Below are 57,671 nucleotides of genomic sequence, written 5' to 3' on the forward strand. Positions count from 1 at the left end.
CATTGAAAATCAAAAATTGTTTTTGATGTTCGATGCTGTGAGTGCCCACACAGATTGCTTGATTCAAATTGTTAAAGAGCGTCACGCTTGTCGCGCTGAGGAGCGCGCATATTACGCCTCTCACTTCGAAAGTCAAGCGATTGTTTTCGCTTTTCTTTCGGCGCCCACTTCGCTAGGAAGCTGGCTCATCAGCTCGGCGTGTTCCGCCGTGTTGGTAGGGGCGCATTATAGGGAGCTGCGCCGGGATGACAAGAGGAAAACTGCAAAAAATGGCACTTTTTACAGTTTTTCGGTTCAACCGTTGCTTTATTAAACAAAAGCCCCGCATCGGCGGGGCTGTTTCGGGCAAAAAACCCTTAATTCACATCACACTGCTACCTTTTTGACCAGAATTCGCGGGCAAAGCTGCGCACCTTTTCCCAATCGGTAAATTCAATGTCCTTACTGGTGTCTGTACTGCCACCGGTAATCTTCATGATCAGCTGGATGATGCGCGTCTGCCACCAGTTATAGCGGGAATATTGCAGCGCACCGGCAAAGACGCCCAGGGTTTTCGGCTTCCAGGGGGAGAGGCGCAGGAACTTCTTCATATAGGCATTGGTTTGCGGCGTCTGCTTCTCTGGCTTGCGGGCCGTCAGGTTGACACAGAAGAAGGCCGCATTGGCCACCTCCAGCTGCTCCTGATGAGCATGAATAAAGCTGAACAGGCTGGGGTGGAAGTTGCCATAACGAATGGAGGCGCCGATCAAGACCTTGGCATACTTGCTGAGGTTGCACATCGGCAAGGTGTGCAGGTCGTGCATCACCACTTCGCATCCCGGCATCTGCTCCAGCATGACATCGACTATTTTGCGGGTTTGGCCATCCCGAGAGGAATAAAGCACCAGAATCTTGTCCATAACAACCTCAACTACGCCAGAATGCAGGAGTAAACAGTACCAGAAGCGTGAAAATTTCCAATCGGCCAAACAACATAGCCAACACCAGTACCCACTGGGCCGCTGGCGAGATATTGCCGAAGTTGGCTGATACCTCTCCCAGCCCCGGGCCTACGTTGGTGAAAGCCGCAGCCACAGCGGTGAATGCGGTCACTTCGTTCAGCCCCGTCATCAGCAACAGCAGCATGAACATAAAGAAGAGAATAATATAGGTGGCGAAGTAGCCCCACACCGCCTCGACGATGCGCTCGGGCACCGCCCTATTCCCCAGCTTCAAGGTATAGATGGCTCTGGGGTGAACCAACCGCTTCAACTCGCGCATCCCCTGCATGAACAGGATCATGAAACGCATCACCTTGATGCCGCCGCCAGTACTGCCCGCGCAACAGCCAATAAAGGCGGAGAACATCAGCAGCATGGGCAGGAACGAGGGCCAATCGGCATAGGTCGTGGTGCTATAGCCGGTGGTGGTACCCAGAGAGACCGCCTGGAAAAGGCCATGGTTGAGCGCCTCTTGCCAGGTGGCGTAGTGCCCGTGGGTCAACAAGGCGACAAAGCAGATCATCACCAGGGTCGCCTGAATGGCCAGGAACACCTTGAGTTCAGAATCATAGAGGTAGCGCCCGAGCCGAACCGGGCGGTGAGAGAAGACGGTAAAGTGGAGCGCAAAGTTCACGCTGGCCAGCAGCAGGAACACCACGGTAATCAGGTTGATGACCGGACTGTTGAAGAAACCGATGCTGGCATCGTGAGTGGAGAAGCCACCGACCGACAGAGTCGAGAACGAATGGCACACTGCATCGAACAGCGTCATTCCGGCGAGCCAGTAGGCCAGCGCACAGAGTGCGGTGAGCAGCAGATAGATGAACCAGAGCGCCTTGGCCGTTTCGGCGATGCGCGGCGTCACCTTGGTATCCTTCACTGGCCCCGGGATCTCGGCGCGATAGAGCTGCATGCCCCCGATACCCAGCAGTGGCAGAATGGCCACCGCCAGTACGATGATCCCCATCCCCCCCAGCCACTGCAGCAACTGGCGATAGAACAGAAACGCCTTGGGCAAATTATCGAGCCCGGTCAGTACCGTTGCCCCTGTGGTGGTCAGGCCGGAAAAAGATTCGAAGAAGGCCTCCGAGACCGACATGTCCGGCACGTCGCTCATGATAAAGGGCACAGCCCCCACACTGCCCAGCACGGTCCAGAACAGCACCACGATGAGGAAACCCTCTTTCGAGCGCATCTCCTTCTTGTGATAGCGATTGGGAAACCAGAGCACCACGCCGAGCAGCAGGGCGATCAGAAAAGAGCTGACGAACTCGGCACCACCACCATCCCGATAGCCAAAGGCCACCAGTGCAGGCAACAGCATGGTCGAGCTGAACAGCGCAACCAGCAGGCCAACAATGCGAATAATGCTCAGAATGTGCATTACAGCTCCCTTTCCCCAATTAAAGAGCGATGGATTCTAGCCATCTAAGGGGCTGAGGGATACCCGCCCATGAGTCCGGTCGGTCAATTCACGGTCCACCTGAGCCCAAACCGAGGACTCCCACGCCACCTGCAAGGTGACCTGCTCACCGTAATCCGCCGCCAGCAATTCGCCATTATGGCTGCTGATCAGCGATTCGACCGTCCCCATGTCACCGTAATCGCAGTGAATGAGAGAGGGAGTGCGCGGCACCTTGAGCAGGGTGGGCAACTGCTTGAGGGCGGCACCGACACCGCCCCCATAGGCTTTGACCAGTCCACCGGTGCCAAGCTGGATGCCGCCGTAGTAACGCACTACCACGGCGCAGATTTCACCGAGCCCCGAGCCCATCAACTGGGCCAGGATCGGCTTGCCCGCAGTACCGGAAGGTTCGCCGTCATCGCTGAAGCCATAAACCTGACTATCTTGCGGCGCACCAGCCACAAACGCCCAGCAGTGATGGCGCGCGGCCGGATGTTGGCGCTTGATCTCGTTAACCCACCCCTTGGCCGCCTCGACGGTCGGGGTGTGGGCGATCAGGGTAATGAAGCGGCTCTTCTTTATCTCTTCGGTCAACTCCAGCGGGGCGGCCGGAATGGAGTACGCAGCCGCCATCAGAGTCCTGCTTGTCTGGTCATGTTTTCCACCCCATTGGCGTGCAGCACTATGTTGTCTTCGATGCGGATGCCGCCGAACGGACGCAGCGCCTCCACCTTGTTCCAGTTGACCCGTTTGCCCTGTTCGCCCTGACGCAGCGGCTCCAGCAAACTGTCGATGAAGTAGAGTCCCGGCTCGATGGTGAACACCTGATCCACCTCCATCACCCGGGTGCAGCGCAGATAGGGAAACAGCTCGGGCGCCGCCAGATGGGTGCCGCGCTCATCCTGCATGAAACCACCCGCATCGTGCACCTGCAAACCGAGGAAATGGCCGAGGCCGTGGGGGAAGAAGACATTGGTCACCCCGGTGTTGATCATCTCGTCCACCGACATGTCCACCAGCTCGGTGGTTTGCAGCAGGCGCGCCAGCTTATGATGCATCTGCAGGTGCAGCTCGCTGTAACGACGACCCGGTTTGATCTCCTTGATGATCTCCTGCTGCTGCTCGTCGAGGGCGGCAATCAGATCGGCAAACTCGCCACGACGCCACGCCCAGGTGCGGGTGATGTCGGAGGCATAACCGTGAAAATCGACGCCGGCATCGATCAGGAAGGAGTGGCGCTCCGCATCCGGCACCCGCAAGGCAGACAAATGGGTGTAGTGAAGGATGGCCGCGTTGCGGTTGATGGCGACGATATTGCCGTAGGGCGCCTCATTGGCCCCCTGCCCGACCGCTTTCATGTAGGCCAGATTGATCTCGAACTCGCTCGCCCCCGCCATAAAGGAGTCCTTGGCGGCGATATGACCACGAACCCCGATCCGGTTCGCCTCACGCAAACACTCCAGCTCGTAGGGAGTCTTGTAGGCGCGGTGATAGTGCAGGTAGTTGAGCACCGCCTCCGGATTGGGCTGGGTCAGACCAAGCAGCTCGGCCACTTCCAGATGACCACCAAGATAGGCCCACTCCTGCTTGTTGGCTGGCAGATGGTCGGCCACCTGTTCCGGCCGGGTCAGGAAACGGATATCGAAGAACTCGACCCAAAAGGCATTGGGCAGATCCGCCACCTTGTGCCAGAAATCCACCGGGCGGTAGAACAGCAGGATTGGTTTGTTCACCCCGTCCACCAGCAGCCAGCAGTGGGGATTGTCCAGCACCGGCAACCAGGCTTTGAAATGCGGGTTTACCTTGAACGGGTAATCCTGATCATCGAGGAAGATGCGGTGAGTCTGGCCGGAGTGGATGGCCAGTCCGCTGAGCCCCTGTTGTTGCAGAATGTCGCGGGTGCGCTGCTGCAAGGTATCGAGGTGCTGGGCAAAAAGTTGGCTGTAGCTGCTCATGGCGTCCTGCTCCGAGGTGAATGTGATTGCAGCATAACATCAAGCGCTTGGCGGCTCGACCCGTCAAGCTGCCGCTTCGTGAGGTAACGCATACGTTACAAACGTGTTTGTTATCAACAGAAAACCAATCATTAACAAATCAAAAACAATTCAATACACTGCCGGTAGATACATGAAGTCAGGGATTACTCATGGACAACCTCTGCCTGTGGCAACCGGATCCGCTCGGGATGCAGCAATCCAACCTCTACCGTTTTATAGCGGAGGTGAACCGTTTCCACGGCTTGCAGTTGCAGAATTACCCGCAGCTTTATCAATGGTCGGTGGAGAAGACCACCCGTTTCTGGCCGCTGGTATGGCAGCACTGCGGCGTCAAGGGCGAGCTCGGCAACATAGTGGCGGAGAACCGTCAGGATATGCAGCGCACCCGCTGGTTCCCCGACAGCAGCCTCAACTTCGCCGAAAACCTGCTGCGCCGTCAGGACGAGAGCCCGGCCATCATCTCCCGTATCGAAGGGAGTCCAAGCCGTACTCTTAGCTGGGGTGAACTGAGTGATCAGGTTGCCCGGCTGGCGCAGTGGCTGCGTCATCAGGGGATTGGTCGCGGCGATGTGGTCGCCGCCTATCTGCCCAATATTCCGGAAACCGTGGTTGCCATGCTGGCAACCACCAGTCTGGGGGCAATCTGGACCTCCACCAGCCCCGACTTTGGCGAGGCTAGCGTGGTAGAGCGCTTCGGCCAGACCCGACCACGAGTGCTGTTTGCGGTGGATGGCTATCGCTACAACGGCAAGGCTATCGACATTCAGGACAAAGTAGCAGGGGTCGTCAGCCAGATCGACAGCATAGAGCAGACGGTGATGATCCCCCTGCTCGGCAACCCGCTGCAACTTGGCCACAACTGGCAGCAAGTGCTGGCAAGCCAACACGATGCCCAGCTCACCTTCGAGCCGATGGCTTTCAATGACCCGCTCTATATCCTCTACTCCTCCGGCACCACCGGCAAACCCAAGTGCATCGTGCACGGGATTGGCGGCACCCTGCTGCAACATCTGAAAGAGCACCAACTGCACTGCGACATCAAACCGGGGGAGCGAATTTTCTACTTCACCACCTGCGGCTGGATGATGTGGAACTGGCTGGTGAGCGCCCTCGCCTCCGGCGCCACCCTGGTGCTCTACGACGGCTCGCCGTTTTACCCGGATGGCAATGTGCTGTGGGATCTGGCCCGCGACGAGCAGGTCAGCTTGTTTGGCACTTCGGCCAAGTATCTTGATGCGCTGCACAAACAGGGTTATGCCCCCATCAAGAGCCACTACTTGCCGCACTTGCGGCTGATCTGCAGCACCGGCTCTGTGCTGTCGCCGGAGGGATTTGACTACGTCTACCAGCAGATAAAGCAGGATGTGCAGCTCAGCTCCATTTCCGGTGGCACCGACATCTGCTCCTGCTTCGTCATCGGCAACCCGCTCAGCCCTGTCTATCGCGGCGAGAGCCAGGGGCGTGGCCTCGGTCTCGCGGTGCAGGTGTTCAACGAAGCGGGCCAGCCGGTGCAGGGGGAGAAGGGCGAACTGGTCTGTACCAAGCCGTTCCCGGCTCAGCCCATCTACTTCTGGGGTGACGAAAATGGCGACAAGTACCACTCAGCCTACTTCGAGCGGTTCGACAACATCTGGTGCCACGGCGACTGGATCGAGCTGACCCCGACCGGCGGCATTCTGTTCTACGGCCGCTCCGACGCCACCCTCAACCCGGGCGGCGTGCGCATCGGCACCAGCGAGATCTACCGCTATGTCGAACAGCTCGACGAAGTGGAAGAGAGCATCGTCATCGGCCAGCAATGGCAGCAGGACGAGCGGGTGGTGCTGTTCGTCAAGCTCAAGGCGGGTTGCAAGCTGGATGAGCCGCTGCGCGAGCGGATCCGCCAGCAAATAAAGCAGCACTGCACCGCCCGCCACGTGCCCGCCCGCATCCTGCAGGTGGATGCCATCCCACGCACCAAGTCCGGCAAGATCGTCGAACTGGCGGTGCGCGAAGTGGTACACAACCGGCCGGTCAACAACACCCATGCCCTCGCCGATCCCGAGGTGCTGAACCAGTATCGCAACCGGCCGGAACTGGCCAGTTGATAACAAACTCACATCCATCGGAGGCGCCGCAAGGCGCCTCTCTTTTGCCCGTTTTGTGATGAAGAGCTTTTAATCGAGATCTGTTAAACAAATGTTTTAAATAGGTGTTGAAAATGTCTCCTTTTGGATCAATAGTGAGCCTCGCCCCCTGCTGGGGATTAAGGAGCACCACTCCCCACTGAGTGGGAACAAGGAGACACTCTCATGATCTACCAAGGCGAAACCCTGTCGGTCAGCTACCTCGAAAACGGCATCGCCGAGCTGAGGTTTGATGCCCCGGGTTCAGTCAACAAGCTGGATCGCGCTACCCTGCTCTCCCTGAGCGAAGCGATCGCCGCATTACAACAAGAACGTGAACTAAAAGGTCTGATCCTCACCTCCGGCAAAGACGCCTTTATCGTCGGTGCCGACATTACCGAATTCCTGGAACTGTTCGATCTGCCGCAAGAAGATCTGCTCGGCTGGCTGAAAAAGGCCAACGACATCTTCAATGCCATCGAAGATCTGCCTGTTCCGACCCTCTCTGCCATCAAGGGCCACGCCCTGGGCGGCGGCTGCGAGACCATTCTCTCCACCGACTTCCGTCTGGCTGACACCAGCGCCAAGATTGGCCTGCCAGAGACCAAACTCGGCATCATGCCGGGCTTTGGCGGCACCGTCCGTCTGCCGCGGGTGATCGGCGCTGACAACGCGCTGGAGTGGATCACCACCGGCAAGGATTACCGTGCCGATGACGCCCTCAAGGTGGGCGCCATTGACGCCGTGGTCGCCCCGGATGCACTGCAGAGCGCTGCGCTGCAGATGATCAAGGACGCCATCGCGGGCAAGCTGGACTGGCAGAGCCGTCGCGCAGCCAAAAAAGCCCCGCTGCGCCTCTCCAAACTGGAAGCCATGATGAGCTTCACCACCGCCGCCGGCATGGTTGCCGCCGTAGCGGGCAAACACTATCCGGCGCCGATGACTGCGGTGAAAACTGTCGAGGCCGCCGCAGGTATGGGCCGTGACGAGGCGCTGGTCGTTGAAGCACAGGGCTTTATCAAGCTGGCCAAGACCGATGTCGCCAAGTCGCTGGTCGGCATCTTCCTGAATGATCAGCACATCAAGGCACTGGCCAAGAAGGCGGCCAAGCAGGCAAGCAAGGCCACTGGCCACGCCGCCGTACTGGGCGCCGGCATCATGGGCGGCGGCATTGCCTACCAGTCTGCCAGCAAGGGCATTCCGGCGGTGATGAAGGACATCAACGAGAAGGCGCTGGCACTTGGCATGGGTGAAGCCACCAAGCTGCTCAACGGCCAGCTCGAAAAGGGTCGCATCGACGGCATCAAGATGGGTCAGGTGCTCTCTGCCATCACCCCGACCCTCAGCTATGACAACGTCAAGCATGTGGACGTCGTGGTCGAAGCCGTGGTCGAGAACCCGAAAGTGAAGGCCGCCGTGCTGGGTGAAGTGGAAGGGCTCATTGGCGAAGACGCCGTGCTCGCCAGCAACACCTCCACCATCCCCATCTCCCTGCTGGCCAAGGGGCTGAAGCGCCCGCAGAACTTCTGCGGCATGCACTTCTTCAACCCGGTGCACCGCATGCCACTGGTGGAGATCATCCGCGGCGAGCAAACCTCCGATGAAACCATCAACCGCGTGGTGGCCTATGCCGCCGCCATGGGCAAGTCCCCGGTGGTAGTCAACGACTGCCCTGGCTTCTTCGTCAACCGGGTGTTGTTCCCCTACTTCTTCGGCTTCAACAAGCTGGTCGCCGATGGCGCCGACTTCGCCGCCGTCGACAAGGTGATGGAGAAGGAGTTCGGCTGGCCCATGGGCCCCGCTTACCTGCTGGACGTGGTTGGTATCGACACCGGTCACCATGCCGGTGACGTGATGGCGCAGGGCTTCCCGGCACGCATGAGCAAGGAAGGTCGCACCGCCATCGACGTGATGTACGAAGTGAACCGCTTCGGTCAGAAGAACGGCAAGGGCTTCTACGCCTACGAGCAGGACAAGAAGGGCAAACCGAAGAAGGTGGCCGACGCCGCCAGCTACGAGCTGCTGGCCCCCATTGCCAAGCCGAAACAGGATTTCGACAAGGACGCCATCATCGCTCGTATGATGATCCCGATGATCAACGAGGTGGTGCTCTGTCTGGAAGAGGGCATAGTCGCCACGCCAGCCGAAGCCGACATCGCACTGGTCTACGGTCTGGGCTTCCCTCCCTTCCGCGGCGGCGTGTTCCGCTATCTGGACACTATCGGTCTGGATCGCTACGTGGCCATGGCCGACCAGTATGCCGATTTGGGCCCGCTCTACCGCGTCAGCGACAAGCTGCGCGAGATGGCCGCCCAGGGCAAAACCTTCTACTGATTGCGGAAAGGAGATCCATTCATGAAAGACGTAGTCATTGTCGACTGTATCCGGACCCCGATGGGCCGGTCCAAGGGCGGCGCCTTCCGCAACGTGCGTGCAGAAGATCTGTCCGCGCACCTGATGAAATCCATCCTGCTGCGCAACCCCAACCTCGACCCGAACGAGATCGAGGATATCTACTGGGGCTGCGTGCAGCAGACCCTGGAGCAGGGCTTCAACATCGCCCGCAACGCCGCGCTGCTGGCCGGTATTCCGAAGCAGGTAGGGGCGGTTACCGTCAACCGTCTGTGCGGCTCCAGTATGCAGGCGCTGCATGACGCCTCCCGCGCCATTCAGGTGGGTGATGGGGATATCTTCATCATCGGCGGCGTCGAGCACATGGGTCACGTACCGATGAGCCACGGCGTCGACTTCCACCCCGGCATGGCCAAGTCGGTGGCGAAGGCCTCCGGCATGATGGGACTGACTGCCGAGATGCTCGGCAAGCTGCACGGCATCAGCCGCCAGCAGCAGGACGAGTTTGCCGCCCGCTCCCATCGCCGCGCTCACGCCGCCACCGTGGAAGGGCGCTTTGCCAAGGAGATCGTCGGGCTGGAAGGCCATGACGCTAGCGGCGCCCGCTTCTTCTACGACTACGACGAGGTGATCCGCCCGGAGACCACGGTCGAAACTCTGAGCCAGCTGCGCCCGGTGTTTGACCCGGTCAACGGCACCGTCACCGCTGGCAGCTCCTCGGCCCTGTCCGATGGCGCCGCCGCCATGCTGGTGATGAGCGCGGATCGCGCCAAGGCCCTCGGCCTCACGCCGCGCGCCAAGGTACGTGCCATGGCCATCGCCGGCTGTGATGCCGCCATCATGGGTTACGGCCCGGTACCGGCCACCCAGAAGGCGCTCAAGCGTGCCGGCCTGACTGTCGGTGATATCGACCTGTTCGAGCTGAACGAGGCGTTTGCCGCCCAGTCCCTGCCCTGCGTGAAGGATCTGGGTCTGCAGGATCTGGTGGACGAGAAGGTAAACCTGAACGGTGGCGCCATTGCGCTGGGCCACCCGCTCGGCTGCTCTGGCGCCCGCATCTCCACCACCCTCATCAATCTGATGGAGGAGAAGGATGCCACCCTGGGGGTTGCCACCATGTGTATCGGTCTGGGCCAGGGCATCGCCACCGTGTTTGAACGGGTGTGATAACCAGCCGGATCGACGGGATGCACTACTGAGAGTTGTCCCTTTTCGGGGCCAGTCTGACTGGCCCCTTTTCAAGTCTGTGACGATCGCCACACGGGGTGCTCGTCAGTGGTCAGAAGCTGTCTGTTGGCCGTCCCGTTTGGGTCGGCCTTTTTTCGTTTTAATCTTATCAATAGGCTGTTATTGCCTTAAACCTCACATTAGATAGGGGGCTTGCTTGCTTTTTACTCCCCCGACAGGTTCAATCTGCACAAAAAAATGGGTGGATGCACATACATATGTCAATGAGCAAACAACTGCTGATCGTCGATGACGACCAAGAGATCCGCGAGCTGCTCAATGAGTACCTGACCCGGGCGGGCTTTCAGGTATTGACGGCGGCGGAGGGCAACGAGATGCGTCAGCAACTCGCCCAGCACAGCCCGGACCTGATTATTCTGGACATCATGATGCCCGGCGAGGACGGTTTTACCCTCTGCCAGCAGATCCGTCGTGACTCCCAGGTGCCCATCATCATGCTTACCGCCGCCTCCGACGAAGCGGATCGGGTGATCGGTCTGGAACTGGGCGCCGACGACTATATCGCCAAACCGTTCAGCCCCCGTGAACTGCAGGCCCGCATCAAGGCGCTGCTGCGCCGCGCCGAATTCCGCCAGCCGGAAAAAGAGAAAGAGCCGAGCCGCCGCCTGCGTTTTGCCGAGTGGACCCTCGACACCCTGAGCCACCAGCTGACCCATGATGATGGCAGCCTGCTGGACCTCTCCGGCAGCGACGCCATGCTGCTCGGCATGTTCCTGCAACAGCCCGGCGTGGTGCTGGATCGCGACACCATCTCGGATGCCACCCGCGGCCGCGAAAGCCTGCCGATGGAGCGCGGTATCGACGTGCAGATCAGCCGTCTGCGCCAGAAGCTGGGCGACAACGGCAAGAGCCCGCGCATCATCAAGACCATCCGCGGTAGCGGCTACATGCTGATTGCCGAGGTGCACGAGCTGCCATGAGCAACAAGTGGTCCTGGGGGGCGCTGGTGCCCCGCTCCCTGTTGTCACGGATGATCCTGCTGCTGTTGCTGGCCATCCTGCTCTCCCAGACCATTCTGACCGGCATCTGGATGCAGCAGATCCAGAAGCGGGAGCTGGAGGGGATGCTCAGCACCACCCGCAACCTCGCCATGTCTGCCGCTTCCACCGTCAATTTCTTCAAATCCCTGCCGCTGCAGTATCGCCATATCGCGCTGGACCAACTGCGCAACATGGGGGGCAGCCGCTTCTTCGTCTCGCTCAACGAGGAAGAGATACACATCAACGCCATCCCCGACAGCGAACGAAAGACGCAGGTGCTGGAGGAGGTTCAGGGAGTGCTGACCCGCAAGCTCTCCGACGCCATGGCGATCAAGGTGGACTTCTCCCGACCCGATGACCTCCACGTCTTCAATAACGACACCCTGCTGGCGGATCTCCCCTCCTCCTGGGCCCGCTACACCCTGTCGCTGGAGCCGCTCAATCCGCCGGTGCTGGTGACCCAGATCGAGATTGAAAAGGGGGAGTGGCTCTATCTGGCGGCCCTGCTGCCCGCCCCCTACATGACCCTCGACGATACCGTGATGCCGAGCAACCAGGTGCGTTTCATCGCCCTGATGACCGTGTTCCTCTGCTTCTTCACCTTTATGCTGGTGCGCTGGCAGACCCGCCCGCTGCGCCGTCTCGCCAAGGCGGCGGTGAATCTCGGCAAGGATATCGATCAGCCTTCGCTCAAAGAGGAAGGTGCATCGGAAATCGTGGCGGCGACCCGCGCCTTCAACATCATGCAGCACCGCATCCGCCGTTATATCGATGATCGGGAACGGCTGTTCAGCTCCATCTCCCACGACCTCAAGACCCCCATCACCCGACTGCGACTGCGGGTCGAACTGCTCGACGACGAGGTGCAAATCGCCAAGTTCAATAAGGATCTCGACGAGCTGGAGCTGATGGTGAAAGGGGCGCTGCAGACGGTCAAAGAGACCGACATTCACGAGAATATCGAGGAGATCGACATCAATGCCCTGCTGGAGCAGATGGCGGAGTCGATGAACCTGCACGACGAGCGGCTGACCATCGAAGGCCACTGCAAGTGGCCCTATCGCGGCAAGCTGCTGGCGCTCAAGCGCTGCATCGGCAATCTGGTGGACAACGGCATCAAGTACGGCCAGAAGGTGCGCATCATCATCATGGATGACGAGGAGATGCTGATCCTCTTCATCATGGATGAGGGCCCCGGCCTGCCGGACGATCAGTTCGAGCGCATCTTCGAACCCTATTATCGGCTCAGCACGGATCAGGCTGGCACCGGCCTCGGCCTTGGCATCGCCCGCAACATTGCCCACGCCCACGGCGGCGATCTGGTGCTGGAAAATCGTCCGCAAGGTGGCCTGCAGGCCACGCTCTCCCTACCAAGGCAGTAACCTTATGAAGTGGTTGTCTTTTTCTGTCATCGCCCTGCTCTCTGCTCCCGTTGCCGCCTCCCAGGTGGAGGTACTGCACTGGTGGACGTCCGGCGGCGAAGCGAAAGCGGTCGAAGTGCTCAAATCCGAGTGGACCAAACAGGGCAACCAGTGGAACGACTTTGCAGTGCAGGGCGGCGGCGGCAAGAGTGCCATGACGGTATTGAAGAGCCGGGCACTGGCGGCCAACCCGCCCGAAGCGGCCCACCTCAAGGGCTACGAGCTCAAGGAGTGGGCCGGGCTCGGCTTCCTGCGCGATCTCACCCCCATGGCCGAACACCTCGGCTGGTACAGTCAGATGCCGCCCATGGTGCGCGCCACCCTCAGCCAGAATGGCGCCCTGATGGCGGTGCCCACCGGCATCCACCGGGTCAACTGGCTGTGGCTCAACCGCAAGGTGTTCGAGCAGCAAAAGCTGACTCCGCCCACTGACTGGGCCCAGTTTGTCACCGTCGCCGACCAGCTTAAAAAACGGGGCATCACCCCGCTCGCCATCGGCAACGAGCCCTGGCAGCTGGCAGTACTGTTTGAAACAGTGGCACTCGGTGAGGGGGGCAAGGAGTTCTATCGCAAAGCGTTCCTCGAGCAGGACAGCGCCACCCTGACCAGCCCCGACATGGTACGGGTGTTGACCCGTTTCCAGCAGCTGCGCGCCTACGTGCCGCAAAAATACGCCGGTCTGAAGTGGCATCAGGCCACCAACCTGCTGGAGAGCGGTGGCGCCGCCATGCAGGTGATGGGCGACTGGGTGAAGGGTGAACTGAGCGCCGGTAACTACCGGCCGGGTGAGGATATCGCCTGCCTGCCGAGCCCGGGCAGCGCCGGACTGTTCAGCTACAACCTCGACTCCATCGCCATGTTCAAACAGCGGGATCCGGCCCAGCTGCAAGCGCAGGGGGACCTGGCCCAACTGCTGATGACGCCGAAATTCCAGGAAGAGTTCAATCGGGTGAAGGGGTCGATCCCGGCTCTGACCAATCCCGACATGAGCAAGTTCGACCGCTGCGCCGTCCGCTCCTATCAGGATTTCCTGCTGGCGGAAAAGCAGGACAACCTGCTGCCCAGCATGGCGGAAGGGATGGCGACGCCGACCAATATGCGGCAGGCAATCCTCGATGTGCTGAGCAACTTTTTCAACGATCCCAAGGCCAACCCGGAGCAGACGGCGCTGCATCTGGAGCGGGCGATGCGCTCGACCCGCTGATCCGGGTACATTGCCAAACGACAGAAATGACAAAGGCGGAATTGCTCCGCCTTTGTTGTTGAATCGTCATCCGATTCAGGATTGATCGTTCTCGTCCTCATCCTCGTCATAGTAATCGCTGAGCTCGATCCAGAGCCCCAACCCGACCATCACCATGGAGCCGAACCAGGTACCGGTGTTCCCGATCGGGCTGCCCATCACTATCATGGCGAAGGACAAGAACCCCATGCCTGCATAGGCCTGTAATCTGCCGTAGGAGACCTGCATATTCACCTCCTTGTTGAATATGGTTCAATTTTTATATTACTCGTCCGGCGCAAGCTGGATAGGGCCGAATAACATTTCGGTTACATATGCTGGTTGATGGGGCGTTTGTTTGATTATTTTTTAGCCCTGAGTATCATTGGCAGCCGAATAGGTTGAAGGTTGATAATAGATGAGTGATTTATTCTGCGGCGCAACTCATGAGTTGGACGCAATCGGGCTTCGTTGCCCGGAACCCGTTATGATGGTTCGCAAGAAAGTGCGGCTGATGGCGGATGGCGAGACCCTGCTGGTCAGCGCCGACGATCCCTCAACCACTCGCGACATCCCCAGTTTCTGCCGCTTTATGGATCACACCCTGGTCGCCAGCGAGACAGAGCAGGCCCCCTACCGCTATCTGATCCGCAAGGGTCAATAAGCCCCCGTACCGGAGTACTCCATGACAACCATTACCCGAATCGGCACCACCCAGCGTTGGTCTGACGTGGTCATCCACAATGGCACCCTCTACGTGGTGGAAGTGCCCGTCAGCGACGAGGCCGACATCCACCAGCAGACCCGCGAAGTGCTGGCGAGCCTGCAACGCCTGCTGGAAGCCAACGGCTCCGGCGTCGACAAGATCCTGATGGCCAATATCTATCTCAAAGACATTCAGGACATCGCTGCCTTCAACGAGCAGTGGGATGCCTGGATTCCGGCTGGCACCGCACCCGTGCGCGCCTGCGTACAAGCCCGCCTCGCCCACGAAGGCTATAAGGTCGAAGTACAGCTGACTGCAGCTGTCTAAGAGGCGCTTATCCCCGCCCCCTCTCCCACGAGGGGAGAAGGGAGCAAGCAACAAGGCGCCATTGCTCGCCACGGCGCCAATAGAAAGGCCCCGCCATCACTGGCGGGGCCTTTTCGTTACCGAAACCTGAGCGACTTAGGCGGTCGGGGTCAGGGTAATGGTCACGCGGCGGTTCTGGGCTTTGCCAGCGGCGGTGCTGTTGGTAGCAACCGGCTGATCCGGGCCCACGCCGGTGGTGGAGATGCGGCTACCTGCTACGCCCTGACCAATCAGCTGGGCGGCAACGGCATCGGCACGGTCGCGGGAGAGCTTCATATTCAGATCGCGGGAACCTGTGCTGTCGGTGTGACCGACCACGTTAAGGCGGGTCTTGTCGAACTCGGCAACCACCATGGCCACGCCGGAGAGGGTGTTGGCACCGGCCGCTTTCAGCTGGGAGCTGGAGCTGTCGAAGGTCACGTTGTTCGGCATGTTGAGGATCAGCTCATTGCCATTGCGGGTCACGCTGACGCCAGTGCCCTGCAGCTTCTCGCGCAGCTTGGCTTCCTGCACGTCCATGTAGTAGCCGATACCGCCACCCAGCGCCGCGCCGGTAGCAACGCCGGTCAGGATGCCCTTCTTGCGGTCACCCTTGCTGGAGGAGAGCGCACCTACGGCCGCACCGGCAGCGGCGCCAGCCAGCGCGCCCCAGGCACCTTTGGAGGTCTGGGATTCACCTGTGTAGGGGTTGGTGGTACAGCCGCTCAGGGCAACGGTCAGTGCCAGAGCAGGCACCAGGATCTTGGCTCGCATGAAAAAACCTCTGTGAAAACAATCCGGCACCATGCCGGGGGCCGGATTGTAACGCGCTGGCACGCCATTGTCTGACGCAAGCCTGAACAGATGGCGAGAGTGGTGTTTTTTTGGTCAATCGGCGGGTGGTCAGCGCGGTAACTGACACTCGGCGTGGCAAGGACAGCTGACCAGATGATCGTTCACCATCCCCACCGCCTGCATAAAGGCGTAACAGATGGTGCTGCCGACGAAGTTGAAGCCGAGCTTCTTGAGCGCTTTCGACATGGCATCCGACTCCGGCGAGGTCGCCGGAATATCGCCGTTGCCCTGCCGCTGGTTGACGATGGGGGCACCGCCAACAAAGCCCCACAGGTAGTCGGCGAAGTCGATCCCCTGCTCCTGCAACGCCAGATAAGCGCGGGCATTTCTGATGATCGACTGCACCTTGAGCCGGTTGCGGATAATGCCGCTGTCCTGCATCAACCGCTCCACATCCTGCTCGTCGAAGCGGGCAATCTGCACCGGATCAAAGTCCGCATAGGCGCGGTAATAGCTCTCGGTGCGCTTGAGGATGGTGATCCACGACAGCCCCGCCTGCTGGCCGTCGAGGCAGAGCTTGGCAAACAGCTCGCGGGCGTCATAGACCGGCCTGCCCCACTGTTTGTCATGGTATTCAATGTATTCCGGGTCTTTGGTCACCCAGGCGCAGCGCAGTTCCATTTCCTCTCCCTCGTTATTTCAGCGGTTTGCCCGACCCAGCCCACTCTGCAGGCGGCACTGCTCACATCATATACCGGACATCCCGCCCGACCAGCCAGAGCGCAGCACCATCCCGCGAATCCGCTGCAATTTCGCCTATTATCCGACCATGCCAGACGGTATACTCCCTCGGTTCACATTCAGCAAATCTTGCTCTGATTTTCACTTCGCGCGAAAAAAATTATGCAAAAATTCGATGTCAAAACCTTTCAGGGCCTGATCCTGCAGCTGCAGGACTATTGGTCCCGCCAGGGCTGTACCATCATTCAGCCGCTGGATATGGAAGTGGGTGCCGGTACTTCCCACCCCATGACCTGTCTGCGTGCCCTGGGCCCGGAGCCCATCGCCTGCGCTTACGTGCAACCGTCCCGCCGTCCGACTGACGGCCGCTACGGTGAAAACCCGAACCGCCTGCAGCACTACTACCAGTTCCAGGTGATCATCAAGCCTTCCCCCGACAACATTCAGGAACTCTATCTGGGCTCCCTGAAAGAGCTGGGCATGGATCCTGAAATCCACGACATCCGCTTCGTGGAAGACAACTGGGAAAACCCGACGCTGGGTGCCTGGGGTCTGGGTTGGGAAGTGTGGCTGAACGGCATGGAAGTGACCCAGTTCACCTACTTCCAGCAGGTTGGCGGCCTCGAGTGCAAGCCGGTCACCGGCGAGATCACCTACGGTCTCGAGCGTCTGGCCATGTACATTCAGGGCGTGGACAGCGTCTACGATCTGGTCTGGTCTGACGGCCCGCTGGGCAAGACCACCTACGGCGACGTGTTCCACCAGAACGAAGTGGAGCAATCCACCTACAACTTCGAACACGCCGATGTGGAGTTCCTGTTCCACTGCTTCGAGCAGTACGAGAAGGAAGCCCAGAATCTGCTGGCACTGGAAAAACCGCTGCCGCTGCCTGCCTACGAGCGCATCCTCAAAGCCGCTCACTCCTTCAACCTGCTGGATGCCCGCAAGGCCATCTCGGTCACCGAGCGTCAGCGCTACATCCTGCGCATTCGCACCCTGACCAAGGCCGTGGCAGAGGCATACTACGCCTCCCGCGAAGCGCTGGGCTTCCCGATGTGCCAACGTGGCAGCAACGAGAACAAGCAAGGTTAAGGAACGGACATGGCACAACATACATTTCTGGTAGAGATCGGTACTGCTGAGCTGCCGCCCAAAGCCCTGCGCTCCCTGGCCGAAGCCTTTGCCGACAACTTCAAAGCCGAACTGACCAAGGCCGACCTGGCCTTCGGCGACGTCGAGTGGTTTGCCTCACCGCGCCGTCTGGCACTGAAGGTGAGCGAGCTGGCTGGCGAACAGCCGAGCAAGAGCGTCGAGAAGCGCGGCCCAGCCGTGGCGCAAGCGTTCGATGCCGAAGGCAAGCCGACCAAGGCTGCCGAAGGCTGGGCTCGTGGCAACGGCATCACCGTTGAGCAGGCCGAGCGTCTGGTCACCGACAAGGGTGAGTGGCTGGTTCACACCGCCAAGGTCGAAGGCCGTCCGGCCGTCGATCTGCTGGGCGAGCTGGTTAGCCTGGCACTGGCCAAGCTGCCGATCCCGAAAATGATGCGCTGGGGCGACAAGACCATCCAGTTCGTGCGTCCGGTCTTCACCGTGACCCTGCTGCTGGATGGCGAGCTGGTCCCCGCCCACATTCTGGGTATCGACTCTGCCCGCACCATCCGCGGTCACCGCTTTATGGGCGAGAGCGAATTCACCATCGACAACGCCAGCCAGTACCCGCAGATCCTGCAGGAGCGCGGCATGGTGATTGCCGACTTCATGGCGCGCAAGGCCAAGATCAAGGCTGACGTCGAAGCGGCCGCTGCCGCCTTCGGTGGCGTGGCCGATCTGGACGACGCCCTGCTGGAAGAAGTGACCGCACTGGTCGAGTGGCCTGTGGTGCTGACCGCCAACTTCGAAGAGAAGTTCCTGGCCGTGCCGGCTGAAGCGCTGGTTCACACCATGAAGGGTGACCAGAAGTACTTCCCGGTCTACGACAAGAGCGGCAAGCTGCTGCCGAAGTTCATCTTCGTCACCAACATCGAGTCCAAAGACCCGAGCCAGATCATCAGCGGCAACGAGAAGGTGGTTCGTCCCCGTCTCTCTGACGCCGAATTCTTCTTCAAGACCGACCTCAAACAAACCCTGGCCTCCCGCCTGCCGCGCCTTGAAACCGTGCTGTTCCAGCAACAGCTGGGCACCGTCAAGGCCAAGGTCGAGCGCATCGAGACCGTCGCCGGCTTTATCGCCGAGCGCATCGGTGCCGACGTGGCTCAGGCCAAGCGTGCCGGTCTGCTCTCCAAGTGTGACCTGATGACCAACATGGTCGGCGAGTTCACCGACACCCAGGGTGTCATGGGGATGCACTACGCCCGTCACGATGGCGAAGACGAAGCAGTGGCCGTGGCCCTCAACGAGCAGTACATGCCGCGCTTTGCCGGCGATGCCCTGCCGTCCGGTCTGGTTGCCTGCGCCGTCGCGCTGGCCGACAAGTTCGACACCCTGGCCGGTATCTTCGGCATCGGCATGCTGCCGAAGGGTGACAAGGACCCGTTCGCCCTGCGTCGCGCCGCTATCGGTGCCCTGCGCATCATGACCGAGAAGCAGCTGGATCTGGATCTGGTTGAACTGGTTGAAGAAGCGGTACGCGTCTACGGTGACAAGCTGACCAACAAAACCGTCGTTACCGACGTGGTCGACTTTATGCTGGGCCGCTTCCGCGCCGCCTATCAGGACGAAGGCATCGGTGCCGACGTGGTGCTGGCCGTACTGGCCCGCCGCCCGACCCGTCCGCTCGACTTCGATCGTCGCGTCAAGGCCGTCAGCCACTTCCGCACGCTGGATGCCGCACTGGCACTGGCTGCCGCCAACAAGCGCGTGAGCAACATTCTGGCCAAGGTCGAAGGCGAATTGCCGACTGCCGTCAAACCGGAACTGCTGGTCGATGCCGCCGAGAAGGCGCTGGCCACCCAGGTTGCCGAACTGCAAGCCGAACTGGCCCCGCTGTTCGCTGCCGGTGACTATCAAGCTGCCCTCACCCGTCTGGCCGCCCTGCGCGAGCCGGTCGACACCTTCTTCAATGAGGTGATGGTGATGGCCGACGACGAAGCCCTCAAGGCCAACCGTCTGGCGCTGCTGAACAACCTGCGCAACCTGTTCCTGCAAGTGGCGGATATCTCCCTGCTGCAGTGATCTTGGTTGGGTTGAGTGATAGTAAAAACGGCGCCGTAAGGCGCCGTTTTTATATAAACTAATCATCTTCAACAAGGAGTTAACATGAGTAAACAGGACTTATGGGAGCAGCCTATAAAATCTACTGGTGAAAATGGAATTTTCAAAAAACAGGATTGGATAAAAGAAGCAGATGGGAAAATAATTAGTGCCAAGCTTCTACGGAATTGCGCCAAAAACGCACAACTTAAATTCGAAAATCTCACAAGAGATAGTAATGGCAACATCATTAGAGCCAGCTCAAAAGAGACTTTTGAACTTCTTGATGAAAAAGCTGCGGCTAATAAGGCAAGTTTTTTATTACTTGGTTATGCAATTGAACTTCTGCTGAAGTCTAGTATTGTATCTTTGCTCATTTCAGCACCCAAAAAAATCCTTGATAAGAAGATGAAAAGTTATAGTCATGGGTTAATCAACATTACCAATGACTTAAGGCTAAGCTTATCTAGAGATGAGCGGTCGCTTTTAGTAGAGTTAGAAAAATTCATTGTTGAAGAAGCGAGGTATCCACTAAAGTCTTATTCGCCAGCGGAATATTGCGAAGACCTAAATAAAGTCAATCAGCGTTTCTCTGATCATAGTAAGTTTAATCTTGGGGTAGAACTATTTACTCGACTCAGAGCAGTCATGATGGATATAGATGGAACTCCGGGCGACCCCAAATTTTACAACCATATGGGAATGGAAGATAATGGATTTATTATTTTCCGAGCAGGAGGTTCATTACCAGCTGTAATTATAATAAAATTTTGTGATTCACAAATAAGAAATGGTTTGGATAATTTAAACCATGTAAGACGTCTTCTACTGAAAAAGAACGAACACGACATGACCATATATTCACGTTTAATGGAAAAAACATGGATGAATGCAATTTTCTTTGTCGTAGATGAAAAAAAGGGCTTAAAAAAAGTTGAATATGACTACGCTGGGACACCCACCTAGCGGGTAGGTTCGATTAGCCGTCAGGCGTAATCGGACGTTCGCGTAAATAGGTTCTATCGCCATAACGGCCAGCCGATTTCCCCCTACGGCTGGCCGCCCCTGAATCACGGCAACAACCGTAATCAAAGCCTCTCGATCGTCCGATTACGCTTCGCTAATCGAACCTACAGGGGGTAATGAGCTGTTATCATTTGAGACAGTGCCCAGCGCCGCCACGCCCCGAGAGGAATGTCATGGATATACCTGCCGCCCCCGCCCCGTCCATCTGCCAGCTGTGTCAGGAGAAAGCAGATCTCGACTTCGACTTCACCATGGCCTTTCAGCCCATCGTCGATTGCAGCCAGCGCACCATCTTCGGCTACGAGGCGCTGGTGCGAGGGCTCAACAACGAGCCGGCGCAGAGCGTGATTGCCCGGGTCAACGATGACAATCGCTACCGCTTCGACCAGCTGTGCCGGATCAAGGCCATCGCGCTGGCGGCACGGCTCGGTATGAAGGGGATGCTGAGCATCAACTTTCTGCCCAACGCGGTCTATCGCCCGGAGCGCTGCATTCGCACCACCCTGCAGGCGGCCCGCGACCACCACTTCCCCATCGCGCAGATCATGTTCGAGCTGACCGAGGTAGAGCAGGTGCAGGATAGCCAGCATCTTCGCGGTATCGTCGATCACTATCAGGCGCTCGGCTTCAAAACGGCGATCGATGACTTTGGCGCCGGTTACTCGGGCCTCAACCTGCTGGCCGATTTTCATCCCAACATCGTCAAGCTCGATATGCACCTGCTGCGCGGCATCGACCAGGACCCGACCCGGCAAGCCATAGTGCGTCACTGTCTGGCGCTGTTTGCAGAGTTGCAGATCACCCCGCTGGCGGAGGGGGTCGAGACCCGCGAAGAGAGGGCCTGCCTGCGGGAGATGGGCGTCAGCCTGATGCAGGGCTATCTGTTCGCCCGCCCCGGCTTTGAAAACCTGCCGGAAGTAGATTTCGCCAGCCTCTAAGCCAATCGGCCTGCCCTGCTCTCCTCATCCCATACCCGCCCTAATAAGAAAACGGACACCCGAGGGTGTCCGTTTTTATGTCATATCACCTCGCCCCGAGGGGTTGTGTGCTGACGGTTTACAGATAGCTCTCATCGACGCCGATATGAGCCAGCGCAGCCAGTTCGAGCGGCGTCAGCTGGCTGGCGGAGTCGATCATGGTCGGCTCGCCACGGGCGGACCCGGGCAGTTGCAGCCGCTCCTTGAGCGCATCGGTCAAGCTGCCCACCAGATTGCCCATGCGGGTCAGGCGGGAGACCAGCACAGCCTCAGGGCTGCTTTCGCTATCGGCAAAGCCGGAGACCTGAGCCACCGCGAAGTCACAGATAGCCCTGGCACGATCACCAAAATCCCCTTCCAGCTGTTGCAGCACCTGCCGTGCCTCGCTGTCGCCGAGACGCCCCAGCTCCGCCTGCATATGGCCGGTGTCAAAGCGCAGTCGCGCCCCGGCATCGAGCCGTTCCTCTCGCGGCTTGAGCGCGGTATGGTCCACCCACGCCTGCTCGGTCTGACCGGCAAACTGCATCAGGCCGCCCAGCACCAACCGCTGGTTGGGGCGCGCCGAGGCGAGACTGTCGAGGGCATGACCAAGGGAAGAGCCCTTGGCGTCGCTGCCGCTGGCCAGCGAGAGCGCCAGAGTACGCAGGGTTTGCAGATCGCCGCGGGTCTGCAACTTGGCCATGTGGGAACTGTTGATGGAGCCATCGGCAATGTGTTGATGCAGGGCGTTGAGATCGCTGCTGCTCAGGGTCACCTCGGTCGAGGTTTGATCCCGCAGCAGGTAGCTGGCCTGATAGCTGATAAGATCCAGCGCCAGCTTGTAGCCGGTGGCCGGGGTCTGCCGCGCCATGGCGACCTGTTCGCGAGCAGCCCCTTTGCTCTCACCGCTTTGGACGGGTGCCGCATCCGCAGTGGTGGTCGCACTTTGCGCCGGTTCGCCAGCGATTTCAGCCTTGACGGCCCGCTGCAGGTCGGCCACTTCACCCATAGCGGTGTGCAGCTGGCTCATCGCCTCCTGCAACAGTTCGGGAGTGGAGCTGGCGAGCAGCTCGGTCACCTTGCCCCCGACAGTGCCCCACTGCTGGAGCGGGATACCGGCGATGGGGCGGGCCAGCAGCCCGGCAGCCAACTCCCGGAGTTGCGGCTGCTCGGAGCCGACGACAACAGCCTGCAACGCGGTGCAGAGAGAGCGCAGTGGGCCGTTGCCGGTCGCCAGAGTGGCGTGCTCCTTGCCCAGTTGTTCGGCTGCGATGTTGTTCAATACGTCCGCCTTGGCAAAGCCACCCAGCGAGCTACCAAATGCAGCCTGCTTCATCAGGCGCTGAAGATCCTCGGGGGACGTGGCGGTTTGCGCCTTCGGCGCAGCGGCACTCTTGCCGCTCCCCAGCAGGTTGCCGATCCACTCTTTGATGGCCACAAACGGGCGGGCCAGTTGGGCCCCCAATCGCGAGAGCAGCCCCTGCCCTTTCTGCGGCTCGCTGCGGTTGCCCAGCAAGATCGCATCTTGTCCGGTAGCGACCTGACGCGCCTCCAGCTGGCCCATCCGGCCACCCCCTGTGGTTGCATCACTGTGGTGAGCGACGGCCTGTGTGCCGACGGTGTTTGCTTGAATCTGCATGATGATTGTCTTCTTGTGATGTTTCGCCGCCAGTCTAGGAGAGGCCATCAACAGGGACTATCGGGATTGGTCGCGATTTTTGTACTGAGCGCGGCGTGCTATCTCGCTGACCGAAAAGCTAAAAAAAGAGCCACCAACTTGCACTGAGCCCCAGCCCACTCCCGCCAGAATAAAAAACGGACACCCGAGGGAGTCCATTGGTATCAGTTCTCGTGCTATCTGGTCACGCCAGATCGAGGCCACGCATCTTCAGACGGATATTTACCTCTTGCGGCTTGTCGGCACCGCCCGACCCTCTTGCCAGATCCAACGCATCCAACAGCCCCTTGCTATGGCCGCTTTGTTCCCCCAACTTGGCCTCTTCCAGTACCCGCCTGGTGACTCCCCGCTCATCTTTGGCACTCAGCAACACCCGCATATCCGTCGCCTTGTTATAGAGGATCTCCTGCTCATCCCCTTCAACGGATATGTCGCTGACATCGATCCCCGAGCGGCCAAATACCGTGGAAATAGTGCCTGAACCACCAAAGCTGGTGGCCACCTTGGGATCCCGGGAGGTGGAAAAATAAGCGGTATCATGACCGACTTGCCCCTCTGCCACCCCGCTGAACGCATCGCCACCGTGGGTGCCGCGGAAGGTCTTGACCAACTGCTCGGCGGGAGTGCTTTTTTCAAAAGCAGCAGACATGCCCTGATCGATCAATGCTTGCCCTGCATCCAGCTGCTTTTCCTGACGCAGCGAGCGATTCAGGTGCTGGTACTCGCCATTGGTGTAGAGACCAAGCGCCATGACTTCAGCATCGCTGTAAAGACCGTGGGGCTGTTCACCCAGATATTGTTCAGCCTCCAGGCCAAATTGATTCTGCAAGCCCTCAGCCAGCACCTTGTCGGCAGGCTCACCTTTAACTTCGCTCTCGACGGCATAGCGTAATTGGGCAACCTCATGCATCAGGTCGTTCAATCCGGCTGCAACCTCACCGAGTTGCTCCTGCGTGGCGGAGCTCACCCATTCGCTGGCCTGCCTGCCCGTGGTTCCCCATTGCTGCAGAGCAATTCCGCCCAAATTCAGTTCAAGCAGGCGGGCTGCCTGATGAGTGGTTGCCTCGATTTTTGATCCATCGCGAATACCGCTCAGGGCAGTGACCAAGGAACGCAGAGCACCGTTGCCAGTCGCCAGCGTGGTGTGGTCCTTGCGCAGTTGTTCAGCATTGATACTTTTCAGCTCGCTTGTCTTGTCGAGCGCGCTCAAGGTATAGGGCAGTGCCTTTTGCAAAAAAAGACGTTTCTGATCCGCCATGGAGAGGTTTTCTGCTACCTGAGTCTTCGGCGCAGCGGCACTCTTTCCGCTCCCCAGCAGGTTGCCGATCCACTCTTTGATGGCCACAAACGGGCGGGCCAGTTGGGCCCCCAATCGCGAGAGCAGCCCCTGCCCTTTCTGCGGTTCGCTGCGGCTGCCCAGCAAGATCGCATCTTGTCCGGTGCGACCTGACGCGCCTCCAGCTGGCCCATCCGGCCAACCCCTGTGGTTGCATCACTGTAGTGAGCGACGGCCTGTGTGCCGACGGTGTTTGCTTGAATCTGCATGATGATTGTCTTCTTGTGATGTTTCGCCGTCAGTCTAGGAGAGGCCATCAACAGGGACTATCGGGATTGGTCGCGATTTTTGTACTGAGCGCGGTGCGCTATCTCGCTGACCGAAAAGCTAAAAAAAGAGAGCCACCATTAACAGTGCTGCTGGCGGTGACCTGCTCTAATGGCGCCATCATCAATCTGGAGCCATCAATGAACTCTCTTTATCACGCCGCCATCCACCAGCTGTTTCTCTCCCTCTCCCTGCCTGCGCCGCAACAGGAGGAGAGCGTCACCAGCCTGCAGATCGGCGAACTGACCTGTCACCTGACCGAACACCCGACCGACTATCTGCTGATGTTTACCCGCCTCGACGCGGCCACCAGTGCTCAGGCGGCCGCCCAGAACCTCTTCAGTCAGGACCCGTGCAAACCGGTACTGGGTTTCGATACCGAGAGCCTGACACCGGTACTGTGGAGTCGCCAGCCCTTGCAGCAACTGGATCGCACCCAGATCCACCACCAGCTGGAACAGCTGGTACACGCCGCCAGCGAGATCAACAAAGGCCAAGACGGCACCATCCGGCCTTGAGCCATTGGCCTGACCACACCCCAAGTCACCATAGATGGATAACGACACCTCTGCCCTGAGCAAACTGGGCAGCGGGCCCCCGGACTGGTATGGTTTTGCCATCAATTCATCAACGACCGAGATATCATGAAACGCAAAACCATGGCCCTGCTGCTGGGCACCCATCTGCTGGTCGCGGCGGCAGGCTTTGCCGCCGGTGTCTACACCCTGCCGATCCTGATCGCGCCACCCGCCCCTGATACCGAGCAGGTAGCGGCCAGCCAGCAGCAAGCGAGATTCCACGGCACCTTTCGCCGGGATCTGAAAGACAGCGATCGGCTGCACTGGGGGGAGGGCAAGGTGAGCATAGGGCCGGATGCCATCAGTCTGATGGGCAAGCTGGCACCCGGGCCGGACTACCAGCTCTACCTCTCCCCCGAGTTTGTCGAGACCGAAGCCGATTTTGCCCGCCTCAAGGATCAGATGGTGCGAGTCGGGCCGGTGAAGACCTTCGACAACTTTATCGTGCCGCTGCCCGCCACCATCGATCCGGCCCGCTACAGCAGCGTGATCGTCTGGTGTGAAACCTTCGGCCAGTTCATCACCGCCGCCCGTTATCAGGATCTGCGCCCGGAGCAGTAACCTCGCCCCAGACCCGCACCATGAAAAAGGGCTGACATCGCTGTCAGCCCTTTGGCTATCCGCCCCTTCGTCATTAACGCTCCGGCTTGGTCATCTCCCGCAGCAGCTGATCGATGCAGCCCACTACCTGCTCTGAGTTCTGCTCGATCTCGCGGTAGAGCGCCTCAGCCTCTTCATGCTTGTGCTGATTTTTCAGCTCGATAATCTGCTGGATCACCTGATGCAATCTGGCGTGCGGGGCGGCCATTGCCCTGAAGGCGGGTTGATCGCCGCAGCATGCCTGCCCTTCACTAAAGTACCAGTGGCCAAGGCGGCACTCCTTGTCACTGACCGCCTCGCTGCGCGACAGCCCCTCCTGCCCATCCAGATAGGATCGGACACGGGTCTTCCAGCCCATATGAGCGGCGCGGGCGCGACTCAGCACCATCCGTACGTTGGAACCATCCTGGAACTGCCCGGCCAGATCCCCCAGCTTGTCCACCAGAGTCGCCACATGGCTGGCGATATGGGCGGTATCCCGCGCCACCAGCGTGGTGGCCTGGGAGATCTCATGGACGCTGACGATATTGCGGGTGATCTCGTCGCTCACCGACGATTGCTCCTCCGAGGCAGCGGCGATCTGGGTGTTCATGTCGCGAATACTGTTGACCGCCCCCTTGATCCGGCCGAGAGCTTCTCCCGCCTGATTGGCCCGCTCCACCGACTCCCCCGCCCGCGAAACGCTGTGTTCGATCATGGTCACCGTGGTGCCCACCGCCCGTTGCAACTGCTCTATGGTGCCGCGGATCTCGGCGGTTGAGTGCTGGGTGCGCCCGGCCAGCGAGCGCACCTCGTCGGCCACCACCGCAAAACCGCGCCCCTGTTCGCCGGCCCGGGCCGCCTCGATAGCGGCGTTGAGGGCCAGCAGGTTGGTCTGCTCGGCGATGGACTGGATCACCGCCAGCACCGAGCCAATCTGCTCGCTGGCCTTGGCAACCTCTTTCACCGTGTTGCCCGCACTGGCGATCTCCTCGGCCAGCTGTTCGATCATGTTGACGCTCTGCTGCACTACCTCATCACCGGTGACCGCCTGATTGTCCGCTTCGTTGGCCGCTTCGGCCGCCTGTGCCGTGTTGTTGGCCACCTCGTGTACCGTGCTGGTCATCTCGGTCATGGCGGTGGCGAGCTGGGTGGTCTGCTCCTGCTGGCGCGTCATGCTGCCAAGGTTGCCGGCCGCACTGCGCGACAACCGCTCGCTCTCGCCAGCCAGTTCGCCCAGAGTGGCGGTGAGCTGGCTGATGGTGTCGCGGATCTTGGCAACAAATCCATTGAACGCCGACCCGAGGCGGCGGATCTCCTCCGGCCCTGCCACCGGCAGCTTGCTGCCGAGATCGCCGGAGCCATTGGCCAGCGCCTCCAGCGCCTTGACGCTGTCGAGCAGTGGTCGATTGATGCGATTGAGTGCAAACGCCATCACCATGGCAATCACCAGAGCCCCTACCAGAGAGATGATCGCCATCTGCCAGCCCTGACGAGCCAGATCGGCCACGACCAGACTGTGATCCCGGGTCAATTCGATGATACCGACTGCCTTGCCGGAGTAATCGCGCAGAGGCGCCGCCATCAACAGCAAATCACTCCCCTGCTGCGTCATATTGACGAAACGTTCCTCACCGGCCAGTACCGGCTGATACCACTCCATCACCTCACCAAGCCGGGATGTGCCAACCAGCGTCACCAGCTTGCCCTGCTCAAACAGATAGATGGCGAGCTGCACCTGCTTGTCCAGCAGTTGGCCAAACAGCTTTTCATCCAGGGCACGACCGAACTCCACCGAACCGACCGGCTGCCCGTTGAAAGTGACCGGCACGACCCCGCGCAAACCGGTACCAGCCACGCCAATCTCCAGTCCGCCAACGGCATGATGCTCGCGATTCACCTCAACCACAGTGGGGCGAATGGCAGAGAGGTCATCACCGTGTTTTTCAGGCTTGTGTACCCGATAGAGGGAAGTGGCTGGCGGCAGGTGGAACTGGAACTGCTCGATTCCCTGCGCCTTGATAGCGGGCCAGAGCGGATCAAACAGATTGGCGAGGGCCTGCCAATCCTTGTCGGCCACCGCCTTGGCTGCATCCGGCCGCTGGGCGATCAGAGTCGCCGCCAGCACGGTTTCATGGCTGGTGTTTTTGATCACCGCTTCCACATTCTGGAGCTGGCTACGCAGTGCAGCCTGCTCGGCCGCGAGCGCCCGCTGGCGATTTTCAAACAGATTAAAGGTAAGCAGCACCACGGCGAGCAATACGATGCCGCCGATTGCCAGCAGCGTGATCTGGTGACCCAGCTTGCGAGGGGGGAACATAAGACACCATCCTTGACAGTCATACCCAACCTACAGGATGGAACGGTTAAGTCGGGAGTCCATCAGAACTTAACCCTTTGTTGATATTGATCAAACGATTAACAAGCAAAATGCGAGGTGGGTCAAACGGGGGGAATATTCACTCACAAGGCCGAGATCGGCACTGCGAGCCACAGGTTGAAAGTAACCCGCCCATAAACAAAAACCCCCTCGTGACAGAGGGGGTTTTTCGTTTTGGCAACGGGTGCGGATTAACGCAACGGTTTGACCGAGCGACGGACGATCAGCTCGGGCTGTACCGTCATCGATTCCACTTCCAGCTCCTTGTTGCGGATCCGGCTGACCAGATGCTTCACCGCCAGCTGGCCCAGTTCGGCCTTCGGGTGGCGGATAGTGGTCAGCGGCGGGCTGGAGAAGCGCGCCATCTCCACATCGTCGTAGCCGATGATGGAGATATCGTCCGGCACCTTGACTCCCGCTTCCCAGGCAGCGCAAATAGCGCCGATCGCCATGGGATCGTCGAAGGCAAAGACCGCGGTCGGACGAGGCTGCAGGGCCAGGATGCGCTGCATGGCATCGAAGCCGCTCTGGCTCTCGTAGTCCCCTTCAAAGACCTGTTCATCTTTGAGGGTCAGACCGTGCTCGCCCAGCGCATCACGTACCCCGTCCAGTCGCTGCTGGGTGGTCGGCTTGGAGAGCTGGCCAGTGATGCAGACGATGTCGCGGTGCCCCAGCTCCAGCAGATGGCGTACGGCCATGCGGGCGCCGATGCGGGCGTTGTCGTTGATGACGTTGGCGAAATCACACTCCGTGCCCCAATCCAGTACCACCTGCGGCACGTTCTTGTGGATGCGCAGCATGTCGCGCAACGGGGTGTCGATATCGGTACCCAATACCAGCAGGCCATCCACCCGTTTTTCCATCAGCATTCTCAGGTAATGCTGTTGGCGAGGTGGCTGGTTTTCGGTGTTGCAGAGGATCAGGCTGTAGCCCTGTTCGAAGCAGTACGCTTCAACCCCTTGCACCACTTCTGCGAAGAAGGGGTTTACGCTGGTGGTCACCAGCATACCAATGGTCTTGGTCGAATTTATTTTAAGACTGCGCGCTACCGAGTTGGGCGCGTAGTTGAGTTCTGCCACCGCCTCAATCACTTTCTGGGTCGCGTCTTCGCTGACCCGCCGAGTGTGGTTGAGCACATGTGAGACGGTGGAGATGGATACGCCTGCGCGCGAGGCGACATCCTTGATAGTGGCCATCTCTGTCTCCTGACTGTCAAAGGCGGAACATTAGCAGATTTCCCGAATAAAGGCTTGGTTTTAACGAGCTCTGCCACGGAATTGTCAATGCCGGCTAATTTAGGCGCTCATTTTTGTTTGCGCAAATGGATTGTGGTCAAAATGGGAGCGCTGTCAGAGTAAAATATCGCCAGATTAATCCTCTGGCGTTTGTCAGAATCGCCTCTCGTTACCAAGATGTTAAGTCAAGAAATCAAAATTAAGCTCTAATTAGCGGAAAATAACAGGTCATTTATTTCAAAATCCGCCCACCCAACCCCCTCTGGTTAGTATCTTTAACAGCTTGTTATTGCCCCGTGAGGAATGATAGAACCATACCTATAGCCGGATGCACGGGATGTAGATCCGGAATGGCACACGGAAATGAAACAATCCACTGATTAAGGGACGAATCAATGCATAAGTTGAGCAAAATCACAGTTGGCGCAGCGGTTTCTTTGGCTCTGTTTGGATCGATCTCCATCGCTCACGCGGCAGACACCATCAAGATCGGTATCGCAGGCCCGGTCACCGGCCCAGTCGCCCAGTACGGGGACATGCAGTTCACCGGCGGCAAGATGGCGGTAGAGCAGATCAACAAGGCTGGCGGCATCAATGGCAAGCAGATCGAAGCGGTCGTCTATGACGATGCCTGCGATCCCAAACAGGCGGTGGCCGTTGCCAACAAGGTGGTGAACGACGGCGTCAAGTTCGTGGTCGGCCACCTCTGCTCCGACAACACCCTGCCCGCCTCCGACATCTATGAAGACGAGGGGATCCTGATGGTCACCCCTGCCTCCACCAACCCCAAGATCACCGAACGCGGTTACCAACTGACCCTGCGCACCATCGGCCTGGATAGCGATCAGGGCCCGACTGCCGCCAAGTACATCATCGAGCAGGTCAAACCCCAGCGCGTCGCCGTTATCCACGACAAGAAGCAGTACGGCGAAGGGATCGCCTCCAGCGTCAAAGCGGCGCTCGACAAGGCTGGCGTGAAAGTGGTGGCCTTTGAAGGGATCACCGCCGGTGACAAGGACTTCTCCGCCCTGATCGCCAAACTGCAGAAAGAGAACGTCGATTTCGTCTACTACGGCGGCTATCACCCGGAGCTAGGCCTGATCCTGCGTCAGGCTGGCGAGAAGGGGCTGAAAGCCAAGTTCATGGGCCCGGAAGGAGTGGGTAACAAGGATATCTCCGCCATCGGTGGCCCGGCTTCCGAAGGCCTGCTGGTGACCCTGCCGAACAAATACGATCTGGTGCCGGCCAACGCCCCGCTGGTGGCGGCGTTCAAGGCCAAGGGTCAGGACTCCTCCGGCCCGTTCGTCTGGACTACCTATGCCGCGGTGCAAACCCTGGCAGCCGGTATCGCCAAGGCGGGTGAAGATGACCCGGCCGCCGTTGCCGCCGCCATCAAGGCTGCGCCGATCGATACCGTGATGGGCCCCCTGACCTGGGCACCGAACGGTGACCTGAAAGGCTTCGAATTCGGTGTGTTCCAGTGGCACGCTGACGGTACTTCCAGCCAAGTCAAATAATCTGCCGATCGGGGGTGAGTACGCTCACCCCCTCCTCTCTTTGCGGGCAAGTACAGGGAACGCAGTATGTCCGAACACCTCCTCTATCTGGTTCAGCAACTGCTGAACGGATTAACCATAGGCAGCACCTATGCGTTGATCGCCATTGGCTACACCATGGTCTATGGCATCATCGGCATGATCAACTTCGCCCACGGCGAGGTGTACATGATCGGCTCCTATGTCGCGTTTATGGTGATGGCGGGGCTCATGATGATGGGCATCGACAGCACCTTTCTACTGCTGGGAGGCGCCTTCCTGGTCAGTATTATCATCACCGGCACCTATGGCTGGAGCATCGAGCGGGTCGCCTACCGGCCACTGCGCGGTGGCAACCGGCTGATCCCCCTTATCTCCGCCATCGGCATGTCGATCTTCCTGCAGAACATGATGCGGATGGCACAGGGCTCACGGGATATCGCCATGCCCAGCCTGATCTCAGGTGGCTGGACCCTGGGGGGTGAGGATGGTTTTCAGGCCAGCCTCTCCTATATGCAGCTGATTATCTTCGTGGTGACTTTCATCACCATGCTGGCGCTGACCCAGTTCATCGGCCGCTCCCGCATGGGCCGCGCCTGCCGCGCCTGTTCGGAAGATATCAAGATGGCCAACCTGCTGGGCATCGACACCCACGTAGTCATCTCCATCACCTTCGTGCTGGGGGCCGCGCTGGCTGCCGTCGCCGGGGTGCTGCTCGGCATGTATTACGGCGTCATCAACCCCTACCTCGGCTTTATGGCCGGTCTGAAGGCCTTCACTGCCGCTGTATTGGGCGGTATCGGCAGCATTCCGGGCGCCGTACTGGGCGGCCTGCTGCTCGGCGTGGTTGAAGCGCTCACCGCCGGTTATCTCAGCACCGAGTACAAGGATGTGATGGCGTTTGCCCTGCTCATTTTTGTGCTGCTCTTTATGCCGACCGGCATTCTGGGTCGTCCGGAAGTGGAGAAAGTGTGATGAAACATCAATTTATCCACGCCTGTATCGCCAGCCTGGTGCTGCTGGTGCTCTCTTTCTGGCTGCTCGGCTTCAAGCTGGAGACCGATGGCTCCAGCCTGCAGGTAGTGAGCCGCCTCGATGTGTCGCTGGCCTGGCTACTGGGGGGCGCCACCCTCGTTTTCTGGTTCCAGATGCTGCGCGGCCAGATCGCCAAGCTGTTTCAGGCCTCCATCAGCGGCTTCTCGGTCGGCTTTACCAAGCTGGTGCTGCCGAGCCCGGAAGAGGCGCCCAAGCTCTATAACCTCACCGCCGTGCTGGTGCTGCTGTTCGCGGTGAGCTGGCCCTTTATGGCTTCTCGCGGCGCCATCGATCTCGCCACCCTCACCCTGATTTACATCATGCTGGGGCTGGGGCTGAACGTGGTGGTCGGCCTCGCCGGTCTGCTCGATCTCGGCTATGTCGGCTTCTACGCGGTCGGCGCCTACAGCTATGCCCTGCTCAACACCTACTTCGGGCTGAGCTTCTGGGAGTGCCTGCCCATCGCCGGGCTGATGGCCGCTACCTTCGGCTTCCTGCTCGGTTTCCCGGTACTGCGGCTGCGGGGGGACTATCTGGCCATCGTCACCCTGGGTTTTGGTGAGATCATCCGCATCCTGCTCAACAACATGACCACCCTGACCGGCGGCCCGAACGGGATCTCCGGCATTCCCAAGCCGACGCTGGGGGGTCTGGAGTTCAACCGCACCGTCAAGGATGGGGGCTTTGATACCTTCCACAACTTCTTCGGCATTACCTACAACGCCAACCACAAGGTGATCTTTCTCTACCTGATGGCGCTGGTGCTGGTGGTGGTGACCCTGTTCGTCATCAACCGCCTGCTGCGGATGCCCCTTGGCCGCGCCTGGGAAGCGCTGCGGGAAGACGAGATCGCCTGCAAATCGCTGGGGCTCAACCCCACCATTATCAAGCTGACCGCCTTCACCATAGGCGCTACCTTCGCGGGCTTTGCCGGCAGCTTCTTTGCCTCCCGGCAGGGCTTTATCAGCCCGGAATCCTTCGTCTTTATCGAATCGGCCATCGTGCTGGCGATTGTGGTGCTGGGTGGCATGGGCTCGCAGATCGGGGTGGTGCTGGCTGCCATCGTGATGACGGTGCTGCCGGAGCTGGCCCGCGAATTCAACGAGTACCGCATGCTGATGTTCGGCCTCTTGATGGTGTTCATGATGATCTGGCGGCCACAGGGATTGCTGCCGATGACCCGTCCGCATCTGGAGTTGAAGAAATGAGTACACATCAGAAGTTAATGGAAGTCTCTGATTTGTCGATGCGCTTCGGGGGCCTGCTAGCCGTCAACGGGGTCAAACTGGATATCGACAAGGGCGAGGTGATCTCCATCATCGGCCCCAACGGCGCAGGCAAGACCACCATCTTCAACTGCCTGACCGGTTTCTACTGTCCGAGCGGCGGCACCATCCGCTACAAGGGTGAGGAGATCCAGGGGCTGCCCGGCCACCTCATCGCCCGCAAGGGGATTGTGCGTACCTTTCAGCATGTGCGGCTGTTCAAGGAGATGACGGCGGTGGAGAACCTGCTGGTTGCCCAGCACCAGCACCTCAACACCAGCTTTATCGCCGGTCTGTTCAAGACCCCGGCCTTTCGCCGTGCCGAGCAGGAGGGGCTGGAGCGGGCCGCCTTCTGGCTGGATAAAGTGGGCCTCAAGGATCTTGCCAACCGCGCCGCCGGTAATCTGGCCTACGGTCAGCAGCGCCGGCTCGAGATCGCCCGCTGCATGGCGACCCGTCCCGAGCTGCTGATGCTGGATGAACCGGCCGCTGGCCTCAACCCGAAGGAGACCGACGAGCTGGACGAGCTCATCATGAACCTGCGGGACGAGTTCGGGGTCTCGGTGCTGCTGATCGAGCACGATATGAAGCTGGTGATGGGCATCTCCAACCGCATCTTCGTGGTCAGCCAGGGCACCCCGCTGGCCCACGGCAAGCCGGATGAGATCCGCAACAACCCGGCAGTGATCAAGGCCTATCTGGGCGAGTCGTAAGGACAAAAAGATGTTAGAACTTCGCAACGTATCGACCCACTACGGCAAAATTCAGGCACTGCACGATGTCAGCGTCGAGGTGAAAGAGGGGGAAATCGTCACCCTGATCGGCGCCAACGGCGCAGGCAAGACCACCCTGCTGATGACACTCTGCGGCGAACCCAAGCCCAGCAGCGGCTCCATCTGGTTTGAGGGGGAACAGATCAGCTCCCTCACCACCGCCCGCATTATGCGCAAGGATATCGCCGTGGTGCCGGAGGGGCGCCGCATCTTCGCCCGCCTGACGGTGGAGGAGAACCTGCTGATGGGCGCCTTCTTCGTCGACAAGGCCGAGCAGCATGGCCTGCTGGATCAGGTGTTTACCCTGTTCCCGCGCCTGCACGAGCGGCTGGCACAGCGGGCAGGCACCATGTCCGGCGGCGAGCAGCAGATGCTGGCCATCGGCCGCGCCCTGATGAGCAAACCGCGCCTGCTGCTGCTGGATGAACCCTCGCTGGGGCTGGCCCCCATCGTCATCCAGCAGATCTTCGACACCATCGAACAGTTGCGGCAGAAGGGGATGACCATCTTTCTGGTGGAGCAGAACGCCAACCAGGCGCTCAAGCTGGCCGACCGCGGCTATGTGCTGGAGAACGGCCACGTGGTGCTGCAAGACACAGGAGCCGCCCTGCTGGCCAACCCGGCAGTGCGGCAGGCCTATCTGGGCGGTTAACCCACTGACCCGCATGCCATATCAACAAGGGAGCCGCTGGCTCCCTTATCTTTTGTGGGGTTAGTTTGCGCCCAAGCTTGCGGTACACTGGCCCGTAATCAACCTATTCGCAGGACATCCCGATGGACCAGTTTGCCCATATCAGTGCCCATGATGCCCACCAGAAACTGAGCGCGGGTGAAGCCCGTCTGGTGGATATTCGCGACCCGCAATCCTTTGAAGCGGCCCACGCGGTCGGCGCCTTCCACCTCACCAATGGCACGCTGGTGCGCTTTATGAATGAAGTGGATTTCGATACCCCGGTCATCGTGATGTGCTATCACGGCAACAGCAGTCAGGGGGCGGCCCAATACCTGCTGCAACAGGGTTATGACGAGGTCTACAGTCTGGATGGCGGCTTCGAGGCGTGGCGCCGGGAGTTTCCCATCGAGGCAGGCGAGGCATGATCCAGCTGCTGGTGCTCGACAACGCCCGCATGGCGCAGGCGCTGGTGGACTATCTGGCGACCCTGGGGATCTCCTGCGAGCTGACCCAGTCCGAGCTGGGGGTCACCATCTGGCTGGCGGACGAGCAGCGCCTCGCTCAGGCCCAGCTGGAGGTGAAGCGCTTTCTGGCCGAGCCGGGCCACCCGCGCTATATGGAGGCCTCCTGGCAATCCGGCCGCGCCGATGCTCGCATCGACTACAGCAAGGGGATGACGGATCCCATCACCGACTTCCTCCATCAGGCAGGGCCACTGACGCTGGTGGTCATCATCGCCTGTCTCGCCATCTACGGGATCGATGCCATCGGCCTGCCCATTTTTGATCAACTGGCATTCCACCCGACGCTGGCCCAGTTCACCGACTGGCAGGCGTGGCGCTATTTCACCCCCGCCCTGATCCACTTCTCGGTGCTCCATCTGGTGTTCAACTTGCTGTGGTGGTGGTATCTCGGCGGCCAGATCGAGCAGCGCCTCGGCAGCGGCAAGCTGCTGATCCTGCTGCTGGTGGGCGCCGCCCTGCCCAATATCGCCGAGTTCTTTGCCAGCGGCCCGCTGTTTGGCGGCCTCTCCGGCGTGGTCTATGCCCTGCTCGGCTACTGCTGGCTGCGCAGCAAGCTGCAACCGGCCTGTGGCCTGACTCTGCCACCGGCGCTGATGGGCTTTATGCTGTTCTGGATGGTGCTCGGCTTCTTCGACATGCTCGGCACCAGCACGGCCAATATTGCCCACCTGACCGGTCTGCTGGTCGGCCTGCTGCAAGGCTGGCTGGATCGCAACCACCAGCCGGGCTGATTTTTCAGCAGCCGCAGAAACGAGAACGCCGCCCCGAAGGGCGGCGTTTGCTTGCCAGCACAAATGGTAAAAAGCCGCCGCGATCTCGGCAAAGTGAGGGAATTGTCGGTAGAATGTCCGCCAACGCTTAAGGAGGACATCATGATCGACCCGAAGAAACTGGAAGAGATCGCCAAGCAGGTGCACAACTCCCTGCCGCCCGGCATTCGCAGCATGGGTGAAGAGGCCGAGAAGAAGATGCGTCAGGTACTGCAAGCCCAGCTGGGCAAGCTGGATCTGGTCAGCCGCGAAGAGTTCGACGTGCAGACCAAGGTGCTGCTGCGTACCCGTGAAAAACTGGCCGCCCTCGAAAGCAAGCTGGCTCAGCTCGAGCAGCAGATCGGCGCCAAAGGCGAATAACGAAAACCCCAGCTCGGCTGGGGTTTTTGCTTTGTATTGAACCTGTAAAAACCATCACACCTGAAGCAGATACCAGGCCCGCTTGCCGCGTGCCTTGGCCTCATACATGGCCCTGTCGGCCACCTCCAGCGCCTGCCGGAAGCTCAATGGCTCCTCCTCCCACAGGGCGATGCCGATACTCAGCCCCACCCGTTGCGGGCAACCGGGTTTGGGCACATAGCCGTGCATCCGGCTGATCAGGGCGTCAGCCAGTTGCGCCAGGCCATGGCTCGACACATCCCGGTGCAGATGCACCACAAACTCGTCGCCGCCGTAACGGCCACATAGCGCCGAGCCAGGCATAATAAGGCGCAGCCAATCCGCCATCTGCTGCAACACCAGATCGCCGCAGGCGTGCCCCAGCTGGTCGTTGATCCCCTTGAAATCATCCAGATCGATAAAGAGCAACGCCCCCGCACCTTGCGGCTGCAGCTGGGCAAACGCCTTGCCAAACCCCTGCCGGTTGAGCAAGCCGGTCAGTGCGTCGCTGTTGGCTCGCTCAGCCAATCGCTGCTCATAGGCCTTGCGCTGGGTGATATCGATATGGGAGCCCATGATCCGCAGCGGCTTGCCATCGCCATCCCGATCGACGACCCGTCCCCTATCCCACAGCCAGGTGACCTCGCCTTGCGGATTGATGGTGCGGTATTCGGCTTCATAGAAGGGGGTTTTCCCCTCAAGGTGGGCAAAGTAGCTGCCCATGGCATGGGCACGATCGTCGGGATGGAGCTTGGCGCTCCACTGATCGAAATGAGGGGCCATGTCACCGGCCTGAAAGTTCTGCAGATTGAAGACCCGCAGCTCGCCGGTAGGAATAGTGCCCTGCCAGAGACAGATGCCGGTGCCATCGAGGGCGGCATTGAGCTTCTCCTGCAACAGGCCATTTTCATGCTGCAAAGCGGCGATCTCTGCCTGCAAACGGGCTATTTCACCGCCATGAGGGGACGGGTTCAGCGTTGCGACCCGCTCGACAGAGCCGGTCTCTCCCCTGTCATCCTCCGCAGATGCCCTGCCCTCTTCACTCAACACTGCGCCTCCTTGTGCTTGCTCTATGGATGCTCTTGTCAATCCCCCACAAAGATGCCATCAGCTAGGCTCGATTAGTAGCCATTCATAGCCAAAATATTGAAAAATAATGGGATAACGCCGTGATAATCCAACCATTCGGTACGATCAGGTACTGCGGCAGCCACAAAAACAAAAGCCCCCGGCAAAACCGGGGGCTGCGTCATCCAGACGGGGATCCCGTCAGATAAATTCGTAGGCATCACCGAAGATGCGCTCCGGCTCGGCGCCGAGGATCTTGAACTCCTCACGCGCGGCACCCGCCATCTCGAAACGGCCGGCGACATAGATGTCGTAGTCGTGGAGGCTGACGAAATCATCCATGATCGCCTTGTGCACCAGTCCGCTCTTGCCGGTCCAGTCAGCCTCCGGCTCCTGCACCACCGGAATAAAGGTGAGCGGCGCATAGTCACGCTCCCACTGCTGCATCTGCTCCAGCTCATAGAGCCAGTGAGCCTGACGCACACCCCAGTAGAAGAACACCGGGCGCTTGCTGCCCGTGTCGATCAGGTACTCCAGAATGGAGCGGGCGTAAGAGAAACCGGTGCCGCCCGCCATCAGGATCAGCGGACGGGGGGATTCATCGCGCAGGAACGCCTTGCCAGCCGGCAATTCGACCTCGATCTCCCCCTGCTCGCGCATGCGGGCCAGCACCTGACCGGCGTAGGCGTTCTCGGGAGTGGCACCAATTTGCAGCTCCAGCACGCCCGGGCGGGTCGGCGAGTTGGCGATGGAGAAGGGGCGCTTGTCCGAATCGCTCATCACCACCAGCAGATACTGGCCCGGCTTGAAGCTGATCGCTTGCTGCGGCGTCAGGGCCACATGCCAGATGGTGTCGACATATTCGCGCAGTTCCTCTACGCGGCATTTGATACGTTGCATTCTTGTCCTTGTGGCGGGCTCGCTCGGCCCGCTTCGCTCATTGTTTCACTATGGAGTGACGACCAGCAGCCCTGGCCCCGTCAGTCGAGAATACTCAAATCAGTGCGGATCGCATCACTTTTTGCAGCAAAGCTGTCATGTTTGCCTCATCCGAGGATATTTAGCTCATCCCAGATGGCATCAACCTTCTGCTTCACCGCCTCATCCTGCACTATGGGCTGACCCCACTCCCGATTGGTCTCGCCCGGCCACTTGTTGGTAGCATCCAGCCCCATCTTGGAACCGAGGCCGGAGACCGGCGAGGCGAAGTCCAGATAGTCGATCGGGGTGTGCTCGATCAAGGTGGTGTCCCGTGCCGGGTCCATCCGGGTGGTGATGGCCCAGATCACATCCTTCCAGTCGCGGGCATTGACGTCATCGTCACACACCACCACGAACTTGGTGTACATGAACTGGCGCAGGAAGGACCAGACCCCCAGCATCACCCGCTTGGCGTGGCCCGGGTAGCGTTTCTTGATGGTCACCACCGCCATCCGGTAGGAGCACCCCTCCGGCGGCAGATAGAAGTCCACAATCTCGGGGAACTGCTTCTGCAGCAGCGGCACGAACACCTCGTTCAGCGCCAGACCCAGTACCGCCGGTTCATCGGGCGGACGGCCGGTGTAGGTGCTGTGATAGATGGCATCGCGCCGCTTGGTGATGTGGGTGATGGTGAAGACCGGGAACTCGTCCACCTCGTTGTAGTAACCGGTGTGGTCGCCATAGGGCCCTTCCGGCGCCATCTCACCCGGCTCAAGATAGCCTTCCAGCACAATCTCGGCGCTGGCGGGCACCTCCAGATCGCAGCTGATGGCCTTGATCACCTCGGTACGGCTGCCACGTAGCAGACCGGCAAAGGCATATTCGGAGAGGGTATCCGGCACCGGCGTCACCGCGCCGAGAATGGTCGCCGGATCGGCTCCGAGTGCCACCACCACCGGGAATCGCTCACCGGGGTGGGCCTCCTGCCACTCGCGAAAATCGATGGCACCGCCACGGTGATCGAGCCAGCGCATGATCAGCTTGTTTTTGGCGATCTTCTGCTGGCGATAGATGCCGAGGTTCTGCCGCTTCTTGTAGGGGCCACGGGTGATGGTGAGGCCCCAGGTGACCAGCGGCGCCACATCGCCGGGCCAGCAGTGCTGGATCGGGATCTGGTCGAGATCAACCGCATCGCCCTCCTGCAGCACCTGCTGGCAGGGCGCGGAAGAGAGGCGTTTGGTCGGCATGTTGAGCACCTGCTTGAAGATCGGCAGCTTCTCCATCAGCTCCTTGAATCCCTTGGGCGGCTCGGGCTCCTTGAGATAGGAGAGCCAGACCCCGACCTGACGCAAGGCGCCCACATCGGGCTGGCCCATGCCCATGGCAACCCGATCCGGGGTACCGAACAGGTTGGTCAGCACCGGCATGGTGTAGCCTTTGGGATTTTCGAACAGCAGAGCCGGGCCACCCGCACGCAGGGTGCGATCGCTGATCTCGGTCATCTCCAGATAGGGATCTATCTCGCGGGTGATCCGCTTGAGTTGTCCGTTTTGTTCCAGCTGCGCGATGAAATCACGCAAATCCTTGTATTTCATGCAAGTTCCCAACCGGGTTCAGGAGGTCACGCATTATAACCCTGGCTGCCCATCGGGTGTACCCGAATCGGGTAGCAGACTCGGTGCAATGGGTGGCACGTCACGCTGGCCGAGGCGTCTGGCCAGCGCAGAGAGCAGCTGGGGCTCGTCCACCTCCATCAACAGACCGGCCACCAGCGCCCCGTATTGACGGTTGGAGAGTTCCGCCAGCAGGTATTTCTGGGCTTGCGGCGGCAAGGGGGAGAGTGCGCTCAGTTGGCGCAGGGCGGCTCCCTTCAATCCCTCATTGCCACTGGCGGCAATCAGCAAATCACTGGCAGCACTGCCGTGATGGAAGCGGTTGATGGTAGAGAGTGCACGCAGCGCATCCTGATCTGCCGGCCGCCGCCACAGCATGCTATAGAGCGCCGGTTCCCCGGTGCGCTGCAACAGATGGAACAACAGGTGATTATCGGGCAGATAGATATTCTGGCTGGCCAGCGCTTGCGCCTCCCGCATCCAGATCGGTTGCGGCAAGGTATCGAGGGCCAGCAACAGGGCTTGCTGCTGCATGGCGAGATCGGGGTTACTGCTGTAGTAGATGGACTTTAGCTGGAAGCTGCCCTGGGCAAGCTGCTGCCGATAGCGCTGCATCAGTGATTGCAGCTGCCACTCCCCCAGCAACTGACGGGCCTGCGCGGCAAAATCATAGACAGGTTGCTGCACCAGAAAACCGTCGACCTGCTGCTCCATGAGCCACTCGGGGGCCTTGTCGGCCTGAGCCTCGACCCATTGTTGCAACGCAGGGGATGCAGGGGTGGTAGCTGGAATATCCCGCAGCAGCTGCAACAGCAGGAACTCCCGCCGCTCGCGACTCAGGGTCGCCAGCAGAGAGTCGATGGCTGCAAATTGCCCCTCCTGCAGACGGCCCGCCAGATAGCGCTGGTGAGTCTGCAACGTCTCGGCTGTCACCGCGACCGGTGCACTCTGCGCGCAGGCTGGCATTGCACTCAGCAACCCCAGCAATAACCAGAAAACAGGCTTCATGACGTCTCCATCCATGTGACATCGGGATCTCATACTACTAGGGCGACCGGAAAACAGATAAACAAAAACCGCGACCAGGGCCGCGGTTTCGTCATTTTCTGACCGGACTTACTTCTGCTGGCGCCGCATGGCGTCGAAGAACTCGTCGTTGGTCTTGGTCATCGCCAGCTTGTCGATTAGGAACTCGATACCGTCGATCTCGCCCATCGGGTGGACAATCTTGCGCAGGATCCACATCTTCTGCAGCTCGTCACCTGAGGTGAGCAGCTCTTCCTTACGGGTGCCTGAGCGGGTGATGTCGATAGCCGGGTAGACACGCTTCTCGGCAATCTTGCGCGAGAGGTGCAGTTCCATGTTGCCGGTACCCTTGAACTCTTCGTAGATAACCTCGTCCATTTTGGAACCGGTATCGATCAGCGCGGTGGCGATGATGGTCAGGCTGCCGCCCTCCTCAACATTACGCGCGGCGCCGAAGAAGCGCTTGGGACGGTGCAGGGCGTTGGCATCCACACCACCGGTCAGTACCTTGCCGGATGACGGGATAACGGTGTTGTAGGCGCGAGCCAGACGGGTGATGGAGTCCAGCAGGATCACCACATCTTTCTTGTGCTCGACCAGACGCTTGGCCTTCTCGATCACCATTTCGGCAACCTGAACGTGACGGGAAGCAGGTTCGTCAAAGGTGGAAGCGATCACTTCACCTTTCACCATGCGCTGCATCTCGGTCACCTCTTCCGGACGCTCGTCGATCAGCAGAACGATCAGTTCACAGTCCGGGTGGTTGTAGGCGATGCTCTGGGCGATGTTCTGCAGCAGCATGGTCTTACCGGCCTTGGGCGGCGCCACGATCAAGCCGCGCTGGCCTTTACCGATGGGGGAAGCCAGGTCCAGTACACGGGCGGTGATATCTTCGGTAGAGCCATTACCCCGTTCCATACGCAGACGTTCGTTGGCATGCAGGGGGGTAAGGTTTTCAAACAGGATCTTGTTGCGGGAGTTTTCCGGGCGGTCGTAGTTGACCTCGTTGACCTTGAGCAGTGCGAAGTAGCGTTCGCCCTCTTTCGGTGGCCGGATCTTGCCGGAGATGGTATCGCCGGTACGCAGGTTGAAACGGCGGATCTGGCTCGGGGAGACGTAGATATCGTCAGGGCCTGCCAGATAGGAGCCGTCTGCACTGCGCAGGAAGCCGAAACCATCGGTCAGGATTTCCAGCACACCGTCGCCAAAGATATCTTCACCACCCTTGGCGTGCGCCTTGAGGATTGCAAAAATAATATCTTTCTTGTGCGCCCGAGCCAGATTTTCCAACCCCATGGATTCGCCAAGCTTGACCAGCTCGGACACAGGAGTGTTCTTTAATTCAGTCAGATTCATAGTGGTGAAAGTCTGTAAGCAAGGATTGAAATGAGGAGACAGTCTGCTGGATTGATGCTGATCGGATTTGATTGCCAGGCTGTGGTTAGCAAAGAGTCAGGCAAAAAGGTTAGCAAACGAGCGATAAACTAGCACCAATCGGGATGAGCGTCTAGGTGATAAAACACAAGGAGCGCATTATTGCAATGCGCTCCTCTTTAATTATTACAGGTTGCCGTCCAGGAACTCTTTCAGCTGAGTCTTGGACAGTGCACCGACCTTGGTCGCTGCCACTTCGCCATTCTTGAACAGCAAGAGGGTCGGGATACCACGAATGCCGTACTTGGGCGGAGTATCAGAGTTATGGTCGATGTTCAGTTTGGCTACGGTCACGCGACCTTCGTACTCTTGGGCAACTTCTTCCAGGATCGGGGCAATCATCTTGCACGGACCACACCACTCGGCCCAGAAGTCGACCAGAACGGCGCCATCGGCTTTGATTACATCTGCCTCGAAGCTGGCATCGCTCAGCTGAACAATCTTGTCACTCATCTCCAACTCCAGTCAGTAATTAAGGCTTTATTGACATATCAACAAAGGCAATAGTTGCCCTATTTGAAATGATCCTGTTTATTATTGCAAGCCTAACCTGATAACCTACCGCCATGAGCAAAACACACTTAACGACCGACAAATTCGCCCAAATGGGCCTCGAACCCGAAGTTCTGGCTGGTCTGGAATCAAAGGGATTTCACTATTGCACGCCCATCCAGGCACTGTCTCTGCCACTGCTGGTAGAAGGTCATGACCTCGCCGGTCAGGCCCAGACAGGAACCGGCAAGACCATTGCCTTCCTGGCCGCAACATTCAACTATTTGCTGACTCACCCGCTGACCAAGCCCCGTCTGGTTAACCAACCCAGAGCCATCATCATGGCACCCACCCGGGAACTGGCAGTACAGATCTATAACGATGCCGACAGCATCGCCGCTTCTACCGGCCTGAAACTCGGCCTCGCCTACGGTGGCGAAGGTTACGACAAGCAGCTGGCCGTGCTGGAGCAGGGCGTCGACATCCTGATCGGCACCACCGGCCGCATCATCGACTACTTCAAGTCCAAGGTGATCGATCTGAGCAACATTCAGGTCGTGGTACTGGACGAAGCGGATCGCATGTTCGATCTGGGCTTCATCAAGGACATCCGCTTCCTGTTCCGCCGCATGCCGCCCGCGACCGAGCGTCTGAGCATGCTGTTTTCCGCAACCCTCTCCCTGCGTGTGCAGGAGCTGGCCTACGAACACATGAACCACCCGGAACATGTGCAGGTAGAGCCGGAGCAGATGACCGGCGTGCGGATCAAGGAGGAGCTGTTCTACCCCTCCAATGAAGACAAGATGTTGCTGCTGCTCTCCCTGATGGAAGAGGAGTGGCCGGAAAAAGCGATCGTCTTCGCCAACACCAAGCATGTCTGTGAAGACGTTCACGCCTGGCTGGAGAATGACGGCCACCGCGTCGGTCTGCTAACCGGTGACGTGCCGCAGAAGAAGCGGATGAAGATCCTCGAGGATTTCACCAAGGGTGCGCTCGATATTCTGGTCGCCACCGACGTGGCCGCCCGTGGTCTGCACATCCCTGACGTGACCCACGTCTTCAACTATGACCTGCCCGACGACGCCGAAGACTATGTACACCGTATCGGTCGTACCGGTCGTGCCGGCAAGAGCGGTCACTCCATCAGCCTGGCCTGTGAAGACTATGCCTTCAACCTGCCGGCCATCGAGGAGTACATCCACCACGCCATTCCGGTCAGCAAATATGATCGCGAAGCGCTGCTGGATGACGTGACCCCGCCGAAACGGGTGTTCCGCAACCGTCAGCCGGTGAACCGCAACATGCGGGATCGTCAGGGCGGTGGCAACAGCAACAACCGTCGTCGTCCGCCGCGCAAGAGCTAAGGACAGGCCCGTTGCACAACTCGCCTCTCTATGCCGCTATCGACCTCGGCTCCAACAGCTTTCATATGCTGGTGGTGCGCGAGGTCGCCGGTGCCCTGCGCACCGTCGCCAAGGTCAAGCGCAAGGTTCGCCTCGCAGCCGGGCTCGATCCGGAATTTCGTCTCAGCCGTGCCGCCATGGAGCGGGGCTGGGACTGTTTGCGTCTCTTCTCCGAACAGTTGCAGGACATTCCGGCCGACAACATCCGGGTGGTGGGCACCGCAACCTTGCGGCTTGCCACCAACGTCGACGATTTCCTCAGCGAAGCGGAACGGGTACTCAACCACAGCATAGAGATCATCTCGGGCGAGGAAGAGGCCAAGACCATCTATGAAGGGGTCTCCTGGACCTCCGCCGGGGAAGGCAACCGGCTGGTGATCGACATCGGCGGTGCCAGCACCGAACTGGTGATCGGCGAACATAGCGAAGCAAAACTGCTCAACAGCCTGCACATGGGCTGCGTCACCTGGCTCAACAATCACTTTGGTGATGGTGAGCTCTCCGAAGCTCGTTTCGAGCAGGCGATTGCCGCCGCCAAGGCGGTGCTGGAGAAGGTGGCGGAAGATTACCGCGCCCTCGGCTGGCGCACCTGCGTCGGCGCCTCCGGCACGGTACAGGCGCTGCAAGAGATCATGCTGGCGCAAGGGAAGAGCGAGCGGGTCACCCTGCCGAAGTTGCAGGAGCTGATGGGTCAGGCCATCGCCTGCGGCAAGCTCGACCGGCTGCAACTGGAAGGGCTGGCGGCCGAACGGCTGACCGTGTTCCCCTCCGGCCTCGCCATCCTGATCGCCATCTTCGAAACCCTCGATATCGAGAGCATGACGCTGGCGGGTGGCGCCCTGCGCGAAGGACTGATCTACGGTCTGCTGGGCAACAATCACGACTGTGATGCCCGGGATCGCACCGCCGACAGCCTGATCAGCCGCTATCAGCTGGATAAAGAGCACGCCGAACGGGTGCGCGATACCGCCGTCGAGGCGTTCAACCAGCTGCAACCGGCCTGGCGACTCTCCAAACGCTACGGTCGCCCGATCTTGCGTTATGCCGCCCTGCTGCACGAGATCGGCCTCTGTATCGAATACAAGAAGGCGCCGCAACACGCCGCCTACATCATCGACAACATCGACATGCCGGGCTTTACCCCTGCGCAAAAGAAGCTGTTGTCGGCCCTGCTGTTCAACCAGCGGGACGAATTCAAGCTGGAACCGCTGGAGAAACAGGGTGCAGTCACCGGTCGTCAGGCGATCCGCCTGGCCCGTATCCTGCGCATCGCGCTGATCCTCTGCATGCGCCGCACCCAGGGCACAGTGCCCAGCTTCACCCTGCAGGCAGAAGAGGAGTCACTGACCCTGACCCTGCCCAAGGGCTGGATGGATGAACACTACCTGCGCGCCAGCGAGCTGCGCTTGGAAGTGGAGCGCCAGCAGAAGATGGGCTGGCCGACCCGCGTACAGGAAGCCTGACTCAGCAACCTGCCTGTTTTGGAGCCGATCATGCCGGATTATCAACCCATCAGCTGCGATCTCTACGACTGGCTCGAAATTGCTGCCAGCTGGCAACTGCCGGTAACCCTCACCAGCCACGATGGTCACCAGCGGGATGACAAGATCCGCACTATCGAAGCCAGCGAAGGGGTCGAGTATCTGCTGCTGCACAGTGGCGAGCGGCTCAGTCTGGCAGAACTGGCGACCCTGCGCCTGAACTGGCAAGGGGAAGAGAAGCTGATCCGCTTCGCGCCAACCAACTGAATCCAATACGAAAAAGGAGGGCCAACATGACGTTGGCCCTCCTTTTTTGCATCCGCAACTCGCACCGGCCGTTAACTCGCCGCCAGCGCCGCCATCACATAGACATCGAAGCGGTTGCTCTTGGTCTCGATAGCCATGCTGGGCTTCTGTTCATTGAGCCAGCCGGCGTAGTCGGGGCGTTTCACCACCACCCGCTTGTTCGCCATCTTGAGCGCGGCAGGCAGCAGGGCATCCGCATCAAGATCCGGCCCCACCAGCGACTGGAACACCCGCATCTCCTTTTTCACCAGCGCCGACTTCTGCTTGTGGGGGAACATGGGGTCGAGGTAGATCACCTCGGGCCGCTCCGGCAGCGCCAGCAGATTGTCCACCGCCGGGCCTTGCAGCAGGTGCATCCGCTCGCTGACCCAGGGGCCAATCTCGGGATCCTGTGCCGCCCGCGCCAGCCCATCCTGCAACAGAGCGGCCACCACAGGGCTGCGTTCGATCAGGGTCACCTTGCAACCGAGGGAGGCGAGCACGAAGGCATCGCGCCCCAGACCGGCAGTGGCATCCACCACGGTCGGTGTGGCACCGGCCTTGAGCCCCACCGCCTTGGCGATGGACTGGCCCCGACCTCCGCCAAACTTGCGGCGATGCGCCACCGCCCCTTCCACGAAGTCCACATAGACAGCACCCAGCTTGGGCTCATCCAGCTTGCGCAGCTCCAGTCTCTCTTCAGTCAGTACCAGCGCAAACGGAGCCGGAAACTCCACGTCGGCAAGGCGTAAACGCAGGGCGTCGAGCTCGCCATCACGGGCGGGGACTTCACTGAAAACCTGAATATGGGGCATAGGGGACAGACTCATGGCACGTACAGAAGCGGCCATGATAACAGAAGCGGTGGATCAGCTCACGACAGTGAGGTTCATCCCCTGACGGTTGAGAGCGAGGTAATCGATGAGATCGTCATAGGCCAGCGGGCGGCTGAGCAGATAACCCTGGGTGAAGGCGCACCCCTTCTGGCAGAGGAAGTTGAGCTGCTCGCGGGTCTCTACCCCCTCGATCACCACCTGCATGCCGAGGTTGTGCACTATGTTGATGATGCCATCGAGCAGCATCCGATCCTGCTCGTTGAAGGGGATATGGCGCACGAAGGAGCGGTCGATCTTGACCAGATCAACAGGGAAGGTGCGCAGATAGTTGAGGGCCGAGTAGCCGGTACCGAAATCGTCGATGGCCAGCTTGCAGCCCGCCTCGCGCAGGGCATCGATCCGCACCCTGTGCTGATCGCTGCTCTCCATCAGCAGAGATTCGGTGATTTCGATGACGATGTCGGCAGGATCGAGTCCGAAATGCTGGATCACCTTGAGCCACTCGCTCGCCTCTGGGTCGATGGTCTGGAACTCCATGGTGGAACGGTTGATCGACATCTGCAGATCCGAGAAGCCGGATTGCTGCAACCGCGCCAGATCCCGGCACGACTGCCACAATACCAGCGCCCCCAGCCCCTGAATCAGACCTGCCTCTTCCGCCAGCGGAATGAACTCGGCAGGGGAGACCTGTCCCCAGTGGGGGTGATACCAGCGCACCAGCGCCTCCAGCTTGGCGACCCGTCCGCTGCGATTGTCCCAGATGGGCTGGTAGGCCATGGTCAGCTGCTCCAGCTTGATCGCTTCGGCCAGATCCTGCTGCATCTGGTGGCGCTGGCGCACCTCTTCCCGCATGGATGAGCAGTAGGCACCGAGCAACCTTCCCTGCCGCTTGGCCGCAAACAGCGCCTGTTCGGCGTTGCGCAGCAGCTCGTCGCTCTCGCTGCCATCAACCGGGCAGAGGGTCATGCCGATGGTCGCGGTCACGTAGAGATGCTGGTTGGCCAGCATAAAGGGGCGGGCGAAGCTGCCGATCACCTGCTTGGCAAACACCTCGGCCTGACGGCGGGTGACGATGCCGGGCACCAGGAACGCGAACTCATCGCCACCAATGCGGGCCACCAAATCTTCGGTGCGCACCCGGCTCACCAGTCGATCCGACACCTCCCGCAGCAGGGCATCGCCAGCATGGTGATCCATGCTGTTGTTGACCGCCTTGAAGTTGTTGAGGTCGAGCACCATGAGCGCGAAGCGCTCGCCCCGCTCGCAGAAGCGGGTGAGGCAGCGGCCAAACAACCAGCGGTTGGGCAGGCTGGTAAGGTTGTCGTAGTTGGCCTGGGTCGCGATCTTCTGCTCGGCCACCTTGGTCTGGGAAAGATCGCTGAAAATGGCGATATATTGCTGAATTTTGCCAGCTTCGCGCAGGGTGCTGATCATCAGCTGCTGCGGATAGAGCTTGCCGTTCTTGCGCTTGTTCCACACCTCGCCACGCCACACCCCCACCCGCTCCAGCGCATGGTACATGTCGGCATAGAAGGTCTGATCGTGCAGCCCGGACTTGAGCATGCTGGGACGTTGGCCCCGCACCTCATCGCTGCTGTAGCCGGTGATCTGCTCGAAGGCCGGGTTGACCGAGATGATGCGGCTGTCGGCATCGCACACCAGAATCGCTTCGGAGAGGTTGTCGTAGACCCGGTGGGAGAGCTTGAGCTGCTCCGCATGGCGCTTGAGGGGATCGATATTCTCCAGCAGCACCATCAGGTAGTCCGGCTGCTGCTGCTCGTCGCGGATCAGGGTGACAGTCACCCGTCCCCACAGGATCTCGCCCCCCTTGCAGAAGTAGCGCTTCTCCTGGGTGAAACTGCTGCGCTCGCCGCGCCGGATCTCTTCGTAGCACTCAAGGCTGCGCTGCCAATCCTCCGGGTGATTGATGTCGGAGATAGAGCGATGAAGCAGCTCGTCGAGGGGATAACCCAACATCTTCTCTATGGCCGGGTTGGCCCAGAGAATGCGGCCGGTGAGATCGAGCTTGCCGATCCCCACCGGGGCCTGAAACAGCATGCTCTGCAGCACATGGGGTGTATCAGGCAAGAGTTGCGGCAACTGGCGTTGCAGCATCAGCGCCAGTTCGCGACCGGCCAGCGGCCCCAGCAACCGGAGCAGCCCCATCACCTTGGTCATATTGGCCTGCGGCTGACGATAGAGCAGGCAGCAGATGCCTATGGTCTCGCCATCCGCATCCTTGAGGGCGATCCCGGCGTAGGCCTGGGCTTGCCACGCATCGGCAAGCGGCATCGCGGGGAACAGCTGCAACAGACGATCGCTGAACCAGGCTTCCCCCTCCTGCCAGGTAATGGCATCGGGAGAATCAGTGATTGGCAGCGTCAGGGTATCGGGGTCAAGAGAGGAGGGATGGGCAGCCTGAACCGTCAGGTGGGTAACATTTGATTCCCTGCTGGCGATCAGGACGACATCAGCCATCACAGCAGCGGCGATTTCACTCACAAAGGTATCGAAATATCCCTGGCCGCTCGAATGAGCCAGACTTGAGATGATTTGATAGACGGAATCGAGTGCTCGCCTCATGGCAAGTGGCTTTCTCTCCTTGTAGGTTAGAACACGACTCTACTGAAGAGCCGTGGGCAGTGCAAATATGCAATCAGCAAGATATTAAAAAGCCTTGAAAAAAGGGACCAAAAGGTCCCTTTTTGTCGCAGAAATCACGACTCGATCCCACTATGCCGCAAAACAGTGTACCTGGTTGAAGCTCACACAGGCAGCGGGTCAGGAATCTCAGGCGGCGATCCCGCTGTGTCGCAACAGCGCATCCACCTTGGGCTCACGACCACGGAAGGCTCGGAACAGCTCCATCGGCTCCTTCGAGCCCCCCTTCTCCAGAATATTCTTCAGGAAGGATTGGCCGGTCGCCGGGTTGAAGATCCCCTCCTCCTCGAAGCGGGAGAAGGCATCGGCAGAGAGCACTTCGGCCCACTTGTAGCTGTAGTAGCCCGCCGCATAGCCACCCGCGAAGATGTGGGAGAAGCTGTGCTGGAAGCGGTTGAACGCTGGCGGCGTCATCACGGCTACCTGACTGCGCACCTCATCCAGCAGCGCCGGGAGCTGTGCCGGATTGGCCGGATCAAACTCCTGATGGAGACGGAAGTCGAACAGGGCGAACTCCAGCTGACGCAGCATCTGCATGGCCGCCTGGAAGTTGCGGGCGGTCAGCATCTTCTCCAGCAGATCGGCAGGCAGCGGCTCGCCGGTCTCGTAGTGGCCGGAGATAAAGGCCAGCGCCTCGGACTCCCAGCACCAGTTCTCGAGGAACTGGCTCGGCAGCTCCACCGCATCCCACGCCACGCCGTTGATACCAGCGACACCGGCCACATCGATGCGGGTCAGCATGTGGTGAATGCCGTGGCCAAACTCGTGGAACAGGGTGACCACTTCGTTGTGGGTGAACAGCGCAGGCTTGCCATCCACCGGGCCGTTGAAGTTGCAGGTCAGGTAGGCCACCGGTTTTTGCAGCGAGCCATCCTGACGGTAGCGACGACCCAGACAGACATCCATCCAGGCCCCGCCCTGCTTGTGCTCGCGGGCATAGAGGTCTAGATAGAAGCTGCCGCGCAGCTCGTCGTCGGCATCGAAGATATCGTAGAAGCGCACGTCCGGGTGCCAGGTGTCGATGCCGAGGCGCTCGCGCACCTTCATGCCGAACACCCGCTTCACCACTTCGAACAACCCCTTCACCACCTTGCTGGCGGGGAAGTAGGGGCGCAGCTGCTCATCGGAGATGGAGAACTTGTGCTGCTTGAGCTTCTCGGCGTAGTAGGCGAGATCCCAGGCTGCCAGCTCGGTCTGACCATGCTGATCGGCGGCGAAGGCGCGGATCTCCTCCAGCTCGGCCTTGCCTTGTGGCAGGGATTTGGCCGCCAGATCGGTGAGGAAGCTCACCACCTGTTCGGTCTTGTCCGCCATCTTGGTGGCCAGGGAGAGCTCGGCATAGTTGGCAAAGCCCAGCAGTTGAGCCAGTTCGCGGCGCAGGGTGAGCAGCTCGCTCATGATGGCGGAGTTGTCCCACTTGCCCGCATTGGGGCCCTGATCGGAGGCGCGGGTGGTGAAGGCCTCATACATCTCGGCGCGCAGCTCGCGGTTGTCGGCATACATCATCACCGGCAGGTAGGAAGGGATATCCAGCGTGAACAGCCACCCCTCTTTGCCTTTAAGTTCAGCCATCTGACGGGCAGCGGCACGCACGCTGTCGGGCAGACCGGCCAATTCGGCTTCATCGGCCACCAGCTTGTGCCAGCCCTGGGTCGCATCCAGCACGTTGTTGCTGAAACGGGAGGCCAGCTCGGAGAGGCGGGCCTGAATCTCGCCGTAACGCTGCTGCGCCTCGGCAGGCAGACCGATGCCGGAGAGGCGGAAGTCACGCAGGGTATTCTGGATCTCCTTGCGCTGGGCGCCGCTCAGCAGCGGGAAATCATCGCTCTGGGAGAGGGCCAGATAGGCCTGATAGAGCCCTTCATGCTGACCGACATAGGTCTGGAATTCGGAGAGCAACGGCAGGCAGGCGTCATGGGCCTCGCGCAGCGCTTCGCTGTTGAGTACGGAGTTGAGGTGGCTGACCGGTGACCAGATCCGTGACAGGCGGTCATTTACCTCTTCCAGCGGGGCAATCAGGCTATCCCAGGTATGGGGATCACGCTGGGCCAGCACATCGCTGATCTTCTGCTTGCAGTCAGCAATCGCCTGAATCACGGCAGGCTGAACCTGCTCCGGCTTGATCTGGCTGAAAGGGGGCAGCGAATCCATTGTCAGCAAAGGGTTATTCATCCCGGTTACCTCTTGTTTGGTCTTGAACAGACCGCTTTAGCAGCTCTGTATGGCTTTCTAACATGTGGCCAAGCCACGCAATAATCAAGCGGGAATCCGCCGCAACCCTGTACTTTTCCAGCCATTGCGACCCGGATCTCTGCCGTTGCTGCAGTTTTGCCATCAACAGCCAGTAACAGGATGAATATGTGGGCCTTTTTTGGCTCTTACCGCTACTTTCAAGGGGCAAAAAGTCGCCATTTACCGGCGCCACAGCTGCCAGCCAAGTACCGTCATGCTCAATCATGGAAACGGACCAAATGTGCTGACTGTAACAAATTATCAATATTTTTCAGTCAATTAGAATCAAAACCAGCTATTGATTAATTTATTTTCAAGCATCTATCATAGGCAACCTGCCATGCAGGTCACTTGATTCTCTGTGCTGCACAGAAATCGGGTGAAAAAGGCAAAGTGACCCGAAAGGGCGCGACGCAAAGCCACCGGTCTAAGGGAAAACACCTATGACAGCGGGGCTGCCCCCGGGGACGTCCGGTCACAACCGACGCCCCATTTGCACCGTACGGAGAGACGATGAACAAACTCAAATTATCCCTGCTTGGCTGCCTGCTCGGCATGGGCGCCCCCATGGCATATGCCACCAGTGCCGGTCAGGCGATGGTCAACCCCCAGTCCGGCGTAGTGGTCGGCTATTGGCACAACTGGTGTGACGGCTCGGGCTACAAGGGCGGTATCGCCCCCTGCGTCAAGCTCGATCAGGTCAACCCGCAATATAACGTGGTCGATGTCTCCTTCATGAAGGTGTATGGCAGCGATCCCATCCCCACCTTCAAACTCGACCCGGCCATCGGCATGAGCGAAAGCCAGTTTATCGAGCAGATCGCCGAGCTGAACCGTCAGGGCCGTGCCGTGCTGCTGGCGCTGGGCGGTGCCGATGCGCACATCGAGCTGCGCAAGGGTCAGGAGCAGGCCTTTGCCGACGAGATCATCCGTCTGGTGGAGACCTATGGCTTCGACGGGCTGGATATCGACCTGGAACAGGCCGCCATCACTGCCGCCGACAACCAGACCGTGATCCCGGCGGCCCTGCGTCTGGTCAAGGATCACTACCGCGCCCAGGGGAAAAACTTCCTCATCACCATGGCGCCGGAGTTCCCCTATCTGACCCAGACTGGCGCCTACATCCCCTATATCCGCAATCTGGAAGGCTACTACGACTGGATCAACCCTCAGTTCTACAACCAGGGTGGCGACGGTATCTACATCGATGGCATCGGCTGGATTGCCCAGAACAACGATGCCCTGAAAGAAGAGTTCATCTACTACATGGCGGATTCGCTGAGCAACGGAACCCGCGGCTTCTACAAGATCCCCCATGACAAGCTGGTGTTCGGCATTCCGACCAACATCGACGCCGCCGCCACCGGCTATGTGCAGGATCCGCAGAAGCTCTACAACGCCTTCAACCGCCTGAAGAGCGAGGGGCAACCGCTGCGTGGCGTGATGACCTGGTCCATCAACTGGGACATGGGCCGCAACGCCGCCGGTCAGTCCTACAACGAATCCTTCATCAAGAGCTACGGCCCCTTCATCCACGATCAGGAGATCACGCCCCCGGTCGACAACGGCAAGCCGGTGTTCAGCGGCTTGAGCGATACCCGCATCAAGCAGGGTACTGCCTTTGATCCGCTGGCCGGTGTCAGCGCCAACGACAAGGAAGATGGCGACCTGACTGGCCAAATCCAGGTGGAAGGCTCGGTAGAGAGCCAGCGCATCGGCCTCTACCCCCTCACCTACAAGGTGAGCGATCGCGACAACAACGTCACCGAGCAGGTACGTACCATCGAGGTCTACAGCATGAAGCCGGTGTTCAGCGGCGTCACCGACACCACGCTGGAACTGGGTACCCCCTTCGATCCGATGACAGGCGTCAGCGCCCATGATGAAGAAGATGGCGACCTGACCGCCCAAATCAAGGTCAGCGGCAACGTCGACAGCAGCAAGGTCGGCCGCTACACCCTCACCTATCAGGTGAGCGACAGCGCCGGTCAGCAGGTAACCCAGCAGCGCAACGTGACCGTCAGGGAGCAAGGCGCCGTCTGTGAAAACAGCTGGGATGCCAAGATGGTCTACGTGGGCGGCGACATCGTCAGCCACAACGGCAAGAACTGGCTGGCAGGCTGGTGGACCCAGAACGAAGAGCCGGGTACCACAGGTGACTGGGGCGTCTGGCGCGTACAGGGCGACAGCGACTGCGGCGGCACAACGCCCCCCGCCGAAGGCAGCAGCGACTTCACCGTCAGCGCCATGGCGAGCGAGTACACCATAGTCAACGGTCAGGTCAGCATCCGCTTCAACCTGACCACCGCCAACCCGGTACAGATCACCGCAACTCTGGAGCAGAGCGGCCACAGCCACGGTACCACCAGCAGCCAGGTGAACGGCACCAGCACCCTGGTACTGCAGGGCAGCAACGTCACCGATGGCAGCTACGAAGTGGTCATCACCGGTCTGGCGGACGGCCAGCAGCCGGTAGTACAGCGCTTCCCGGTTGCGCTGACCGAAGAGAGCAGCGGGGGTGGCGAAGGTGACTACCCGGCCTACGCCCCCAACACCGGCTATCAGGCCGGTGATCGGGTCAGCAATGCCGGTGGCAACTACGAGTGCAAACCCTGGCCCTACAGTGGCTGGTGTGGTGGCTCGACCAGCCACTATGCGCCGGGTACCGGCAGCGCCTGGAGCGATGCCTGGATCAAGCTCTGACCTTGCCCCAACCACTAACGGGGGCTGACAGGCCCCCGCCCATATCCTGCCCGTCGGCCATGCTGCCGATGGGCTGGATGCACTGACCCGGACGGGTTAGCCCCTCTCTTTTACATGCTTGCCAACCACCCAAAAACGTCCAACAACAACCAAGATAAGGAAATCACCATGCCAAGAACCACCAAGCTTGCCACCCTGCTCGGTCTGCTGCTGTCGGCCCATGTCGTGGCCGATGAGCGCGAACAAGCCTATTTCAAACAAACCTATCAGGAGCACTACGAGCAGATGACGGCGCGCCTCGCCGCGCTGCACCAGAGTGCGGCTGACGAGCAGAACGTGATCATCAAGGATGGCAAGCGCCACCTTGCCATCAACGGCCTGCTCTACCCGCTGACGGCGGATAACCACATCCTGTTCGATCTGCCCAAACCCCACTTTTTCGACGAAACAGCCATTCGTAACGTCTTTGATTTCTTCGATGAGGAGTGGGAGCTGACCTGGTACGACGGTGGGGTCGTCGCGGTCAACAAACGCTTTGGCAACTATGACTACGGCAACGGCTGTCTGCTGGAGTACTTCCCCCACGGCCAGATCCAGAATGGCGAACGCACCCGGGTGGTGATGGAGACCAGCTCCTGCAGCGTCAACTCGTTTGCCACCTCGCTGCAATATCTGGACAAAGGCGAGGAGCTGACGGCCGACCAGCTGGGGCTGGACGCCAGCCTGATCACGGCGGTCGAGCGCTATCAGGATCGGCTCTATGTCAGCCAGAACGGCAATCCGGGCCATGTGGCCATTATCGATATCCCGAGCCGCCAGCAGATTGGCGAGATCCGCGGCACCGCAACCGGCAGTGCCACGGCCTACAACCAGGTCAGTGAACTGTTTGTCCGCAACAACCTGCTCTACGTGGTCTCGCGCTACTCGCACCGGGTCGATATCTTCGATCTGGCCGATGAACATCGCCATGTCACCACCCTGGGAACCGGTCGGGATTCCGGCAGCAACAGCCTGCACCGCGCCCAGGCCGTCTTTGCCAATCAGGATTACGTGCTGGTGGCCGATGCGCTGAGCGAGATCAAGGTCTACCGCCAGCAGGATGTGACGCCGGAGAACAGCCTCAAGACCCCCATCGCCGGTCGGCTCGCCTTTGAAGGAAAATACAGCCACCGTCTGGTGCAGCTCCATCAGGTGGGTGACTATCTCCTGGCCCATACCGCCGGCAAAAACTACTACATCTATGACTTGCGCAAACTGGCTGATGCCATCGCCAGCAACACCCCGTTGGCGCCTGAGCAGGTGATCGCAGACAGCAATCTGCAAAAAATCGACATGGATGGCGATCGGCTGGTGGTGAACTTCAAGGACTGCATCGAGTGGCATGATGCCGATACCCTGATCGCCAACGACTTTCAGTTCAAGAACCCGACCTTTACTGTCTGGGAGATCAACCAGCAGCCTGTGGCGGCGCTGAAAGATCTCCAGCTGGCGGGCTCGGCGCTTGTCACCGCCAACGAACGCGGCCTGGGTTTCAACCAGCTGCTGAGCAAGGAGATCAGCTTCACGGCCGACGAGCAGTTGCCTGCTCGCCCGCTGATCTTCGATCAGCTGATGCCGGCCGCAGTCAGCTACATACTGCGCAATGACGAACCCTACGAGGTGCTGATCGATCGCGCCCAGCGTTCGGTCAACATCAATTCGCTGGTCAAGACCGAGCTGCTAGATAACGACACGGTGCGCATCACCAACTATGCCGCCAGAGAGCTGCATGACATCAATATCGAGTCACGCCTGAACGGTATCAACAAGTGGCTGATCCTGGGCCAGCTCGATCGCCTGCCCGCCTATGCCCAAATCACCCTGCCACTGACCGCCTTTGGCGAACAGGGCCGCTTCAACAGCGCCAGCCGCGATGGTGTGTTTGATCTCAACAACCTGCTCGACAACAGCATCAATCTGCCCGCCCAGTTCGAGCACAGGTTCAGTTCCAACTCGGATCCGTTTGCCCAGAAGCTGGCACGCCTCAAGCCAAGCTGGAACGTGCGTTTCGCCACCAACACCAGCGGCTCCTGGCGCCCCATCAATGCCCTCTACGCCCGCGAGTGGCTGATCATCGCCACCAACCTGGCCTACATGGTCTCGACCAAGGAGTTCAAACACGTCTGGTACAACTTCAAGGCGGTGAACGGCTACGAGATGTTCGGCAATGGCGGTAACAGCTATGTGCCAAACGGGATCTTTACGGCGGCCGATTATGACTACTACTACCACAGCCTGATGAAGCGTCCCTACCTCAACCTGGGGATCACCGCCATGGGGGGCGGGCTGGGGAGTGGTGGCATCACCGGGGTCGATACCTTTAACTTTGTCAGCCACTACTACGGCGGCTGGGGCATCATTGCCCACGAATTTGGCCACGGCTTCGATGGGAAGTCCTACAGCCATGAGAGCGCGTTTGCCCGTGGCAGCCACGGCTGGCATCCCCTGATGACGGGCATGGCCAACTACCATATCCGCAAGGGCGACCTGCCCTATCTGGACGATGATCTCAACGGCTTCCACAAGCCGGAAAACGACATCTATCGCTACAACTCGGTCAGCCAGGGGGCTCGCAAGCACCGCGCTGACAGCCACATGTACTATACCGACCACTACTTCATGCAATTCTCCACCATGCCGCAAGGCTGGGTAGCCAACGGCAGCGACTTCAGTGCCGGGCAGCTGGCGGCCCTGAACAATCAGGAGCGACTGCTGATGGGCTGGATCCCCAAGGAGTCGGAGAAAGGCAATCTCTGCCGGTTCACCTTCCAGGATGGCGAGCAGTACTACGGCTACGTCGAACAGCGGGCTGATGGTCTGCTCTGTGATGCCGGATCCCTGATCCGTTATCGTCAGCCCGATGGCCAGTTTGTGCCGCTGGTCTCGGCCATCAACCAGTTTGACTGGCTGTCACTCCACCACAAGGGCAAGCTGGATCAGCCAGTGCTGCACCAGAATGGTCGCCAGCTCTGCTACAAGAATGTGGCGGGCTTTTACGGTATC

48 protein-coding genes and 1 riboswitch (1 of these 49 running past the window's edge) are annotated in these 57,671 nt (G+C 59.8%); of the genes, 28 read left to right on the plus strand and 20 right to left on the minus strand.

The features are described 5' to 3' along the window. The coding region (locus AB5Y76_RS12255) for a hypothetical protein (protein ID WP_368177730.1) at positions 1-313 on the plus strand (313 nt) is incomplete at its 5' end. A 61-nt stretch (positions 314-374) separates the two neighbouring features. On the opposite strand, the gene hemG is transcribed toward AB5Y76_RS12255, so the two are convergent. From hemG to pepQ, 4 genes are read right to left on the minus strand one after another with little or no spacing between them, the layout of a single operon-like run. Beyond that, a complete protein-coding gene (gene hemG / locus AB5Y76_RS12260) occupies positions 375-899 on the minus strand; it encodes a menaquinone-dependent protoporphyrinogen IX dehydrogenase (RefSeq protein ID WP_005339483.1) in 525 nt (174 codons plus the stop codon). 7 nt (positions 900-906) lie between these two features. Then, complete coding sequence (locus AB5Y76_RS12265) at positions 907-2,364, minus strand: TrkH family potassium uptake protein (protein WP_005339482.1); 1,458 nt, start codon at positions 2,362-2,364, stop codon at positions 907-909. Positions 2,365-2,400: 36 nt separating this feature from the next. Continuing rightward, the gene (locus AB5Y76_RS12270) at positions 2,401-3,018 is read right to left on the minus strand and encodes a YigZ family protein (protein ID WP_123172107.1); all 618 of its coding nucleotides are present in this window, start codon (positions 3,016-3,018) and stop codon (positions 2,401-2,403) included. Then, positions 3,018-4,340, minus strand: a complete 1,323-nt coding sequence (gene pepQ / locus AB5Y76_RS12275) for a Xaa-Pro dipeptidase (protein ID WP_263718968.1) — start codon at positions 4,338-4,340, stop codon at positions 3,018-3,020. Before pepQ ends, AB5Y76_RS12270 begins: the two co-directional genes overlap by 1 nt. A 191-nt stretch (positions 4,341-4,531) precedes the next feature. On the opposite strand from pepQ, the gene AB5Y76_RS12280 reads away from it, so the two are divergent. The 6 genes from AB5Y76_RS12280 (at position 4,532) to AB5Y76_RS12305 (ending at position 13,692) form a co-directional block, all read left to right on the plus strand. Next, positions 4,532-6,469, plus strand: coding sequence for an acetoacetate--CoA ligase (locus tag AB5Y76_RS12280; protein ID WP_263718970.1), 1,938 nt, complete (start codon positions 4,532-4,534; stop codon positions 6,467-6,469). 204 nt (positions 6,470-6,673) lie between these two features. After that, complete coding sequence (gene fadB, locus AB5Y76_RS12285; RefSeq protein ID WP_263718971.1) at positions 6,674-8,821, plus strand: fatty acid oxidation complex subunit alpha FadB; 2,148 nt, start codon at positions 6,674-6,676, stop codon at positions 8,819-8,821. Continuing rightward, the gene (gene fadA / locus AB5Y76_RS12290; protein WP_198868326.1) at positions 8,822-10,006 is read left to right on the plus strand and encodes an acetyl-CoA C-acyltransferase FadA; all 1,185 of its coding nucleotides are present in this window, start codon (positions 8,822-8,824) and stop codon (positions 10,004-10,006) included. 278 nt (positions 10,007-10,284) lie between these two features. Further along, the gene (locus AB5Y76_RS12295) at positions 10,285-11,007 is read left to right on the plus strand and encodes a response regulator (RefSeq protein WP_005339475.1); all 723 of its coding nucleotides are present in this window, start codon (positions 10,285-10,287) and stop codon (positions 11,005-11,007) included. Then, complete coding sequence (locus AB5Y76_RS12300) at positions 11,004-12,449, plus strand: ATP-binding protein (RefSeq protein WP_005357365.1); 1,446 nt, start codon at positions 11,004-11,006, stop codon at positions 12,447-12,449. Before AB5Y76_RS12295 ends, AB5Y76_RS12300 begins: the two co-directional genes overlap by 4 nt. Positions 12,450-12,453: 4 nt before the next feature. Continuing rightward, positions 12,454-13,692: an ABC transporter substrate-binding protein gene (locus AB5Y76_RS12305; RefSeq protein WP_263718976.1), complete on the plus strand. Its 1,239-nt coding sequence runs from the start codon at positions 12,454-12,456 to the stop codon at positions 13,690-13,692. A gap of 75 nt (positions 13,693-13,767) precedes the next feature. On the opposite strand, the gene AB5Y76_RS12310 is transcribed toward AB5Y76_RS12305, so the two are convergent. Then, the gene (locus tag AB5Y76_RS12310) at positions 13,768-13,959 is read right to left on the minus strand and encodes a hypothetical protein (RefSeq protein ID WP_005339471.1); all 192 of its coding nucleotides are present in this window, start codon (positions 13,957-13,959) and stop codon (positions 13,768-13,770) included. A gap of 169 nt (positions 13,960-14,128) precedes the next feature. On the opposite strand from AB5Y76_RS12310, the gene tusA reads away from it, so the two are divergent. Continuing rightward, positions 14,129-14,374: a sulfurtransferase TusA gene (gene tusA, locus AB5Y76_RS12315; protein ID WP_005339470.1), complete on the plus strand. Its 246-nt coding sequence runs from the start codon at positions 14,129-14,131 to the stop codon at positions 14,372-14,374. A 21-nt stretch (positions 14,375-14,395) separates the two neighbouring features. Beyond that, positions 14,396-14,743 (plus strand): RidA family protein, encoded by a 348-nt coding sequence (locus AB5Y76_RS12320; protein ID WP_263718978.1) that lies wholly within the window; start codon positions 14,396-14,398, stop codon positions 14,741-14,743. A 135-nt stretch (positions 14,744-14,878) separates the two neighbouring features. On the opposite strand, the gene AB5Y76_RS12325 is transcribed toward AB5Y76_RS12320, so the two are convergent. Next, positions 14,879-15,535, minus strand: a complete 657-nt coding sequence (locus AB5Y76_RS12325) for an OmpA family lipoprotein (protein ID WP_368177731.1) — start codon at positions 15,533-15,535, stop codon at positions 14,879-14,881. Between the two features lie 129 nt (positions 15,536-15,664). Next, complete coding sequence (locus AB5Y76_RS12330; RefSeq protein ID WP_005339466.1) at positions 15,665-16,237, minus strand: DNA-3-methyladenine glycosylase I; 573 nt, start codon at positions 16,235-16,237, stop codon at positions 15,665-15,667. A 222-nt stretch (positions 16,238-16,459) separates the two neighbouring features. On the opposite strand from AB5Y76_RS12330, the gene glyQ reads away from it, so the two are divergent. The 4 genes from glyQ to AB5Y76_RS12350 all read left to right on the plus strand — a co-directional run bounded on the left by glyQ (position 16,460) and on the right by AB5Y76_RS12350 (position 21,450). Next, on the plus strand, positions 16,460-17,389 hold the full coding sequence (gene glyQ, locus AB5Y76_RS12335; RefSeq protein WP_010672400.1) for a glycine--tRNA ligase subunit alpha: 930 nt from the start codon (positions 16,460-16,462) through the stop codon (positions 17,387-17,389). 9 nt (positions 17,390-17,398) lie between these two features. Further along, positions 17,399-19,468 (plus strand): glycine--tRNA ligase subunit beta, encoded by a 2,070-nt coding sequence (gene glyS, locus AB5Y76_RS12340; RefSeq protein ID WP_263718981.1) that lies wholly within the window; start codon positions 17,399-17,401, stop codon positions 19,466-19,468. Positions 19,469-19,552: 84 nt separating this feature from the next. Beyond that, positions 19,553-20,452 carry a hypothetical protein gene (locus tag AB5Y76_RS12345; RefSeq protein ID WP_263718983.1) on the plus strand — a complete coding sequence of 300 codons (900 nt, stop codon included), beginning with the start codon at positions 19,553-19,555 and terminating at the stop codon, positions 20,450-20,452. A 233-nt stretch (positions 20,453-20,685) separates the two neighbouring features. Beyond that, positions 20,686-21,450 (plus strand): EAL domain-containing protein, encoded by a 765-nt coding sequence (locus AB5Y76_RS12350; RefSeq protein WP_263718985.1) that lies wholly within the window; start codon positions 20,686-20,688, stop codon positions 21,448-21,450. A 118-nt stretch (positions 21,451-21,568) separates the two neighbouring features. Here AB5Y76_RS12350 and AB5Y76_RS12355 read toward each other — a convergent pair whose 3' ends face one another. Then, positions 21,569-23,107 carry an ADP-ribosyltransferase gene (locus tag AB5Y76_RS12355; protein ID WP_263718999.1) on the minus strand — a complete coding sequence of 513 codons (1,539 nt, stop codon included), beginning with the start codon at positions 23,105-23,107 and terminating at the stop codon, positions 21,569-21,571. A gap of 223 nt (positions 23,108-23,330) precedes the next feature. Then, positions 23,331-24,569, minus strand: a complete 1,239-nt coding sequence (locus AB5Y76_RS12360; RefSeq protein WP_318528173.1) for an ADP-ribosyltransferase — start codon at positions 24,567-24,569, stop codon at positions 23,331-23,333. 320 nt (positions 24,570-24,889) lie between these two features. On the opposite strand from AB5Y76_RS12360, the gene AB5Y76_RS12365 reads away from it, so the two are divergent. Together AB5Y76_RS12365 and AB5Y76_RS12370 are read left to right on the plus strand one after the other, a co-directional pair. Continuing rightward, entirely contained in the window at positions 24,890-25,267 is a 378-nt protein-coding gene (locus AB5Y76_RS12365) for a CesT family type III secretion system chaperone (RefSeq protein WP_021229260.1), read from the plus strand. Between the two features lie 126 nt (positions 25,268-25,393). Then, positions 25,394-25,888, plus strand: a complete 495-nt coding sequence (locus tag AB5Y76_RS12370; RefSeq protein ID WP_263719003.1) for a DM13 domain-containing protein — start codon at positions 25,394-25,396, stop codon at positions 25,886-25,888. A gap of 73 nt (positions 25,889-25,961) precedes the next feature. Here AB5Y76_RS12370 and AB5Y76_RS12375 read toward each other — a convergent pair whose 3' ends face one another. Both AB5Y76_RS12375 and AB5Y76_RS12380 read right to left on the minus strand, forming a co-directional pair. Then, positions 25,962-28,226: a methyl-accepting chemotaxis protein gene (locus AB5Y76_RS12375; RefSeq protein WP_263719005.1), complete on the minus strand. Its 2,265-nt coding sequence runs from the start codon at positions 28,224-28,226 to the stop codon at positions 25,962-25,964. 251 nt (positions 28,227-28,477) lie between these two features. Beyond that, the gene (locus AB5Y76_RS12380; protein WP_005355925.1) at positions 28,478-29,482 is read right to left on the minus strand and encodes a substrate-binding domain-containing protein; all 1,005 of its coding nucleotides are present in this window, start codon (positions 29,480-29,482) and stop codon (positions 28,478-28,480) included. A 434-nt stretch (positions 29,483-29,916) separates the two neighbouring features. Here AB5Y76_RS12380 and AB5Y76_RS12385 point away from each other — a divergent pair, with 434 nt between their 5' ends. From AB5Y76_RS12385 to AB5Y76_RS12420, 8 genes are all read left to right on the plus strand, one after another. Then, positions 29,917-31,038, plus strand: a complete 1,122-nt coding sequence (locus AB5Y76_RS12385; protein WP_005339442.1) for a branched-chain amino acid ABC transporter substrate-binding protein — start codon at positions 29,917-29,919, stop codon at positions 31,036-31,038. Between the two features lie 66 nt (positions 31,039-31,104). After that, entirely contained in the window at positions 31,105-32,031 is a 927-nt protein-coding gene (gene livH, locus AB5Y76_RS12390; protein ID WP_005339439.1) for a high-affinity branched-chain amino acid ABC transporter permease LivH, read from the plus strand. Continuing rightward, complete coding sequence (locus AB5Y76_RS12395) at positions 32,031-33,299, plus strand: high-affinity branched-chain amino acid ABC transporter permease LivM (protein ID WP_005355922.1); 1,269 nt, start codon at positions 32,031-32,033, stop codon at positions 33,297-33,299. Before livH ends, AB5Y76_RS12395 begins: the two co-directional genes overlap by 1 nt. Continuing rightward, positions 33,296-34,069: a high-affinity branched-chain amino acid ABC transporter ATP-binding protein LivG gene (gene livG, locus AB5Y76_RS12400; protein ID WP_151286466.1), complete on the plus strand. Its 774-nt coding sequence runs from the start codon at positions 33,296-33,298 to the stop codon at positions 34,067-34,069. Before AB5Y76_RS12395 ends, livG begins: the two co-directional genes overlap by 4 nt. A gap of 10 nt (positions 34,070-34,079) precedes the next feature. Continuing rightward, a complete protein-coding gene (locus tag AB5Y76_RS12405) occupies positions 34,080-34,781 on the plus strand; it encodes an ABC transporter ATP-binding protein (protein ID WP_263719010.1) in 702 nt (233 codons plus the stop codon). A 122-nt stretch (positions 34,782-34,903) separates the two neighbouring features. Then, complete coding sequence (glpE, locus tag AB5Y76_RS12410) at positions 34,904-35,227, plus strand: thiosulfate sulfurtransferase GlpE (protein ID WP_021229253.1); 324 nt, start codon at positions 34,904-34,906, stop codon at positions 35,225-35,227. Continuing rightward, positions 35,224-36,057 carry a rhomboid family intramembrane serine protease GlpG gene (gene glpG / locus AB5Y76_RS12415; RefSeq protein ID WP_263719012.1) on the plus strand — a complete coding sequence of 278 codons (834 nt, stop codon included), beginning with the start codon at positions 35,224-35,226 and terminating at the stop codon, positions 36,055-36,057. Before glpE ends, glpG begins: the two co-directional genes overlap by 4 nt. Positions 36,058-36,198: 141 nt before the next feature. Beyond that, positions 36,199-36,456, plus strand: coding sequence for an accessory factor UbiK family protein (locus AB5Y76_RS12420; RefSeq protein ID WP_106844556.1), 258 nt, complete (start codon positions 36,199-36,201; stop codon positions 36,454-36,456). Positions 36,457-36,510: 54 nt separating this feature from the next. Here AB5Y76_RS12420 and AB5Y76_RS12425 read toward each other — a convergent pair whose 3' ends face one another. The 6 genes from AB5Y76_RS12425 to trxA form a co-directional block, all read right to left on the minus strand. Continuing rightward, a complete protein-coding gene (locus AB5Y76_RS12425) occupies positions 36,511-37,524 on the minus strand; it encodes a sensor domain-containing diguanylate cyclase (protein WP_263719017.1) in 1,014 nt (337 codons plus the stop codon). A 219-nt stretch (positions 37,525-37,743) separates the two neighbouring features. Beyond that, the gene (gene fre, locus AB5Y76_RS12430; protein ID WP_005339423.1) at positions 37,744-38,442 is read right to left on the minus strand and encodes an NAD(P)H-flavin reductase; all 699 of its coding nucleotides are present in this window, start codon (positions 38,440-38,442) and stop codon (positions 37,744-37,746) included. A 146-nt stretch (positions 38,443-38,588) separates the two neighbouring features. Further along, on the minus strand, positions 38,589-40,058 hold the full coding sequence (ubiD, locus tag AB5Y76_RS12435; RefSeq protein ID WP_263719020.1) for a 4-hydroxy-3-polyprenylbenzoate decarboxylase: 1,470 nt from the start codon (positions 40,056-40,058) through the stop codon (positions 38,589-38,591). Between the two features lie 33 nt (positions 40,059-40,091). Then, positions 40,092-41,084, minus strand: coding sequence for a hypothetical protein (locus AB5Y76_RS12440; protein WP_263719022.1), 993 nt, complete (start codon positions 41,082-41,084; stop codon positions 40,092-40,094). Between the two features lie 108 nt (positions 41,085-41,192). Further along, positions 41,193-42,458 carry a transcription termination factor Rho gene (gene rho / locus AB5Y76_RS12445; RefSeq protein ID WP_005339417.1) on the minus strand — a complete coding sequence of 422 codons (1,266 nt, stop codon included), beginning with the start codon at positions 42,456-42,458 and terminating at the stop codon, positions 41,193-41,195. A gap of 204 nt (positions 42,459-42,662) precedes the next feature. Further along, the gene (gene trxA / locus AB5Y76_RS12450) at positions 42,663-42,989 is read right to left on the minus strand and encodes a thioredoxin TrxA (protein WP_005339416.1); all 327 of its coding nucleotides are present in this window, start codon (positions 42,987-42,989) and stop codon (positions 42,663-42,665) included. Between the two features lie 113 nt (positions 42,990-43,102). On the opposite strand from trxA, the gene rhlB reads away from it, so the two are divergent. From rhlB to AB5Y76_RS12465, 3 genes are read left to right on the plus strand one after another with little or no spacing between them, the layout of a single operon-like run. Continuing rightward, positions 43,103-44,392 (plus strand): ATP-dependent RNA helicase RhlB, encoded by a 1,290-nt coding sequence (gene rhlB, locus AB5Y76_RS12455; RefSeq protein WP_005339414.1) that lies wholly within the window; start codon positions 43,103-43,105, stop codon positions 44,390-44,392. 11 nt (positions 44,393-44,403) lie between these two features. Continuing rightward, the gene (gene gppA / locus AB5Y76_RS12460; RefSeq protein WP_263719026.1) at positions 44,404-45,894 is read left to right on the plus strand and encodes a guanosine-5'-triphosphate,3'-diphosphate diphosphatase; all 1,491 of its coding nucleotides are present in this window, start codon (positions 44,404-44,406) and stop codon (positions 45,892-45,894) included. A gap of 30 nt (positions 45,895-45,924) precedes the next feature. Continuing rightward, on the plus strand, positions 45,925-46,179 hold the full coding sequence (locus tag AB5Y76_RS12465; RefSeq protein WP_159142792.1) for a Rho-binding antiterminator: 255 nt from the start codon (positions 45,925-45,927) through the stop codon (positions 46,177-46,179). Between the two features lie 71 nt (positions 46,180-46,250). On the opposite strand, the gene AB5Y76_RS12470 is transcribed toward AB5Y76_RS12465, so the two are convergent. The 3 genes from AB5Y76_RS12470 to prlC all read right to left on the minus strand — a co-directional run bounded on the left by AB5Y76_RS12470 (position 46,251) and on the right by prlC (position 51,866). Next, positions 46,251-47,003 carry a class I SAM-dependent methyltransferase gene (locus AB5Y76_RS12470; protein WP_031227422.1) on the minus strand — a complete coding sequence of 251 codons (753 nt, stop codon included), beginning with the start codon at positions 47,001-47,003 and terminating at the stop codon, positions 46,251-46,253. 63 nt (positions 47,004-47,066) lie between these two features. Then, positions 47,067-49,616 carry a bifunctional diguanylate cyclase/phosphodiesterase gene (locus AB5Y76_RS12475; RefSeq protein ID WP_263719031.1) on the minus strand — a complete coding sequence of 850 codons (2,550 nt, stop codon included), beginning with the start codon at positions 49,614-49,616 and terminating at the stop codon, positions 47,067-47,069. A gap of 207 nt (positions 49,617-49,823) precedes the next feature. Then, on the minus strand, positions 49,824-51,866 hold the full coding sequence (gene prlC, locus AB5Y76_RS12480; protein ID WP_139405505.1) for an oligopeptidase A: 2,043 nt from the start codon (positions 51,864-51,866) through the stop codon (positions 49,824-49,826). A gap of 437 nt (positions 51,867-52,303) precedes the next feature. Continuing rightward, a riboswitch (cyclic di-GMP riboswitch) is annotated at positions 52,304-52,389 on the plus strand. A 50-nt stretch (positions 52,390-52,439) separates the two neighbouring features. Here prlC and AB5Y76_RS12485 point away from each other — a divergent pair. Together AB5Y76_RS12485 and AB5Y76_RS12490 are read left to right on the plus strand one after the other, a co-directional pair. Next, entirely contained in the window at positions 52,440-54,629 is a 2,190-nt protein-coding gene (locus tag AB5Y76_RS12485; protein ID WP_263719038.1) for an immunoglobulin-like domain-containing protein, read from the plus strand. A 168-nt stretch (positions 54,630-54,797) separates the two neighbouring features. Then, on the plus strand, positions 54,798-57,671 hold the 5' portion of the coding sequence (locus tag AB5Y76_RS12490; protein ID WP_263719040.1) for a hypothetical protein. The gene runs 633 nt beyond the window's last position; only the first 2,874 of its 3,507 coding nucleotides appear in the window; the start codon lies at positions 54,798-54,800; its stop codon lies beyond the right edge, outside the window.

It is taken from the genome of Aeromonas sp. R1-2 (genome assembly GCF_040908505.1).
Classification (GTDB): domain Bacteria; phylum Pseudomonadota; class Gammaproteobacteria; order Enterobacterales; family Aeromonadaceae; genus Aeromonas; species Aeromonas veronii.

Excerpts from the sequence above, each read along its gene's own strand:
- hemG (WP_005339483.1), bottom strand. The coding sequence starts at position 899 with ATGGACAAGATTCTGGTGCTTTATTCCTCTCGGGATGGCCAAACCCGC.
- AB5Y76_RS12265 (WP_005339482.1), bottom strand. The coding sequence starts at position 2,364 with ATGCACATTCTGAGCATTATTCGCATTGTTGGCCTGCTGGTTGCGCTG.
- AB5Y76_RS12270 (WP_123172107.1), bottom strand. The coding sequence starts at position 3,018 with ATGGCGGCTGCGTACTCCATTCCGGCCGCCCCGCTGGAGTTGACCGAA.
- pepQ (WP_263718968.1), bottom strand. The coding sequence starts at position 4,340 with ATGAGCAGCTACAGCCAACTTTTTGCCCAGCACCTCGATACCTTGCAG.
- AB5Y76_RS12280 (WP_263718970.1), top strand. The coding sequence starts at position 4,532 with ATGGACAACCTCTGCCTGTGGCAACCGGATCCGCTCGGGATGCAGCAA.
- fadB (WP_263718971.1), top strand. The coding sequence starts at position 6,674 with ATGATCTACCAAGGCGAAACCCTGTCGGTCAGCTACCTCGAAAACGGC.
- AB5Y76_RS12295 (WP_005339475.1), top strand. The coding sequence starts at position 10,285 with ATGTCAATGAGCAAACAACTGCTGATCGTCGATGACGACCAAGAGATC.
- AB5Y76_RS12300 (WP_005357365.1), top strand. The coding sequence starts at position 11,004 with ATGAGCAACAAGTGGTCCTGGGGGGCGCTGGTGCCCCGCTCCCTGTTG.
- AB5Y76_RS12305 (WP_263718976.1), top strand. The coding sequence starts at position 12,454 with ATGAAGTGGTTGTCTTTTTCTGTCATCGCCCTGCTCTCTGCTCCCGTT.
- AB5Y76_RS12310 (WP_005339471.1), bottom strand. The coding sequence starts at position 13,959 with ATGCAGGTCTCCTACGGCAGATTACAGGCCTATGCAGGCATGGGGTTC.
- tusA (WP_005339470.1), top strand. The coding sequence starts at position 14,129 with ATGAGTGATTTATTCTGCGGCGCAACTCATGAGTTGGACGCAATCGGG.
- AB5Y76_RS12320 (WP_263718978.1), top strand. The coding sequence starts at position 14,396 with ATGACAACCATTACCCGAATCGGCACCACCCAGCGTTGGTCTGACGTG.
- AB5Y76_RS12325 (WP_368177731.1), bottom strand. The coding sequence starts at position 15,535 with ATGCGAGCCAAGATCCTGGTGCCTGCTCTGGCACTGACCGTTGCCCTG.
- AB5Y76_RS12330 (WP_005339466.1), bottom strand. The coding sequence starts at position 16,237 with ATGGAACTGCGCTGCGCCTGGGTGACCAAAGACCCGGAATACATTGAA.
- glyQ (WP_010672400.1), top strand. The coding sequence starts at position 16,460 with ATGCAAAAATTCGATGTCAAAACCTTTCAGGGCCTGATCCTGCAGCTG.
- glyS (WP_263718981.1), top strand. The coding sequence starts at position 17,399 with ATGGCACAACATACATTTCTGGTAGAGATCGGTACTGCTGAGCTGCCG.
- AB5Y76_RS12345 (WP_263718983.1), top strand. The coding sequence starts at position 19,553 with ATGAGTAAACAGGACTTATGGGAGCAGCCTATAAAATCTACTGGTGAA.
- AB5Y76_RS12350 (WP_263718985.1), top strand. The coding sequence starts at position 20,686 with ATGGATATACCTGCCGCCCCCGCCCCGTCCATCTGCCAGCTGTGTCAG.
- AB5Y76_RS12355 (WP_263718999.1), bottom strand. The coding sequence starts at position 23,107 with ATGCAGATTCAAGCAAACACCGTCGGCACACAGGCCGTCGCTCACCAC.
- AB5Y76_RS12365 (WP_021229260.1), top strand. The coding sequence starts at position 24,890 with ATGAACTCTCTTTATCACGCCGCCATCCACCAGCTGTTTCTCTCCCTC.
- AB5Y76_RS12370 (WP_263719003.1), top strand. The coding sequence starts at position 25,394 with ATGAAACGCAAAACCATGGCCCTGCTGCTGGGCACCCATCTGCTGGTC.
- AB5Y76_RS12375 (WP_263719005.1), bottom strand. The coding sequence starts at position 28,226 with ATGTTCCCCCCTCGCAAGCTGGGTCACCAGATCACGCTGCTGGCAATC.
- AB5Y76_RS12380 (WP_005355925.1), bottom strand. The coding sequence starts at position 29,482 with ATGGCCACTATCAAGGATGTCGCCTCGCGCGCAGGCGTATCCATCTCC.
- AB5Y76_RS12385 (WP_005339442.1), top strand. The coding sequence starts at position 29,917 with ATGCATAAGTTGAGCAAAATCACAGTTGGCGCAGCGGTTTCTTTGGCT.
- livH (WP_005339439.1), top strand. The coding sequence starts at position 31,105 with ATGTCCGAACACCTCCTCTATCTGGTTCAGCAACTGCTGAACGGATTA.
- AB5Y76_RS12395 (WP_005355922.1), top strand. The coding sequence starts at position 32,031 with ATGAAACATCAATTTATCCACGCCTGTATCGCCAGCCTGGTGCTGCTG.
- livG (WP_151286466.1), top strand. The coding sequence starts at position 33,296 with ATGAGTACACATCAGAAGTTAATGGAAGTCTCTGATTTGTCGATGCGC.
- AB5Y76_RS12405 (WP_263719010.1), top strand. The coding sequence starts at position 34,080 with ATGTTAGAACTTCGCAACGTATCGACCCACTACGGCAAAATTCAGGCA.
- glpE (WP_021229253.1), top strand. The coding sequence starts at position 34,904 with ATGGACCAGTTTGCCCATATCAGTGCCCATGATGCCCACCAGAAACTG.
- glpG (WP_263719012.1), top strand. The coding sequence starts at position 35,224 with ATGATCCAGCTGCTGGTGCTCGACAACGCCCGCATGGCGCAGGCGCTG.
- AB5Y76_RS12420 (WP_106844556.1), top strand. The coding sequence starts at position 36,199 with ATGATCGACCCGAAGAAACTGGAAGAGATCGCCAAGCAGGTGCACAAC.
- fre (WP_005339423.1), bottom strand. The coding sequence starts at position 38,442 with ATGCAACGTATCAAATGCCGCGTAGAGGAACTGCGCGAATATGTCGAC.
- ubiD (WP_263719020.1), bottom strand. The coding sequence starts at position 40,058 with ATGAAATACAAGGATTTGCGTGATTTCATCGCGCAGCTGGAACAAAAC.
- AB5Y76_RS12440 (WP_263719022.1), bottom strand. The coding sequence starts at position 41,084 with ATGAAGCCTGTTTTCTGGTTATTGCTGGGGTTGCTGAGTGCAATGCCA.
- rho (WP_005339417.1), bottom strand. The coding sequence starts at position 42,458 with ATGAATCTGACTGAATTAAAGAACACTCCTGTGTCCGAGCTGGTCAAG.
- trxA (WP_005339416.1), bottom strand. The coding sequence starts at position 42,989 with ATGAGTGACAAGATTGTTCAGCTGAGCGATGCCAGCTTCGAGGCAGAT.
- rhlB (WP_005339414.1), top strand. The coding sequence starts at position 43,103 with ATGAGCAAAACACACTTAACGACCGACAAATTCGCCCAAATGGGCCTC.
- AB5Y76_RS12465 (WP_159142792.1), top strand. The coding sequence starts at position 45,925 with ATGCCGGATTATCAACCCATCAGCTGCGATCTCTACGACTGGCTCGAA.
- AB5Y76_RS12475 (WP_263719031.1), bottom strand. The coding sequence starts at position 49,616 with ATGAGGCGAGCACTCGATTCCGTCTATCAAATCATCTCAAGTCTGGCT.
- prlC (WP_139405505.1), bottom strand. The coding sequence starts at position 51,866 with ATGAATAACCCTTTGCTGACAATGGATTCGCTGCCCCCTTTCAGCCAG.
- AB5Y76_RS12485 (WP_263719038.1), top strand. The coding sequence starts at position 52,440 with ATGAACAAACTCAAATTATCCCTGCTTGGCTGCCTGCTCGGCATGGGC.